The organism is Phenylobacterium sp. 58.2.17 (assembly GCF_026411515.1).
Classification (GTDB): Bacteria; Pseudomonadota; Alphaproteobacteria; order Caulobacterales; family Caulobacteraceae; genus Phenylobacterium.
In genome coordinates this window covers 1-43,605 of the sequence record NZ_JAPMTQ010000036.1, presented here as the reverse complement: position 1 = coordinate 43,605, position 43,605 = coordinate 1, and the positions used below count along the sequence as shown (strand labels likewise).

General features: G+C 69.4%; 47 protein-coding genes, 1 tRNA gene and 1 pseudogene. 30 read left to right on the top strand and 19 right to left on the bottom strand.

The window, feature by feature from the left end:
- Positions 1–170: 170 nt before the first annotated feature.
- From OUA97_RS18155 to gpmA, 4 genes are all read right to left on the bottom strand, one after another.
- The gene (locus OUA97_RS18155; RefSeq protein ID WP_267233443.1) at positions 171–938 is read right to left on the bottom strand and encodes a crotonase/enoyl-CoA hydratase family protein; all 768 of its coding nucleotides are present in this window, start codon (positions 936–938) and stop codon (positions 171–173) included.
- 62 nt (positions 939–1,000) lie between these two features.
- Positions 1,001–2,260 (bottom strand): pentapeptide repeat-containing protein, encoded by a 1,260-nt coding sequence (locus OUA97_RS18150; protein ID WP_267233442.1) that lies wholly within the window; start codon positions 2,258–2,260, stop codon positions 1,001–1,003.
- A gap of 80 nt (positions 2,261–2,340) precedes the next feature.
- Positions 2,341–2,784 carry a bifunctional diaminohydroxyphosphoribosylaminopyrimidine deaminase/5-amino-6-(5-phosphoribosylamino)uracil reductase RibD gene (locus tag OUA97_RS18145; protein WP_267233441.1) on the bottom strand — a complete coding sequence of 148 codons (444 nt, stop codon included), beginning with the start codon at positions 2,782–2,784 and terminating at the stop codon, positions 2,341–2,343.
- A complete protein-coding gene (gene gpmA, locus OUA97_RS18140) occupies positions 2,781–3,494 on the bottom strand; it encodes a 2,3-diphosphoglycerate-dependent phosphoglycerate mutase (RefSeq protein ID WP_267233439.1) in 714 nt (237 codons plus the stop codon). The genes OUA97_RS18145 and gpmA overlap by 4 nt, the downstream gene beginning before the upstream one ends.
- A gap of 102 nt (positions 3,495–3,596) precedes the next feature.
- Between gpmA and OUA97_RS18135 the strand changes: the two genes are divergently transcribed.
- The 4 genes from OUA97_RS18135 to OUA97_RS18120 all read left to right on the top strand — a co-directional run bounded on the left by OUA97_RS18135 (position 3,597) and on the right by OUA97_RS18120 (position 7,842).
- Positions 3,597–3,842 (top strand): hypothetical protein, encoded by a 246-nt coding sequence (locus OUA97_RS18135; protein ID WP_267233438.1) that lies wholly within the window; start codon positions 3,597–3,599, stop codon positions 3,840–3,842.
- Positions 3,843–3,856: 14 nt separating this feature from the next.
- A complete protein-coding gene (locus tag OUA97_RS18130; RefSeq protein ID WP_267233445.1) occupies positions 3,857–4,819 on the top strand; it encodes a KpsF/GutQ family sugar-phosphate isomerase in 963 nt (320 codons plus the stop codon).
- A 96-nt stretch (positions 4,820–4,915) separates the two neighbouring features.
- The gene (locus OUA97_RS18125) at positions 4,916–6,415 is read left to right on the top strand and encodes a phosphomannomutase/phosphoglucomutase (RefSeq protein WP_267233437.1); all 1,500 of its coding nucleotides are present in this window, start codon (positions 4,916–4,918) and stop codon (positions 6,413–6,415) included.
- A gap of 122 nt (positions 6,416–6,537) precedes the next feature.
- Positions 6,538–7,842: a UDP-glucose dehydrogenase family protein gene (locus OUA97_RS18120; RefSeq protein WP_267233436.1), complete on the top strand. Its 1,305-nt coding sequence runs from the start codon at positions 6,538–6,540 to the stop codon at positions 7,840–7,842.
- A 57-nt stretch (positions 7,843–7,899) separates the two neighbouring features.
- On the opposite strand, the gene OUA97_RS18115 is transcribed toward OUA97_RS18120, so the two are convergent.
- Positions 7,900–8,055 carry a hypothetical protein gene (locus OUA97_RS18115; protein ID WP_267233435.1) on the bottom strand — a complete coding sequence of 52 codons (156 nt, stop codon included), beginning with the start codon at positions 8,053–8,055 and terminating at the stop codon, positions 7,900–7,902.
- Between the two features lie 260 nt (positions 8,056–8,315).
- On the opposite strand from OUA97_RS18115, the gene OUA97_RS18110 reads away from it, so the two are divergent.
- From OUA97_RS18110 to OUA97_RS18100, 3 genes are read left to right on the top strand one after another with little or no spacing between them, the layout of a single operon-like run.
- Entirely contained in the window at positions 8,316–8,993 is a 678-nt protein-coding gene (locus OUA97_RS18110) for a DUF969 domain-containing protein (protein WP_267233434.1), read from the top strand.
- The gene (locus tag OUA97_RS18105; RefSeq protein WP_267233433.1) at positions 8,990–9,940 is read left to right on the top strand and encodes a DUF979 domain-containing protein; all 951 of its coding nucleotides are present in this window, start codon (positions 8,990–8,992) and stop codon (positions 9,938–9,940) included. Before OUA97_RS18110 ends, OUA97_RS18105 begins: the two co-directional genes overlap by 4 nt.
- Positions 9,941–9,959: 19 nt before the next feature.
- The gene (locus OUA97_RS18100) at positions 9,960–10,931 is read left to right on the top strand and encodes a DUF2891 domain-containing protein (protein ID WP_267233432.1); all 972 of its coding nucleotides are present in this window, start codon (positions 9,960–9,962) and stop codon (positions 10,929–10,931) included.
- Between the two features lie 129 nt (positions 10,932–11,060).
- On the opposite strand, the gene OUA97_RS18095 is transcribed toward OUA97_RS18100, so the two are convergent.
- The gene (locus OUA97_RS18095; protein ID WP_267233431.1) at positions 11,061–12,074 is read right to left on the bottom strand and encodes an adenosine deaminase; all 1,014 of its coding nucleotides are present in this window, start codon (positions 12,072–12,074) and stop codon (positions 11,061–11,063) included.
- Positions 12,074–13,426 (bottom strand): phosphoglucosamine mutase, encoded by a 1,353-nt coding sequence (glmM, locus tag OUA97_RS18090; protein ID WP_267233430.1) that lies wholly within the window; start codon positions 13,424–13,426, stop codon positions 12,074–12,076. Before glmM ends, OUA97_RS18095 begins: the two co-directional genes overlap by 1 nt.
- A gap of 111 nt (positions 13,427–13,537) precedes the next feature.
- Here glmM and glmS point away from each other — a divergent pair, with 111 nt between their 5' ends.
- The 4 genes from glmS to OUA97_RS18070 all read left to right on the top strand — a co-directional run bounded on the left by glmS (position 13,538) and on the right by OUA97_RS18070 (position 17,694).
- Positions 13,538–15,355 carry a glutamine--fructose-6-phosphate transaminase (isomerizing) gene (gene glmS, locus OUA97_RS18085; protein WP_267233429.1) on the top strand — a complete coding sequence of 606 codons (1,818 nt, stop codon included), beginning with the start codon at positions 13,538–13,540 and terminating at the stop codon, positions 15,353–15,355.
- Between the two features lie 8 nt (positions 15,356–15,363).
- Positions 15,364–15,648: a hypothetical protein gene (locus tag OUA97_RS18080; protein ID WP_267233428.1), complete on the top strand. Its 285-nt coding sequence runs from the start codon at positions 15,364–15,366 to the stop codon at positions 15,646–15,648.
- Between the two features lie 297 nt (positions 15,649–15,945).
- On the top strand, positions 15,946–16,815 hold the full coding sequence (locus tag OUA97_RS18075) for a UTP--glucose-1-phosphate uridylyltransferase (protein ID WP_267233427.1): 870 nt from the start codon (positions 15,946–15,948) through the stop codon (positions 16,813–16,815).
- Positions 16,816–16,827: 12 nt separating this feature from the next.
- Positions 16,828–17,694, top strand: a complete 867-nt coding sequence (locus OUA97_RS18070; RefSeq protein WP_267233426.1) for an SDR family oxidoreductase — start codon at positions 16,828–16,830, stop codon at positions 17,692–17,694.
- Between the two features lie 101 nt (positions 17,695–17,795).
- Here the strand turns inward: OUA97_RS18070 and chrA are convergent, their stop codons facing one another.
- Together chrA and OUA97_RS18060 are read right to left on the bottom strand one after the other, a co-directional pair.
- A complete protein-coding gene (chrA, locus tag OUA97_RS18065) occupies positions 17,796–19,154 on the bottom strand; it encodes a chromate efflux transporter (protein WP_267233425.1) in 1,359 nt (452 codons plus the stop codon).
- Positions 19,138–19,884: an alpha/beta fold hydrolase gene (locus OUA97_RS18060; protein ID WP_267233424.1), complete on the bottom strand. Its 747-nt coding sequence runs from the start codon at positions 19,882–19,884 to the stop codon at positions 19,138–19,140. The genes chrA and OUA97_RS18060 overlap by 17 nt, the downstream gene beginning before the upstream one ends.
- 84 nt (positions 19,885–19,968) lie before the next feature.
- Between OUA97_RS18060 and OUA97_RS18055 the strand changes: the two genes are divergently transcribed.
- The 3 genes from OUA97_RS18055 (at position 19,969) to infC (ending at position 22,757) form a co-directional block, all read left to right on the top strand.
- Positions 19,969–21,147 carry a glycosyltransferase family 4 protein gene (locus tag OUA97_RS18055; protein ID WP_267233423.1) on the top strand — a complete coding sequence of 393 codons (1,179 nt, stop codon included), beginning with the start codon at positions 19,969–19,971 and terminating at the stop codon, positions 21,145–21,147.
- A complete protein-coding gene (locus OUA97_RS18050; RefSeq protein WP_267233422.1) occupies positions 21,147–22,121 on the top strand; it encodes a glycosyltransferase family 9 protein in 975 nt (324 codons plus the stop codon). Before OUA97_RS18055 ends, OUA97_RS18050 begins: the two co-directional genes overlap by 1 nt.
- A 114-nt stretch (positions 22,122–22,235) precedes the next feature.
- Complete coding sequence (infC, locus tag OUA97_RS18045; RefSeq protein WP_267233421.1) at positions 22,236–22,757, top strand: translation initiation factor IF-3; 522 nt, start codon at positions 22,236–22,238, stop codon at positions 22,755–22,757.
- Positions 22,758–22,822: 65 nt separating this feature from the next.
- On the opposite strand, the gene OUA97_RS18040 is transcribed toward infC, so the two are convergent.
- Positions 22,823–23,428 (bottom strand): TetR/AcrR family transcriptional regulator, encoded by a 606-nt coding sequence (locus tag OUA97_RS18040; protein WP_267233420.1) that lies wholly within the window; start codon positions 23,426–23,428, stop codon positions 22,823–22,825.
- Positions 23,429–23,522: 94 nt separating this feature from the next.
- Between OUA97_RS18040 and OUA97_RS18035 the strand changes: the two genes are divergently transcribed.
- From OUA97_RS18035 to OUA97_RS18020, 4 genes are all read left to right on the top strand, one after another.
- Positions 23,523–24,479, top strand: coding sequence for an acetyl-CoA carboxylase carboxyltransferase subunit alpha (locus tag OUA97_RS18035; protein WP_267233419.1), 957 nt, complete (start codon positions 23,523–23,525; stop codon positions 24,477–24,479).
- Between the two features lie 183 nt (positions 24,480–24,662).
- Entirely contained in the window at positions 24,663–25,916 is a 1,254-nt protein-coding gene (locus OUA97_RS18030; RefSeq protein ID WP_267233418.1) for an MFS transporter, read from the top strand.
- On the top strand, positions 25,913–27,118 hold the full coding sequence (locus OUA97_RS18025; protein ID WP_267233417.1) for an MFS transporter: 1,206 nt from the start codon (positions 25,913–25,915) through the stop codon (positions 27,116–27,118). Before OUA97_RS18030 ends, OUA97_RS18025 begins: the two co-directional genes overlap by 4 nt.
- Before the next feature lie 35 nt (positions 27,119–27,153).
- Positions 27,154–28,056, top strand: a complete 903-nt coding sequence (locus OUA97_RS18020; RefSeq protein ID WP_267233416.1) for an EamA family transporter — start codon at positions 27,154–27,156, stop codon at positions 28,054–28,056.
- Positions 28,057–28,069: 13 nt separating this feature from the next.
- Here the strand turns inward: OUA97_RS18020 and OUA97_RS18015 are convergent, their stop codons facing one another.
- The gene (locus tag OUA97_RS18015; RefSeq protein ID WP_267233415.1) at positions 28,070–28,768 is read right to left on the bottom strand and encodes a DUF1345 domain-containing protein; all 699 of its coding nucleotides are present in this window, start codon (positions 28,766–28,768) and stop codon (positions 28,070–28,072) included.
- A gap of 190 nt (positions 28,769–28,958) precedes the next feature.
- Here OUA97_RS18015 and rpmI point away from each other — a divergent pair, with 190 nt between their 5' ends.
- The 5 genes from rpmI to pheT all read left to right on the top strand — a co-directional run bounded on the left by rpmI (position 28,959) and on the right by pheT (position 33,527).
- Positions 28,959–29,159 (top strand): 50S ribosomal protein L35, encoded by a 201-nt coding sequence (gene rpmI, locus OUA97_RS18010; RefSeq protein ID WP_267233414.1) that lies wholly within the window; start codon positions 28,959–28,961, stop codon positions 29,157–29,159.
- Positions 29,160–29,172: 13 nt separating this feature from the next.
- Positions 29,173–29,529, top strand: a complete 357-nt coding sequence (gene rplT, locus OUA97_RS18005; RefSeq protein ID WP_183771798.1) for a 50S ribosomal protein L20 — start codon at positions 29,173–29,175, stop codon at positions 29,527–29,529.
- A gap of 118 nt (positions 29,530–29,647) precedes the next feature.
- Positions 29,648–30,751 (top strand): phenylalanine--tRNA ligase subunit alpha, encoded by a 1,104-nt coding sequence (pheS, locus tag OUA97_RS18000; protein ID WP_267233413.1) that lies wholly within the window; start codon positions 29,648–29,650, stop codon positions 30,749–30,751.
- Positions 30,751–31,155, top strand: a complete 405-nt coding sequence (locus tag OUA97_RS17995) for an ASCH domain-containing protein (RefSeq protein WP_267233412.1) — start codon at positions 30,751–30,753, stop codon at positions 31,153–31,155. Before pheS ends, OUA97_RS17995 begins: the two co-directional genes overlap by 1 nt.
- On the top strand, positions 31,152–33,527 hold the full coding sequence (gene pheT / locus OUA97_RS17990; protein ID WP_267233411.1) for a phenylalanine--tRNA ligase subunit beta: 2,376 nt from the start codon (positions 31,152–31,154) through the stop codon (positions 33,525–33,527). Before OUA97_RS17995 ends, pheT begins: the two co-directional genes overlap by 4 nt.
- Before the next feature lie 65 nt (positions 33,528–33,592).
- On the opposite strand, the gene OUA97_RS17985 is transcribed toward pheT, so the two are convergent.
- On the bottom strand, positions 33,593–34,351 hold the full coding sequence (locus OUA97_RS17985) for an alpha/beta fold hydrolase (protein ID WP_267233410.1): 759 nt from the start codon (positions 34,349–34,351) through the stop codon (positions 33,593–33,595).
- A 20-nt stretch (positions 34,352–34,371) separates the two neighbouring features.
- Positions 34,372–35,007: a DUF1134 domain-containing protein gene (locus OUA97_RS17980; RefSeq protein ID WP_267233409.1), complete on the bottom strand. Its 636-nt coding sequence runs from the start codon at positions 35,005–35,007 to the stop codon at positions 34,372–34,374.
- 108 nt (positions 35,008–35,115) lie between these two features.
- Between OUA97_RS17980 and OUA97_RS17975 the strand changes: the two genes are divergently transcribed.
- Complete coding sequence (locus tag OUA97_RS17975) at positions 35,116–35,751, top strand: hypothetical protein (protein ID WP_267233408.1); 636 nt, start codon at positions 35,116–35,118, stop codon at positions 35,749–35,751.
- 50 nt (positions 35,752–35,801) lie between these two features.
- On the top strand, positions 35,802–37,607 hold the full coding sequence (lepA, locus tag OUA97_RS17970) for a translation elongation factor 4 (protein WP_267233407.1): 1,806 nt from the start codon (positions 35,802–35,804) through the stop codon (positions 37,605–37,607).
- Here lepA and OUA97_RS17965 read toward each other — a convergent pair.
- A complete protein-coding gene (locus OUA97_RS17965) occupies positions 37,576–37,971 on the bottom strand; it encodes a DUF2784 domain-containing protein (protein WP_267233406.1) in 396 nt (131 codons plus the stop codon). The two genes, lepA and OUA97_RS17965, sit on opposite strands and share 32 nt — an antisense overlap.
- A gap of 99 nt (positions 37,972–38,070) precedes the next feature.
- On the opposite strand from OUA97_RS17965, the gene OUA97_RS17960 reads away from it, so the two are divergent.
- Positions 38,071–38,208 (top strand): entericidin EcnA/B family protein, encoded by a 138-nt coding sequence (locus tag OUA97_RS17960; protein ID WP_267233405.1) that lies wholly within the window; start codon positions 38,071–38,073, stop codon positions 38,206–38,208.
- Positions 38,209–38,226: 18 nt separating this feature from the next.
- On the opposite strand, the gene OUA97_RS17955 is transcribed toward OUA97_RS17960, so the two are convergent.
- Positions 38,227–38,388, bottom strand: coding sequence for a hypothetical protein (locus tag OUA97_RS17955; RefSeq protein WP_267233404.1), 162 nt, complete (start codon positions 38,386–38,388; stop codon positions 38,227–38,229).
- Between the two features lie 156 nt (positions 38,389–38,544).
- On the opposite strand from OUA97_RS17955, the gene OUA97_RS17950 reads away from it, so the two are divergent.
- Both OUA97_RS17950 and OUA97_RS17945 read left to right on the top strand, forming a co-directional pair.
- Positions 38,545–38,925, top strand: coding sequence for a DUF983 domain-containing protein (locus OUA97_RS17950; RefSeq protein ID WP_267233403.1), 381 nt, complete (start codon positions 38,545–38,547; stop codon positions 38,923–38,925).
- Positions 38,926–38,982: 57 nt separating this feature from the next.
- Positions 38,983–39,696, top strand: coding sequence for a DUF599 domain-containing protein (locus OUA97_RS17945; protein WP_267233402.1), 714 nt, complete (start codon positions 38,983–38,985; stop codon positions 39,694–39,696).
- Here OUA97_RS17945 and OUA97_RS17940 read toward each other — a convergent pair.
- The 3 genes and pseudogenes from OUA97_RS17940 to msrA all read right to left on the bottom strand — a co-directional run bounded on the left by OUA97_RS17940 (position 39,693) and on the right by msrA (position 40,827).
- Positions 39,693–40,031: an MmcQ/YjbR family DNA-binding protein gene (locus tag OUA97_RS17940; protein ID WP_267233401.1), complete on the bottom strand. Its 339-nt coding sequence runs from the start codon at positions 40,029–40,031 to the stop codon at positions 39,693–39,695. The two genes, OUA97_RS17945 and OUA97_RS17940, sit on opposite strands and share 4 nt — an antisense overlap.
- A pseudogene (locus tag OUA97_RS17935) lies at positions 40,028–40,132 on the bottom strand (MmcQ/YjbR family DNA-binding protein); the annotation flags it as partial. The gene OUA97_RS17940 and the pseudogene OUA97_RS17935, both read right to left, overlap by 4 nt.
- A 41-nt stretch (positions 40,133–40,173) precedes the next feature.
- Positions 40,174–40,827, bottom strand: coding sequence for a peptide-methionine (S)-S-oxide reductase MsrA (gene msrA, locus OUA97_RS17930; protein WP_267233444.1), 654 nt, complete (start codon positions 40,825–40,827; stop codon positions 40,174–40,176).
- A 156-nt stretch (positions 40,828–40,983) separates the two neighbouring features.
- On the opposite strand from msrA, the gene OUA97_RS17925 reads away from it, so the two are divergent.
- Positions 40,984–41,073, top strand: a tRNA-Ser gene (locus tag OUA97_RS17925).
- Positions 41,074–41,235: 162 nt separating this feature from the next.
- On the opposite strand, the gene OUA97_RS17920 is transcribed toward OUA97_RS17925, so the two are convergent.
- Positions 41,236–42,336 (bottom strand): S1C family serine protease, encoded by a 1,101-nt coding sequence (locus tag OUA97_RS17920; protein WP_267233399.1) that lies wholly within the window; start codon positions 42,334–42,336, stop codon positions 41,236–41,238.
- A 163-nt stretch (positions 42,337–42,499) separates the two neighbouring features.
- Here OUA97_RS17920 and OUA97_RS17915 point away from each other — a divergent pair.
- On the top strand, positions 42,500–43,605 hold a 1,106-nt coding region (locus OUA97_RS17915), incomplete at its 3' end, for a hypothetical protein (RefSeq protein WP_267233398.1).

Genomic DNA, 43,605 nt, shown 5'->3' with positions numbered 1-43,605 from the left:
AGCGCCGGCTGCCGCCGCCCCGCCCGCCTGGGCCGTGCTTGTGCGCCCCCGGGGCGCCCCCCCCCCCCCCCCCCCCCCCCCCCCGGCCCCCCCCCCCCCCCCCCCCCCCCCCCACTCCCCTCCCAGACTTTGCAGGGCGGCTCCGCAAGGCGCCGCCCTTTCTTTTGGCCTCAGAACGCGCCGTGCCGTCCCTGGCCGGAAGTGAAGCGGGTCGCGCCGTCGCGCGCCTCGCCGCTGGCCAGGGTGGCGCGGCCCAGCTCGACCTCGAAGCGGGTGGCGCTGTCCCAGTCCATCGACCATTGGGCGATCGCCGAGGCCCGGTCGTTGCGCAGGCAGGTCTGCGGGAAGGCTCCGATCTGCGCGGCCAGCTCCAGCGCCGCCTCGAGCGCTCCGCCGCTGGGGGCCAAGCGGTTGGCGAGCCCGATCTCGAACGCCTCGCGCGCGCCGACCGGACGCCCGGTCAGGATCAGGTCCATGGCGCGCGAGTGGCCGATCAGCCGCGGCAGCCGCACGGTGCCCAGATCGATCAGCGGCACGCCGAACCGGCGGCAGAACACCCCGAACACAGCGTCCTCGGCGGCGACGCGCAGGTCGCACCAGGCCGCGACCTCAAGCCCCCCGGCGACGGCGTGGCCTTCGACGGCGGCGATGACCGGCTTGGAAAGGGCCAGGCGCGTACAGCCCATCGGCCCCAGGTCTCCGTCGCGGTGGACCGGATTGCCGCGCCCTTCGCTGACGCCCTTGAGATCGGCGCCGGCGCAGAAGGCCCCGCCGCGGCCCTGCAGCACCGCGACATCCAGCGCCTCGTCGGCGTCGAAGGCCTTGAAGGCGTCGTAGAGCGCCTGGGCGGTGGCGCCGTCGACGGCGTTACGGCGCTCGGGCCGCTCGATGGTGACGACCGCTGTGCGGCCGCGGACTTCAACACTGACGGTTTGCATGCGGCGCTCTCCCTGGCTGAAGCCGAGGATAGCCTCTTGCCCGGGCGTCAGCCCAAGCCGCGTCAGATCACGTCTTCGAGCCCGCGCGCGCCCCACTTCTGGGCGTTTGTCAGATTGGCGTTGCGCACCATGGCGCTGGTGAAGTTCGCCCGGCTGAGGTCGGCGTCGACGAAGATCGCGTGGCGGCAGTCGGCGCGCGCCAGGTCGGCGTTCTTCAACGTCGCCCCGGTCAGGTTGCTCGGCAAGGTGCGGTCCGCCCCCAGCAGCAGCGGGCCCATCTGGGCGTCGCGCAGGTCGGCGCCCGACAGCTTGGCCCCGATCAGGCGCGCGCCGCGCAGGTCGGCGCGCCGCAGGTTGCAGTTGCGCAGGTCCGCGCCGTCGAGCTGCGCGCCCTGCAACTGCACGCCCTCCATGTCGAGGCCATAGAACACCGCGCCCTTTGCCGACAGGGCGGTCAGGTTGAAGCCGCGGATGGTCTCCAGCGCCCGCAAGTCGGCGTTGTCGAAGACGCTGGGCGTGCCTTCGGCGCCGCCGGTCTCGCACCACTTGGCGTGGTCTCGGATCATCGTCTTGTAGGGCAGGTCCTGCACCGACTTGCCGACCGGATCGTCGGTCAGCACGCCGCGCATATCGGCTTGGCTGACGTTCCAGGCGAAGGTCTTGGCGCCGACCAGGATGACGTCACGCAGGTCCGCCCCGGCCAGGTCCGCTCCCGACAGGTCCGCGCCGGCCATATTGGCCCCGGACATGTTCGCCTGCTTCAGGTTGGCCCGGACCAGCTTGGCGTCCTTGAGGATCGCGTCGCTGAAGTCGGCCTTGATCGCCATCACGCCCGACAGCCGCGAGCGTTCGAGGTTGGCCCCAGCCAGGATCGCGCCCGACGCTTCGCCGACCCGGTTGATGTGTTCGAGCACGCGCAGGCCCTTGTCGCGGTCGCCGACGGCGATCGAGCCTTCGCGCAGGTCGGCCTCGAACATGTCGGCGCCGGTCAGGTTGGCGTTGCGCAGGCACGCGCCGCGCAAGTCGGCCCGGCGCAGCGAGGCGTCGGTCAGGTTGGCGTTCTGCAGGTCGGCGCCGAACAGGTTGGCGTGGTCCAGCCGGACGCCCTGCATCTGGCAGTCGGCGAGCACGGCGCCGGTCAGGTCGGCGTCACAGAGGTTCTTGCCGCGCAGGTCGAGCCCCGAGAGATCCTTCCAGGCGAACACGGCGCGGGCGCCGCCCGGCTTCGAGGTCCAAAGGCGGTCGTGCTTGGCGCAGACGGCGTCGAGCTCATGCTGATCGAGCCTGCGCAACTCCTGGGCTGGAGCGCTCTGGGCGGACATCGGAAACCCCACTGACTTTCAGGGTCCGATCCTAGGCCCGCGTAATTAACACGCTCTTTCCGCAGGTTAGGCTGCGGTGGTTAATTGCGGGGCGGCCGGTAGGTTTCATAGAGGCCCGCGGCCTCGTCGGCGAGCACGCCCAGGCGCACCGGGACGCCGGCCGCCGTCAGCCGCTCAGCCCCCTGTCCGGAGGCGTACGGCGAGGCGTCTTCGCAGGCGATCACCACCTCGGCGACGCCGGCCGCGACCAGCCGCTGCGAGCAGGACGCCGCGCCCGACGAGCGCGCGCCGCACGGCTCAAGCGTCACGTAGGCGACCGCGCCCCGCGCGTTTTCACCCGCCTTTTCAATAGCCTGCTCCTCGGCATGAGGGCGACCACCGGCGGCGGTGACCCCTTCGCCGACGACGACGCCGTTCTTGACCAGCACGCAGCCGACGCTGGGATTGTCCCCGGTCTGGCCGACATGCGTCCGCGCCAGGGCGATGGCGCGGCGCATGTGCGCAAGGTCGGCGCCCGAGGTCATGCGACCGGCGGCAGGGCCGTGGCCCGGGCCTCGTCGAGGTAGCGCGCCGAGGTCGGCTTAAGGTTAGCGTCGAGCTCGATCAGCAGCGGGTTTCCGGTCGGGATTTCAACGCCGATGATGGCCTCGTCCGACAGGCCGAACAGCAGCTTCACAATCGCGCGTAGAGAATTGCCATGCGCCGCAACCAGCAGGGTCTCACCCGCCTTCAAGTGCGGGGCGATCTCGGCGTCCCAGTACGGCTGCACGCGGTCGAGGGTGGTCTTCAGACTCTCGGTGTCGGGCAGCGTCGCGCCGGCATAGCGGCGGTCCTTGGAGAAATCGAACTCGCCGCCCGGCGCCAGCGGCGGCGGCGGCACGTCGTACGACCGGCGCCACACCTTGACCTGGTCATCGCCGTGCTTGGCGGCGGTCTCGGTCTTGTTGAGGCCGGTCAGCCCGCCGTAGTGGCGCTCGTTCAGACGCCAGTCCTTGGTCTCGGGCACGAACACCTGACCGGCGGCGGTGAGGGCCAGCCATAGGGTGCGGATGGCGCGGGTCAGCACCGAGGTGTGAGCCCGGTCGATCTGCAGCCCGGCCGCCTTGATCAGCTCGCCGCCCTTCCTGGCCTGGGCCTCGCCCTCGGCGGTCAGGTCGACGTCCACCCAACCGGTGAAGCGGTCTTCGAGGTTCCATTGGCTCTGGCCGTGGCGAAGAAGGATCAAGGTGGGCAAGGCGCGGCGCTCCGTCTGCAGGTTGCCAGCGGGCTAAGGCCCGGCGCCCCCAGCGTCAAGGTCCGCTGGCCGATGAGGACGGCGCTGTCTATATGAGCACCCATGTCCGATCGCCTGTTCTATCCGCTCGCCGCGATCCTGGCGCTCGCCCTTGTGGCGCTGGCCGCCGTCTGGCCCCAGGGCCTGGGCGCCCGCTCGCCCGGACCGTTCGGCCACACGCCCGTGCAGCAGACCGCCCAGGCCAAGGCCGCCATGCAGCGCGAGACGCAAGCCTCCGAGCAGCGGATCAAGGCCGCGCGCGAGGCGGTCGCCGACATCCAAGCCCAGAAGCTCAGCCCCACGAAATGACGGACGCCGCCCAGATGACCAAGTTCGACGCCGTCGCCGTGGGTCGGCGTGTGCTGACCGCCGAGGCCGACGCCCTGCGCCTGCAGGCCGACACCCTGGGGGAGGCCTTCGAGAAAGCCGTCGACCTGCTGTTCGCCGCCAAGGGCCGGGTGATCTGCACCGGCATCGGCAAATCGGGGCATGTGGCCAAGAAGATCGCCGCGACCTTCGCCTCGACCGGGGCTCCGGCCTTCTTCGTGCACGCCAACGAGGCCAGCCACGGCGACCTGGGCATGATCGCCGAGGGTGACGTCATCCTGGCGCTGTCGAAGTCCGGCCAGAACCAGGAACTGGCCGACGTCATCGCCTACTCCCGGCGCTTCCATATCCCGCTGATCGCGCTGACCGCCTTCGCCGACAGCCCGCTGGGCCAGGCGGCCGACGTGGCGCTGCTGCTGGCCGACGCCACCGAGGTGACCTCCGAGGTCAAGGCGCCGACCACCTCCACCACCCTGCAGATCGCCATCGGCGACGCGTTGGCGGTGTCGCTGCTGGAGCGGCGCGGATTCAGCGCCAAGGACTTCAAGATCTTCCACCCGGGCGGCAAGCTGGGCGCCATGCTGCGCACAGTCGGCGACCTGATGCACGGCAAGGACGAGCTGCCGCTGGTCGGCGAGGCAACGCCGATGTCCGAGGCGCTGCTGGTGATGACCGAAAAGGCGTTCGGGATCGTCGGGGTGACCGATGCCAGCGGCGCGCTGAAGGGCGTGATCACCGACGGCGACCTTCGCCGCCATCTCGACGGCCTGCTGACCCATACCGCCGGCGAGGTGATGACTGCGGGCCCCAAGAAGACCGCGCCGCCGCAGATGCTGGCCGCCGAGGCCCTGGCGCTGATGAGCGACCCGCTGCCGATGGTCACAGTGCTGTTCGTGGTCGAGGACGGGCGGCCGGTCGGCATCCTGCGGGTGCACGATCTGGTTCGCGCCGGGGTCTGACGGATCGTTACGAAACGTCCGTCGAAGGTTCGCGTTCGCATGGTCTTAAGGTCTGCGGGCCTTTAAGAGCCACGAGACAGAGATAACGGAGTTACGATGCTGCCCGTCCCGCGCGCCGATCTCACGCCCAATACGTTCGAATACGAAGTCACCCCGCTGGTGAAGGCGACGGGCTTCCGCGAATACGACGCGCGCTGGCTGTTCGGGCCCGAGATCAACCTTCTGGGGATCGAGGCGCTGGGACTGGGTCTCGGGACCTACATCCAGGAACTCGGCCAGACGAAGATCGTCGTCGGCCACGACTACCGATCCTATTCGCTGTCGATCAAACAGGCGCTGACCGTCGGGCTGGTGGCCGCCGGCTGCGAGGTGGTCGACATCGGCCTGGCGCTATCGCCGACCGCCTATTTCGCCCAGTTCGCGCTCGACGCGCCCTGCGTGGCGATGGTCACCGCCAGCCACAACGAGAACGGCTGGACCGGCGTGAAGATGGGCGCCCAGCGGCCCCTGACCTTCGGCCCGGTCGAGATGGGCCGCCTGAAGGAGATCGTGCTGGGCGGCGAGGGCAAGACCCGTCCCGGCGGCTCGCTGACCCACGTGCAGGGCTTCGCCCAGACCTTCATCGACGACGTCTCCCAGCGCGCGCAGATCAAGCGGCCGCTGAAGGTGGTCTGCGCCTGCGGCAACGGCACGGCCGGGGCCTTCGCGCCGCAGGCCCTGCGCAACATGGGCGTCGAAGTCATCGAAATGGACTGCGATCTCGACTGGACCTTCCCGCGCTACAACCCCAATCCGGAAGACCACGAGATGCTCAAGGAGATGGCCAAGGCCGTCAAAGAGCATGGCGCGGACCTGGCGCTGGGCTTCGATGGCGACGGCGACCGCTGTGGGGTGGTCGACGACACCGGCGAGGAGATCTTCGCCGACAAGATCGGCCTGATGCTGGCGCGCGACCTCTCGGCCCTGCACAAGGACGCGACCTTCGTGGTCGACGTGAAGTCCACCGGCCTGTTCGCCACCGATCCGGTGCTGAAGGCCAATGGCGCGACCACCGTCTACTGGAAGACCGGCCACAGCTACATCAAGCGCAAGACCGCCGAGATCGGCGCCCTGGCCGGGTTCGAGAAGAGCGGCCACTTCTTCTTCAATCCGCCGCTGGGCAACGGCTACGACTGCGGCCTGACCGCAGCGGCCGCGATCCTGTCGATGCTGGACCGCAACCCCGGCAAGACGCTCTCGCAGCTGAAAGCCGCCCTGCCGGTGGCGTTCACCTCGCTGACCATGTCGCCGCACTGCGCCGACGAGGAAAAGTACGGCGTCGTCGACGACGTGGTCGCGGAGTACGAAGCCCTGGCCGCCTCGGGCGGCACGATCCTCGGCCGCAAGATCGTCGAGGTGATCACCGTCAACGGCGTGCGCGTGGCGCTGGAGGACGGCTCCTGGGTGCTGGTGCGGGCCTCGTCCAACAAGCCCGAGATCGTCGTGGTGGTGGAAAGCACGCAGTCCGATGACGACATGCGCGCGCTCTTCCGCCAGGAAGTAAAGCCGCGACTGGCCAGACGTCCGCAGGTCGGCGCCTACAATCAGGAAGTCTAGCGCCGCTGGCGCGCAGCTTGCTTACTCAAAACACCATTGTTCCGTTCTGGATCGACGTGCGATTGCGGGGGCGCTCGCAGCGTGGTGAAAAACGGGGCGGGAACGGATCTCAAGGATAACCCATGCACGTCACGATGATCGGCACCGGCTATGTGGGCCTGGTGAGCGGGGCCTGTTTCGCCGACTTCGGTCACACGGTGACCTGTATCGACAAGGACGCCAGCAAGATCGAGCGCCTGCGCGCCGGCGGCATTCCGATCTATGAGCCGGGGCTCGACGTCCTGGTGGCCAAGAACGTGCAGGCCGGCCGCCTGTTCTTCGACACCGACGCGACCGAGGCGGTTAAGAAGGCCGACGCGGTGTTCATCGCCGTGGGCACGCCCACCCGCCGCGGCGACGGCCATGCCGACATGTCCTACGTCCACGCCGCCGCCGAGGAGATCGCCGGCCTGCTGGACGGCTTCACCGTCATCGTCACCAAGTCGACCGTGCCGGTCGGCACCGGCGACGAGATCGAACGCATCGTGAAGGCCAAGCGGCCCGACGCCCAGTTCGCGGTGGTCTCGAACCCTGAGTTCCTACGCGAAGGCGCGGCGATCGAGGACTTCAAGCGCCCCGACCGCGTGGTCGTCGGCATGGAGGACGAGCGCGCCCGCCCCGTGATGACCGAGCTCTACCGCCCGCTGTTCCTGAACGAGACGCCGATCCTGTTCACCGGCCGGCGCACCAGCGAGCTGATCAAGTACGCGGCCAACGCCTTCCTCGCCATGAAGATCACCTTCATCAACGAGATGGCCGATCTCTGCGAGGCGGTGGGCGCCGACGTCCAGCAGGTCGCTCGCGGCATCGGCCTCGACAAGCGGATCGGCAGCAAATTCCTGCACGCCGGCCCCGGCTACGGCGGCTCCTGCTTCCCGAAGGACACCCTGGCCCTGGTGCGCACCGCCGCCGCCGCCGGCGCGCCGACCCGGCTGATCGAGACCACCGTCGAGATCAACGACGCGCGCAAGAAGGCCATGGCGACGAAGGTCGCAGACACCATGGACGGCGACCTCACCGGCAAGACCGTCGGCGTGCTCGGCCTGACCTTCAAGCCCAACACCGACGACATGCGCGATGCGCCGAGCCTGGACATCATCCCGGCCCTGCAAGCCATGGGCGCCAAGGTCCAGGCCTATGATCCGGAAGGCGCGCACGAGGCCAAGCACATGCTGCCCGGCGTCGAGTTCAAGTCGGATTCCTACGAGGCGGCGGCCGGCGCCGACGCCCTGGTGATCATCACCGAATGGGATCAGTTCCGCGCGCTCGACCTCGACCGCGTGAAAGAGGTCATGAAGACCCCGGCGCTGATCGACCTGCGCAACATCTATCGCCCGGACGACGTGCGCGGCCGCGGCATCAAATACGCCTCGATCGGCCGCGCCTAGGGGGCCCGGTCCCGATACAATGAAGGCGGCGCTCGCAGGGGCGCCGCCTTTTTCGCGTCAGCCGGCCAACAGGTGGATCAGGGTGTTGCCGATCCAAAGAGCGCCGGCCCAGAAGGCGATGGCGAGCATTCCGACAAAGGCGAGGCAGGCGATCGAGGTGAGGCCCCGAGCAGCTCCCCGCGATGCGCCTCCAAAGGCGACGGGTCGTGGCATGTTTCGCTCCCAGACTTTTCTTTGATCCCTGCCGGTCGAGCGGCGGGGACGGGAGAAGGCTGACACGGATTAACCGATCTGCAAAGTCCCGTGCGACTTTGCGACGAATAGGCGCAAGAACAGAGGCCGCCGGCTCGTCGATCTTCACTGTGGATAACTCGACCGACCGAGGATCTTCCTGCGATTACGCAACGCGCCGGGCGAGCTAGAGTTCAGGTTCTCGGCGCTGTTGGTCGCGCCTGCCAGGGAGCCCGAACGCATTGCTTCCGCTGATCGGCATCGCCGTCGTCGTGGTCGGGTTCATGGCCCGGCTCAATCCGCTGCTGGTGGTCACGCTCGCAGCGCTGGTCACGGGGCTCGCCGGCGGCATGGGGCCGGTCGAGGTCATCGAGACCTTCGGCAGGGCCTTCAAGGAAAACCGTTACGTTTCCGTGGTATGGGTGGTTCTTCCGGTCATCGGCCTGCTGGAGCGGGCCGGCTTGCAGGAGCGCGCCAAGAGCCTGATCGGCCAGGTCCGCGCGGCCACGGTCGGACGCCTGCTGCTGCTCTATTTCATCCTGCGCCAGGCGACCGCGGCACTGGGCCTGACCTCGCTGGGCGGCCACGCGCAGATGGTGCGCCCGCTGATCGCGCCGATGGCCGAGGCCGCCGCCGAGACCCACCACGGCCCGCTCGCCGACGATATCCGCCAGACCATCCGCGCCCACGCCGCGGCCGCCGACAATGTCGCGCTGTTCTTCGGCGAGGACATCTTCATCGCCATCGCCTCCATCCTGCTGATCAAGGGCTTCCTCGAGCAGAACGGAATCATCGTCGAGCCCTTGGAGCTCTCGGTCTGGGCGATCCCGACGGCGATCGTGGCGCTGCTGGTGCACGGGACGCGGCTGATGCTGCTCGACCGGCGGCTGGCCCGGGCCCTGGCGCAGGGGCGGCCATGATCGGGCTGGAGGTCCTCTATGTCGTCGGCGGCGCGTTCTTCGCCGCCGTCGCCGTGCTCAGCGCCCGCGACGCCAGCAACCCCAAGCGCTGGAAGAACACGGCGTTCTGGGGCCTGTTCGCAATCAGCTTCCTGTTCGGCTCGCACCTGCCCGACCTCGCCAATGGACTGGTGGTCATCGCCATGGTCGCGGTCGCCGGGTTCGGCGGCCTGGGCCGCGGCGAGCCGGCGACCACCGGCCCGGCCGAGCGGGCCGAGAGCGCCGCGCGGCTGGGCAATCGCCTGTTCCTGCCGGCCCTCGCGATCCCCGCCACGGCCCTGGCCGGGACCTTCCTCTTCAAGCGACCGGAACTGGCCGGGCTGGTCGATCCCAAGCAGGCGACCCTGGTCTCGCTGATCCTCGGGGTGTTCGTCGCCCTGGCCGTCGCCATGCCGATGCTGCGCGCGCGGCCTGCAGCCCCTTTGCAGGAAGGCCGCCGGCTGCTCGACACGGTCGGTTGGGCCGCGGTGCTGCCGCAGATGCTGGCGGCGCTGGGCGCGGTGTTCGCCGCCGCCGGGGTCGGGGCGGTGATCGGCCAGCTGGCCGGCCAGTGGCTGCCCGACGGAAGCCGGCTGGCGGCGGTGGCGGCCTATACCTTCGGCATGGCGATCTTCACGATGGTCATGGGCAACGCCTTCGCGGCGTTCCCGGTGATGACCGCAGGCATCGGACTTCCCCTTATCGTTCAAAGGTTTGGCGGAGACCCGGCGATCATGGGCGCGATCGGGATGCTCTCGGGCTTCTGCGGGACGCTGATGACGCCGATGGCCGCCAACTTCAACATCGTCCCGGCGGCGCTGCTGGAGCTCAAGGACCGCAACGGCGTGATCCGCGCCCAGGTCCCGACCGCCCTCACCCTCCTGCTGGCCAACACGGCGCTGATGTATGCCCTCGTCTTCCGTTTCTGAGCTGAATCAAGAGCTTGCCATGAAGTTCGCGCAGTTGGCGCTGGGCCATGTGCGCAGGCCCTACCCGTTCAAGCTCGACCAGGTGTTGGCCGGAGACGAGGACGTGCTCCCGCCGCGGATGCTGCACCCGATCTTCCACGGCAGCTTCGACTGGCACTCGTGCGTACACGGCTACTGGCTGCTGGCGCGGCTCTACCGGCGCCTGCCGATAGAACCTGCCGCAAGCGAAATCGTCAGCCTGTTCAATGAGATGCTGACCCCTGAAAAGGTCGCCGGCGAGCTCGCCTACCTGCAGCGGCCGACCAGCGCCGGGTTCGAGCGGCCCTATGGCTGGGCCTGGCTGCTGATGCTGAGCGCCGAATTGGAGCGTATCGAGGGCCGGCCCTGGGCCGAAAATCTGCGGCCGCTGGCCCACGCCTTCGCCGACCGCTTCAAGGCCTTCCTGCCTAAGGCGACCTACCCGATCCGCACGGGAACCCATTACAGCACAGCGTTTGCGCTCGCCCTGGCGCACGAATACGCGGGCGAGGTCGGCGACCACGACCTGACCCGACTGATTGAGACCACGGCCCGCGGCTGGTACCTCGGCGACGCCGGGGCCAACGCCTGGGAGCCCAGCGGCGACGACTTCCTGTCGCCGACCCTGATGGAGGCCGAATGCCTGCGACGGGTGCTGCCATCGGCAGATTTTCGGGTGTGGTTCTCCAGGTTCCTGCCGGACGCTGCCGAGCGTCGTCCCGCGAGCCTGTTCACCCCCGCCACGGTCAGCGACCGCAGCGACGGCAAGATCGCCCATCTGGACGGTTTGAACCTCAGCCGGGCGTGGTGCTGGCGCGCGATCGCCCGGTCGCTGGCCCCGAGCGACCCAGTCCGGGACGTGGCGCTGGCCGCCGCCGACGAGCACCTGGCCGCCGGGCTGGCGCACGTGGCCGGGGACTATATGGGCGAGCACTGGCTGGCGACCTTCGCGCTGCTGGCGTTGGAGGCGTAGCTTCAGGTGTCATCCCCGAAGCCGCGCAGCGGCTGTCCGGGATCCATTTGCGCGGCGCCAGCGGCGTTGGCCAGACCGAGCCGCTGGGTCCCGGTCTTGCCTCGCAAACCAGGATGACACTCGCGAGTGCTAGTTCGCCGCCACGTAGGCGTCGATGTCGGCGAGGTGGCGGGCGATTTCGTCGGGGGCGAGGAAGGAGCCGGTGAAGCTGTTCTTCGCCAGCACGATCAGCTCATCGCGCGAGAGGTCGAGGGCCTCTGCGGTCTCGATCCAGTTCTGGCCGAGATAGCCGCCGAAATAGGCCGGGTCGTCGGAATTGACCGTCGCGCGCAGGCCGAGGCGCAGCATCCGCTTGAGCGGATGGGCGGTCAGGTCGCCGACCACGCAGAGCTTGAGGTTCGACAGCGGGCACACGGTCAGGGTCATGCCCTCGCGGACCAGCCGCTCGGTAAGGGCGTCGTCCTCCAGGGCGCGGTTGCCGTGGTCGATGCGGTCGACCTCCAGCAGGTCGAGGGCCTCGTAGACATAGTCGGGCGGCCCCTCCTCGCCGGCGTGGGCGACGACCTTGAGGCCGAGCTTGCGGGCGGCGGCGAAGACCCTGGCGAACTTGGCCGGCGGATGGCCGACCTCTGAGGAATCCAGCCCGACCCCGGCGATGCGGTCGAGCCACGGCTTCGCCTGTTCCAGGGTCGCAAAGGCCGCTTCTTCGGAGAGGTGGCGCAGGAAGCAGAGGATCAGCTTGGAGGTGACGCCGAGGGTCTGCTCGGCCTCGTCAATGCCCGACAGCAGCCCCTCGATCACCACCGCGAACGGCACGCCGCGGTCGGTGTGGGTCTGGGGATCGAAGAAGATCTCGGCGTGGCGCGCGCCGTCGGCGGCGATGCGGCGGAAATAGGCCATGGCCAGGTCGTGGAAGTCGGCCGTCGTCAGCAGCACCTGGGCGCCCTGGTAGTAGATGTCCAGGAAGTCCTGCAGGTTCGAGAAGGCGTAGGCGGCCCTCACCTCCTCGACGCTGGCGAAGGGCAGCTGCACGCCGTTGCGACGGGCGAACTCGAACATCTGCTCGGGCTCGAGGCTGCCCTCGATGTGCAGGTGCAGCTCGGCCTTGGGCAGGCCGCGGACGAAGGCGGCCAGATCGCCCATCAAGCCGCCGCCTTCTTCACCGCCCCGACGATGTCCTTGACCACCTCGTGGACCAGCTTTTCGTCGTCGCCCTCGGCCATGACGCGGATCAGCGGCTCGGTGCCCGAAGCGCGGACCACGATGCGGCCGGACCCGTTCAGGCGCTGCTCGGCGTCGGCGATGACGCCCTTGACGTGCTCGGTCTCCAGCGGCTTGCCACCGGCGAAGCGGACATTCTCCAGGATCTGCGGCACCGGCTCGAACTGGCGGGCCAGCTCGCTCATCGGCTTGTTCGAATCCTTGAGCACGGCGAGCACCTGCAGCGCAGCCAGCAGCCCGTCGCCGGTGGTCGAGAAGTCGGACATGATCATGTGCCCGGACTGCTCGCCGCCGAGATTGAAGCCGCCCTCGCGCATCCGGGCCATGACGTAGCGGTCGCCGACCTTGGTGCGTTCGAGCTTGAGATTGCGGGCGGCCAGGAAGCGTTCGAGGCCGAGGTTCGACATCACCGTGGCGACCACGCCGCCGCCGTTCAGGCGATCGCGCCCCGCCCAGTAGTCGGCGATCAGGGCCATGATCTGATCGCCGTCGACCACGTGGCCCTTTTCGTCGCAGATGATCAGCCGGTCGGCGTCGCCGTCGAGGGCCACGCCGATGTCGGCGCGGAACTCCTTGACCGCGCGGGCCACGGCTTCCGGATGGGTCGAGCCGCAATCCTCGTTGATGTTGGTGCCGTCGGGGCTGACCCCGATCTTGATGACCTCGGCGCCCAGTTCGTACAGCACCACCGGGGCGACCTTGTAGGCCGCGCCGTTGGCGCAATCGATGACGATGCGCAGGCCCGACAGCGACAGCCGCCGCGGGAAGGTCGCCTTGGCGATCTCGACATAGCGGGCCTGGCTGTCGTCGACGCGGGCGACGCGGCCGAGCTCGGTCGGCGGGGCGAGGCCCACGTGCAGGTCCTGGCCCATGAGGGCTTCGATCTCGAGCTCGCGGTCGTCGGAGAGCTTGTAGCCGTCCGGGCCGAACAGCTTGATGCCGTTGTCGGTGTAGGGATTGTGCGAGGCCGAGATCATCACCCCGAGGTCGGCGCGCAAGGATCGGGTCATCATCGCCACCCCTGGGGTCGGCATCGGCCCCAGCAGGCGCACGTCCATGCCGACGCTGGCGAAGCCGGCGACCAGGGCTGGTTCGACCATGTAGCCCGACAGCCGGGTGTCCTTGCCGATCACCACCAGGTGGCGGCGCTCGTCCTGGGATTTGAACAGCTTGGCGGCGGCCAGACCGACGCGCAGGGCGACTTCGGCGGTCATCGGATGGCTGTTGGCCTGACCGCGGATACCGTCGGTGCCGAAATAGGCGCGTTTGGACATTCGTGTTCCCGAAACGATGCGAAACTCAGATTTAGTCGACGCCGCGTTTGCGAATGCTAAAGGCGACGCAGGATTATCACGCTTTCGAGCGGCGAAAGGAACCAGGACGGCATGTGCGGCATCATCGGCATCGTCGGCAACATTCAGGTCCAGGACCGGTTGCTCGACAGCCTCAAGCGCCTGGAATACCGCGGCTATGACAGCGCCGGCATCGCCGGCGTGGTCGGCGGCAAGGTCGAGCGCCGCCGCGCCAAGGGCAAGATCCGGGCGCTGGAAGACGTGCTCGTCGGCGATCCGCTGAACGCCAGCGTCGGCATCGGCCATACTCGCTGGGCGACCCACGGCGCGCCGTCGGAGCGCAACGCCCACCCGCACACCGCCGGCAAGGTGACCCTGGTCCACAACGGCATCATCGAGAACTTCGCCGAACTGCGCCACGAGCTGGAAGCGGCCGGCCGCACGTTCGAGAGCGACACCGACACCGAGGTCATCGCCCAACTGCTGGATTCCGAGCTGGCCACCGGCTTGGAGCCGCTGGCGGCGCTGAAGGCCACGCTCGACCGGCTGACCGGCGCCTACGCCATCGGGGTGCTGATCGAGGGCGAGGACAACCTGGTGATGGGCGCGCGCCGCGGCAGCCCGCTGGTGGTCGGCTATGGCGACGGCGAGATGTTCATCGGCTCCGACGCCCTGGCGGTCGGCCCGTTCACCAACAAGATCGCCTATCTGGACGAGGGCGATTACGTCGCCATCGACCACAAGAGCGCGCGCATCTTCGACGAGACCGGCCGGCCGGTGGAGCGCAAGACGCAGGTGGTCTCGGCGTCCGCCGCCCTGGTCGAGAAGGGCAACTACCGCCACTTCATGGAAAAAGAGATCCATGACCAGCCGGACGCCGTGCAGCGCACGCTGTCGGCCTATATCGACCCGGTGTCGGGCACGGCGACCGCGCCCGACGGCGTCGATTTCGCCAAGATCGACCGTCTGCAGATCGTCGCCTGCGGCACCGCCTATTACGCCGGCCTGATCAGCCGCTATCTGTTCGAGCGCCTGGCGCGGCTGCCGGTCGACATCGACGTCGCCTCGGAGTTCCGCTACCGCGAGCCGCCGGTGACCCCGGGCACGCTGGCGGTGATGGTCTCGCAGTCGGGCGAGACCGCCGACACCTTGGCCTCGCTGCGCTGGTGCAAGAGCCAGGGCCTGAAGACCGCCGCGGTGGTCAACGTCCACGAATCCACCATGGCGCGGGAAGCCGACGTGCTGTTCCCGACCCATGCCGGGCCCGAGATCGGCGTCGCCTCGACCAAGGCCTTCACCGCCCAGGTCACCGCCTTGGCGGCGTTGGCGGTCGCAGCGGCCGCGGCGCGCGGCCACATCGACGCGGCGGAGGAAGCGCGGCTGTCGAAACTGCTGCTGGAAGCCCCTCGCCTGATCGCCGAATCCATCAAGGTCGAAGAGGCGATCCGCGCCCTGGCGCCGGAACTGGCCAAGGCCCGGGACGTGCTCTATTTCGGCCGCGGGGCGATGTCGGCCCTGGCCCTGGAAGGGGCCCTGAAGCTCAAGGAAATCAGCTATATCCACGCCGAGGGCTACGCCGCCGGCGAGTTGAAGCACGGACCGATCGCACTGATCGACGAGGCCACGCCGGTCATTGTCATCGCCCCGAGCGACGGCCTCTTCGAAAAGACCATGTCGAACATGAGCGAGGTGATGGCCCGGGGCGGCCCGATCCTGCTGATCACCGACGCCGAGGGCGCGGCGCGCGCGCCCAAGGGCGTCAAGGTCATCGTGGCCCCGACCTGCGATCCGTTGATCGCGCCGTTGGTCTTCTCCGCGCCCATCCAGCTGCTGGCCTATTACGTGGCCGTCCAGAAGGGCGCGGATGTCGACCAGCCGCGCAACCTGGCCAAGTCGGTGACCGTCGAGTAGCGGCCTACTTGGCCGGCGGAGTCGCCGGCGGGACTTCGGTCGCCGGCGGCGGGGTCGCCGCCATCGAACCGGTGGCCGGCGGCGTCGCGCTCATGGAATCGGCCGGCGGCGTGGTCGCCATCGAGCCGGTCGCCGGCGGCGTGGCGGTCATGGCGTCAGCCGGCGGAGTCGCGGCCATGGTGTCGGCTGGCGGAGTCACGGCCGTATCGGCGGCCGGGGTCGCCTCCTCCGCCTTCTTGCCGCAGGCGGCCAAGGTCAAGGCCATCGCCGAAGCCGCGATGAGCCCGGTGTAGGTGCGAAGTTTCATGGATTGCCCTTCATTTCGAACTGCCAGTGCGCCTCGTGAACCGTTCACGGCCTCGTGAGTTCCGGCCCGCCGATCACGAAACACCTTTGAAACAGCGCCCTTCAACTCAGCTTGAGCTGACGCGCCGACTCACAAACCTTAGCTTTCAGGCAACTCTATCGGTTGAAAAGCTCTTCCATCGTGCGATGCCCGAGCTTAGCCGAAACCTGATGTCCACATTCGGCTCGCATGTTGCGGCCTCGCCAATCGAGCATCCCGTACGGGGGAATGCGGGAGAGCTTGGATGACCAAACGTGTGCGCAAGGCCGTGCTGCCGGTGGCTGGACTGGGAACCCGGGTCCTGCCCGTGGCGCGCGCCACGCCGAAAAACCTGCTGAACGTCTTCGACCGCCCGATCCTGTCCTATGTGATCGAGGAGGCGCGGGCCGCCGGCATCGAGCACTTCGTGTTCATCACCAGCCGCGGCCAGGGCGCGATCGAGGACTATTTCGACGGCAACCCGGAGATCGAGGGCGCGCTGGAGGCCAAGGGCAAGACCGACGTCCTGGCCGAGGTGCGGCGGGACATCCTGCCGCCCGGCTCGATGAGCTTCATCCGCCAGATGGCGCCGCTGGGCCTGGGACACGCGGTCTGGTGCGCCCGCGACATCATCGGCGACGAGCCGTTCGCGGTGATCCTGCCCGATATGCTGATGGCCGCGCAGACCCCGGCCCTGGCCCAGGCGGTCGCCGCCTACGAGCAGGTCGGCGGCAACATCGTGGTGGTCGAGCCGGTGCCCGACAGCGAGACCCACAAGTACGGCATCGTCGCCCTGGACCAGCGCGAGGGCCGGCTGAACCGGATGACCGCCATGGTCGAGAAGCCCAAGCAGGGAACTGCGCCGTCGAACCTGATCATCTCCGGCCGCTACATCCTGCAGCCCGAAATCTTCCCGTTGCTGGAACGCCAGGGCAAGGGGGCGGGCGGCGAGATCCAGCTGACCGACTCCATGCTCGAGCTGATGAAGGGCCAGGACTTCCACGCCCTGGAATACGACGGGACCACCTTTGACTGCGGCGACAAGATCGGCCTGCTGCGGGCCAATGTCGCCTTCGCCCTGCAGCGCCCCGAGTTCGCCGACGCCGCGCGCCAGGCGATCGGAGACCTGCTCTAGGAGACGACGAGCGTGCGACTGCTGGTCTACGGCTACGGCTTCGTCGGACGCGCCCTGGCGCGGCGGATGGCGGCCGCCGGCTGGGACGTGGCGGCCACCTGGCGCGACCCGTCCGCCGCCAAGGCGATGCGCGCCGAGGGCGTCGAGCCCCTGCCCGCGGAGGACAAGCAGGCGATCGCCGAGCGGCTGGCCGACGTGCAGGCGGTGCTGGTGACGCCGCCGCCGGGGCCGGAAGGCTGCCCGGCGCTGCAGGTGCTGGTTCCGGCCCTGGCCAAGGCCGGGGCGTTTCCCGACTGGATCGGCTATATCTCGACCACCGGCGTCTATGGCGACCGGCGCGGCGGCTGGGCGTTCGAAGACAGCCGCCTGGCCGCGCAATCCCCGGAGGGCGCGCGGCGGGTGGCGGCCGAGCGCGACTGGCTGGAGGTCGGCCGCGGCATGGGTCTGACCGTCACCGTCCACCGGCTGCCCGGAATCTACGGCCCCGGCCGCTCGGCCTTCGACCGGCTGCGCGAGGGGCGGGCCAAGCGCTACGACGCGCCGGGGCATGTGGTCGGCCGGGTGCATGTCGACGACGTGGCGGCGGGGCTGGAAGCCTCGATCGCGCGGCCGCGGGCCGGCGGGATCTACAACCTGGTCGACGACGAGCCGGCGGCCAACAGCGCGGTGATCGCCCATGCGGCGCGCCTGCTGGGATTGCCCGAGCCGCCGCTGACGCCGCTGGACATCGACGCGCTGCCGGTCAAGGCGCAGCGGTTCTACCGCGAGAACCGCCGTGTCTCGAACGCCCGGGCCAAGGCCGAGCTGGGCTGGCGGCCGGCCTATCCGACCTATCGCGAGGGGCTGGCGGCGATTTTGGCGGGCGAGCGCCAGACCTAGATGCTCCGCCATGTCCGCGGGCGCCCCGGTCTTCGGCCTGACGGCCGAAACCGGGATGACATCGACGCAGATGCGATCACCCCGCCCAGGAAGGGAGGAATTTAGATCTGCGCCAGCGCCAGGCCGCCGAGGGCGCAGGCGATCAGGGTCGGGGTCAGGCCGGCCTTGAAGCGCAGCATGGCGAGCGTGGCCGCCGCGGCCAGCAGGGCCGGGCGCCAGTCGAAGCTGGCCAGGACCGGGACGTCGGGGCCCCAGCCGCCGAGCCGCACGACCTGGCCGAACAGCAGGTGCAGGCCGAACCAGAGGGCCAGGTTGGCGATCACCCCGACCACCGCGGCGGTGATCGCAGCGAGCGCGGCGGCCACGGCGCGGTGGCCGCGCAGCGCCTCGACATAGGGCGCGCCAAGGAAGATCCACAGGAAGCACGGGGCGAAGGTCACCCAGGTGGTCAGCAGCGCCCCGAGGGTTCCGGCCGCCAGCGGGTCGAGGCCGCCGGCCTGGCGGTAGGCGGCCAGGAAGCCGACGAACTGCAGCACGAGGATCAGCGGGCCGGGCGTGGTCTCGGCCAGGCCGAGGCCGTCGGCCATCTCGCCGGGCTTGAGCCAGCCGAAGGCCTCGACAGCGGCCTGGGCGACGTAGGAGAGCACCGCATAGGCGCCGCCGAAGGTGACCACGCCCATGGTCGAGAAGAACCCGGCCAGCCGGGTCCAGACGCTGGCCTCGCCGGTCAGCAGGAACAGCACGGCGACGGGGGCGAGCCAGACCGGCAGCCAGACCGCCAGCACCCGCAGGGCACGGCCGCGCGACGGCGCCAGGTGGCCGCCCCGCCCCGCCGCCAGCGCCGCGTCGACCAGGTCGGGGACGTCCGGCGCGTCCTGGCCGCCGGCCGGCGGCGCCATCCGCGAGGGCGCGAACCAGCCGAACAGGCCGGCGGCCAGGATGACCAGCGGGAACGGGACGCGCAGGGCGTAGAGCGCCAGGAAGGCGGCGAGCGCGCTCAGCACCGCGGCGCGGGTCTTCAGCGCCCGGCGGCCGACCCGCAGCACCGCCTCGACCACGATGGCGAGCACCGCCGACTTCACGCCCAGGAACAGGGCCGCGGCCAGCGGCGTGGAGCCGAGCAGCACATAGGCGATGCTGAGGGCCAGCATGACCAGGGCGCCGGGGATCACGAACAGCAGCCCGGCCAGCAGTCCGCCGGCGGTGCGGTGCATGAGCCAGCCGATATAGGTGGCCAGCTGCTGGGCCTCGGGCCCCGGCAACAGCATGCAGTAGTTGAGGGCGTGCAGGAAACGCCGCTCGCCGATCCAGCCGCGCTCCTCGACCAGCACCTTGTGCATCAGGGCGATCTGGCCGGCCGGGCCGCCGAAGCTGAGCAGCCCGATGCGGGCCCAGACGCGCGCCGCCTCCCAGAAGCTCGGGATCTGGGGCGAGGTCATGCGGCTAGGCGCAGAGCTCATCGAGAGCGGCGGTCAGGCGGGCGAGATCCTGGGGTCGGGACAGGCGATGGTCGCCGTCCTTGATCAGGGTGAAGACGACGTTCTCGCCACGGATCGCCTGGGCCAACTCCAGCGCGTGGCGCCAGGGCACGTCCGGGTCGGCGCCGCCCTGCAGGATGCGCACCGGCGCGTCGATGTTGACCGGCCCCGGCAGGATCGACCAGCGGGCCCCGTCCTCCAGCAGCTCGCGGGTGATCGGATAGGGCTCGCCGTACTCGGACGGGCGCAGCCAGACGCCGGTGGCGGCCATCTGGGCGCGGTCGGCGGGGGTCATCTCCGGGGCCATCAGCTTTTCGGTGAAGTCGGGGGCCGGGGCGATCAGCACCATGGCCGCCACCCGCTCGGGCGCGGCGCCGGCGACCAGGCAGGAGATCCAGCCGCCCATCGACGAGCCGACCAGCACGGCCGGCCCCTCGACCAGCGTCTCCAGCACCGCCAGGGCGTCGTCACGCCAGCGGGTGATCGTGCCCTGGGCGAAGTCGCCCTGCGACTCGCCATGGCCGAAATAGTCGAAGCGGACATAGGCCCGGCCGTGGCCTTGCGCCCAGTCGGCCAGCGCCTGGGCCTTGGTTCCGGCCATGTCCGAGCGGAAACCGCCCAGCCAGACCACCGTCGGGCCGTCGCCGGCCACCGCCCGCCAGGCCAGTTTCGCCCCATCGGGCCGTTCCAGAAATCCGCTCGTCTCACCCATGGACAGGTCATAACGCGCGTATGTGACATCGTTAAGCGCGCGCAGAGGGTTTACCAAACCGAGGCTTGCGCTATGCAGAACCCCGTGACGCTTCCCCCAGACTTCACTCTCCTGCAGGTCGTGCCGGAACTCGAGACCGGCGGGGCCGAACAGACCACCATCGATGTGGCCAACGCGGTCGTGCGCGCCGGCGGCAAGGCGCTGGTCGCGACCCGCGGCGGGCGCATGGCCGCGCGGCTGGAGGCCGACGGCGGGCGGCTGGCCCAGATGCCGGTGCAGACCAAGAACCCGCTGGTGATGCTGGGCAACGCCGCGCGGCTGGTCGACCTGATCCGCAAGGAAAAGGTGTCGATCGTCCACGCCCGCAGCCGCGCCCCGGCGTTCTCGGCGCTGTGGGCGGCGCAGGCGACCCGGACCCCGTTCGTGGCGACCTATCACGGCGTCTACGGGGCCAAGAACAGCGTCAAGCGCTGGTACAACGCGGTGATGACCCGCGGCGATCTGGTGATCGCCAATTCCGACTACACCCGCGACCACGTGCTGGCCGAGCACAAGCTCGATCCCGACAAGATCGTCTCGATCCCGCGCGGCATCGACCTGGAGCGCTTCAACCCCAGCTGGGTGACGCCCGAGCGGGTGCAGGCGCTGCGCGAAGCCTGGGGTGTGGAGGCCCGCGACCGGCGGGTGAAGCTGCTGCTCGCCGGGCGGCTGACCCGCATCAAGGGCCACCTGCTGATCATCGAGGCCGCGCGGCGGATGCGCGAGAACGGGGTCGAGGACTTCCTGATCCTGTTCGCCGGCGACGACCAGGGCCGCACCGGCTATCGCGAGGAGGTCGAGGCGGCGATCGTCGCGGCGGGCCTGTCGGAACATGTGCGACTGGTCGGCCATTGCGACGACATGCCGGCCGCCTACCAGATCTGCGACATCGCCATGCTGCCCACCACCAAGCCCGAATCGTTCGGCCGCACCGCGGTCGAGCCGCAGGTGATGGGCAAGCCGGTGCTGGCCTCCGACCATGGCGGCACCACCGAGACCGTGCTGAACGGCGAGACCGGCTGGCTGGTCAAGGTCGACGATCCCGACGCCTGGGCCGCGGCCATGGGCAAGGCGATCGAGATAGGCGGCCCGCGGCTGGCGGCCATGGGCCAGGCCGCGGCGAACCGCGCGCGGCGGCTCTATTCGGTCGACGCCATGTGCGAGGCGACGCTGGACGCCTACGCCCGCGTGCTGGCGGCCCGCAATTCGGGGTTCCAGGGCTGATGTCGCGCGAGATCAAGAAGATCCTGGTCATCAAGCTGTCGGCCCTGGGCGACTTCGTGCTCGCGCTGGCGGCGATGAAGAAGATCCGCCAGGTCCACAAGCGGGCGCACATCACCCTGCTGACCACCCCGCCGTTCGAGAGCCTTGCCAAGGCCTGCCCATACTTCAACGCGGTCGAGACCGACGGGCGGCCCGAGGGGCTGGGCGAATGGCTGGCGCTGCGCAAGCGGATCAAGGCGGCCAAGTACGACCGCGTCTACGACCTGCAGACCTCGGCCCAGTCGGCGCGGATTTTCCACATGCTGGCGCCGTTCCCGCCGGAATGGTCGGGCATCGCGGCCGGCTGCTCGCTGCCGCACAAGAACCCCAACCGCAACCGGATGCACACGCTGGAGCGCCACGCCGACCAGCTGAAGTACGCCGGCATCTGGCCCGACGCCCCGACCGAACCCGGCAGCGCGCCGGGGCCGGACCTGTCGTGGGTGCTGCCCAAGCCGAGCCAGACGCGGCCGGTGCCGGGCGGGGTGAAGCCCAAGCCCTACGCCCTGTTCGTGCCCGGCGGCTCGGCCCACCGGCTGGACAAGCGCTGGAGCGCCGAACGCTACGGTCAGCTGGGCAAGATCCTGGCCGAGCGCGGCTACGACATCGTCATCATCGGCGGCCCGCAGGAAAGCGCCCTGGCCCGGCAGATCCAGCGCGAGGTCGGCCATGTCCGCGATCTGACCGGACGCACCGACTTCGCCAAGGTCGCCATGCTGGGCGCCAAGGCCGCGCTGGTGGTCGGCAACGACACCGGCCCGCTGCACCTGGCCGCGGCGACCGGCGCTCCGACCGTGGTGCTGTTCTCCAGCGCCTCGGACCCGGAACTGGCCGCCCCGCGCGGCCATGTGACGGTGCTGCGCTCGGGCAGCCTGAGCGATCTTTCTGTGGCCGAGGTCCTACAGGCGGCGAACGCATTGCTGCCTCAAGCCTAGCACCGCTTGATTGGGGGCATGGCCTTCGTCATATATGGCTGCCCGACCGGAGCCTCGCGCTGCCGGCCGTACGTGTTTCAACAGCTCTAGGAGCGAAAGCCTATTCGCCGTCCGATGCAGGCGCCGCCCGTCAAAGACGGACCGCGCATCAATGATGAGATCCGCGTCCCCAAGGTTCTGCTTATCGACCAGCACGGCGAGAAGCAGGGCGTGATGCCGACGTCGGCCGCCATGGAGGCCGCTGAAGAAGCCGGCCTCGACCTGGTCGAGATCGTGCCGAACGCGGATCCGCCGGTCTGCAAGATCCTGGACTATGGCAAGTTCAAGTTCCAGGAGCAGAAGAAGAAGAACGAAGCGCGCAAGCGCCAGAAGGTCGTCGAGCTCAAGGAGATCAAACTCCGTCCGAACATCGACATTCACGACTACGAAGTGAAGACCAAGGCGATGCACCGGTTCTTCGACGAAGGCGACAAGGTGAAGGTCACCCTGCGCTTCCGGGGCCGCGAACTGGCGCACCCGGAGCTCGGCATGAAGCTGCTGCAGAAGGTCAAGGCCGACTTCGACGAAGTGGCCAAGGTCGAGTACGAGCCGCGCATGGAAGGCCGCCAGATGATCATGATCCTGGCGCCGCGCTAGGCTTAAGCTCATCGACTGAACGACGAACGGCCGCCCTCCGGGGCGGCCGTTTTCGTTTGAGGCCGCTAGCCGCCCCGCTTCGCGACCGAATAGCCCAGATAGGCGCGGCCCAGGCGCACCAGCTCGTCCTCGAACTCCTGGCTCTCGAGAAAGTCGGCGCCTTCGAGCACGGCCGCCCGCATCGCGCCCTGCACCGCCCGGCCGAGCACGAAGGCCTGCACCTTCGTCAGCGGACGGCCCTCGGCGTCGTGCATGCCGTGCTCCACGGCCGCGAACTGCGCCGCCAGCTCGCCGTGGTCGGCGTGGGCCAGCATCGCCGAGACGGCGATCCGCCGCGCCTTCGTGCGGCCGGCGAAGGCCTGGACGAAGGCTCGGATGATCGCCCGGTCGCGCGCCACGCCTGGACTGCCGCCGTCCAGCACCGCCATCACCGCGCTTCGGTGCGCCTCGGTCTCGCGCTGCGCCAGGGCCCGCAGGATCGAGGCCTTGTCGGGGAAGTAGCGATAGAGCGTGCCGATGCTGACCCCGGCCCGCTCGGCCACGGCGTTGGTGTTGAATCCGGCCTCGCCGGTCACCTCCAAAAGCTGAGCGGCGGCCTCGAGCACGACGTCGACCGAGTGCTTCGCCCGCGGCTGTCGCGGCGTTTTGCGAGTGTTTTCAACGCCGCTCATCCGAGCCCCCCGCGCTCATCGCCGACATGGAAAGTCGAGTAACAGAGGCTGGCCGGCGCCCCTACCCTTCGCCTCGGCAAATCATGAGGCGCACTTGAACAGTCTAGAGTTCGAACGGCCGATCACCGAGCTCGAAGCCAAGATCGCCGATCTGGCCAAGCTCGCCGAGACGCTGGGGTCGGGGGCCCTGGAGGCCGAGCTGGAGGCGATGAAGGCCCGGGCCGACGAGCTGCGCCGGAACACCTACCGCAGCCTCGACGCCTGGCAGAAAACCCAGGTGGCCCGCCACCCAGGGCGTCCGCACTGCGTCGACTACCTGTCCGGGCTGATCGAGGAGTTCGTCGAACTGCGCGGCGACCGCAGCTTCGGCGACGACCAGACGATCATCGGCGGGCTGGGCCGCTTCCGCGGGCGGCCGGTGGTGGCGATCGGCATCGAGAAGGGCCACGACACCGCGACCCGGCTGAAGCACAATTTCGGGGCCGCCCGCCCGGAGGGGTACCGCAAGGCGGTCCGGCTGATGGACCTGGCCGAGCGCTTCAACCTGCCGGTCGTCAGCTTTGCTGACACCGCCGGCGCCTATCCCGGCGCGGCCTCGGAAGAACGCGGCGTGGCGCAGGCCATCGCCCGCTCCATAGAGCGGGGACTGTCGCTGGGCGTCGCCAATGTCGCGGTGATCACCGGCGAGGGCGGGTCAGGCGGGGCGCTGGCCCTGGCGGCGGCCAACAAGGTGCTGATGCTCGAGCACTCGGTCTATGCGGTGATCAGCCCGGAAGGCGCCAACTCGATCCTCTGGCGCGGGGCCCGCACCCCCGGCGAGGCGGCGAGCGCGATGATGATCACCGCGCAGGATCTGTTGCGATTGAACATCGTCGACCGGGTGGTGGGCGAGCCGCCGGGCGGCGCCCACGCCGACAAGGAAGCGACGGTCAGGTCGGTGGGCGATGCGCTGGCGGAAGAACTCGACGCCCTGGAGGGTTTCGACCCGGAGGCCCTGCGCGCGCAGCGGAGGGCGCGGTTCTACGCCATCGGCCGGCGCGGCCTGGACTAGGCTGCACATGGCCAGGCGCGCGCCGCCGGCGCGCTGAGCGCGACCATTCGCCTCCCTCAAGTCTCCATGATCCGGCGAGCCTGAGCGCCATACTGCGGCCTAGGAGCCGCACCCGCGGACGACAACGACCAAGCGCCGAGGTCGGGCTTGCGGCGTCACGCAGGTCCGCTTAACAGCGTTCAAATGTCCGACACCGCTTCGCGGGAGACGGCTCCGTCCCGCTGGGCGGCGCCGTCCCTGATCGCCGTCATCTTCATCAACATGCTCGGCTTCGGGATCATCGTCCCGTTGCTGCCGTTCTACGCCAAATCGTTCGACGCGCCGGCCTGGCAGATCGCGCTGATCTTCTCGGCCTATTCGGTGGGCGCATTCTTCGGCGAGCCGTTCTGGGGCCGGCTGTCGGACAAGTACGGCCGCAAGCCGCTGCTGATCTCGACGATCATGGGCAACTGCCTGTGCTACCTGGCGCTGGCCTTCGCGCCGAACATCTGGGCGGCGTTCGTGATCCGGCTGATCGGCGGACTGGCCGCCGGCAACGGCGCGGTCATCCAGGGTTACATCGCCGACGTCACCCCGCCCGAGAAGCGGGCCCGGCAGCTGTCCTACCAGGGCGCAGCCTGGAACGTCGGACTGATCGTCGGCCCGTCGATCGGCGGCATCTTCGCCCATCCGAACATGGGGCCGATCGGCTTCCAGGTGCCGCTGTTCATCGCCTCGGGCTTGGCGGCGCTGTGCGTGGCGGCGATCATCGTCTTCATCCGCGAGAGCAAGACCCGCGAGAAAGCGATCACCCACCGGCCGAGCCGCTGGGGCGCGCTGAGCGAAGTGGTCGGCAACCCGATCATCGGGCGGCTGATGCTGCTGACCTTCATGGTCGGCTTCGCCTTCACCGGCATCGAGAGCACCTTCGGGCTCTGGGCCCAGGCCAAGTTCGACTGGGGCCCGCGCGAGATCGGCATCGTATTCGCCTTCACCGGCGTCGCCGCGGCCCTGACCCAGACCTTCATCACCGGCCGGCTGTCCGAGCGCTATGGCGAGGGCAAGATGCTGGCGATCGGCATGGGGCTGACCGTGATCGCGGCGGCCAGCCAGCCGTTCTCGATCAACATGCCGATGGTCATCGCGCTGATGTGCCTGACCGCCATCGGCCAGTCGGTCGCCTGGCCCAACGTCGGGGCGATGATCTCCCAGACCGCCGACCCGCACCGCCAGGGCCAGATCCTCGGGCTCAACAACGCCACCGGCGCGCTGGCGCGGGTGGTGGGGCCATTCTGCGCGGGCCTGATCTTCCCGGTGAACATCAACGGCCCGTTCATCCTGGGCGCGCTGGTGGTGACGCCGGCGATCTTCCTGGCGCTGGCCGCCAGCCGGCGGGTCGTGGCTCATCGAGCCCAGCTGGCCGCCGCGGCTCAGGACGAACCGGCCCCGACGCCATGAGTCCGCCCGCCGCCTCGCGCGCGGAGGAGAGCCGGGCGATGGTCGTCCTGCTGTCGGTGATCTTCCTCAACATCGCCGGCTTCGGGTTGGTGATCCCGCTGCTGCCGTTCTTCGGCAAGTCGCTGGACGCCCCGGCCTGGCAGATCGCCATCCTGTTCTCGGCCTTCTCGTTCGGGCAGTTCCTGGGCGAACCGTTCTGGGGCCGGATGTCCGACCGGCTCGGCCGCCGCCCCGTGCTGATGGTCACCATCGCCGGCGGGGCGCTGGCCTATGTGGCGCTGGCCTTCGCGCCGAACATCTGGCTGGCCTTCGCCGCGCGGTTCGTCGGCGGCTTCCTGTCGGGCAACATCTCGACCCTGCAGGGCGCGCTGGCCGACATCACCCGACCCGAGGAGCGGGCCGCGAAGATGGGGCTGATGGGCTCGGCCTTCTCGCTCGGCTTCATGGTCGGGCCGGCGCTGGGCGGGCTGCTGGCGCGGCCCGAGCTCGGGCCGCTGGGCTTCCACATCCCGCTGTTCGCGGCCGCGGGCTTCGGCCTGCTGTCGGCGCTGGCGGTCTTCGCCTTCGTGCGCGAGAGCCGGCCCGAGCCGCGCCAGGGCCCGCAGCCGAACCGCCGGGAGGTGCTGCGCGCCTCGCTGGCCCACCCGATCATCCTGCGGGTGATGCTGATCAGCTTCGTGGTCATTTCGGGCTTCGCCGGGATCGAGGCGACCTACGGCCTGTGGACCGAGCACCGGTTCAACTGGGGGCCGCGCGAGATCGGCTTCGCCTTCATGGGCATCGGGGTGCTGGGCGCCTTCTGCCAGGCGGTGGTGACCGGAATGCTGGTCCGCCGCCACGGCGAGGCCCTGGTCCTCACCGCAGGCCTGGCGGCGATGTGGATCGGCATGCTCTTCCAGTTCTTCTCGCCCAACTGGCCGGTGGCGATGGTCGGGTTCGCCTTCGTCTGCTTCGGCCAGTCGATCTGCTTTCCCTGCCTGACGGCGCTGATCTCGCAGGCCGCGCCGCCCGAGCGGCAGGGCGAGACCCTGGGGCTCAACATGTCGAACATGGCCCTGGCGCGGATCGGCGGCCCGATCTTCGCCGGCCAGCTGTTCTCGCTGGTCGATCCGGGCGCGGCCTTCGTGGTGACGGCGATCCTGATCGTGCCGGCCGCCGTGATGGCCTTGCAGATCATGAAGCGGTCGCCGCGGCCGGCGTAACGAGCCGGGGCCGCTTCTGCTAATAGGTCGCCGCCATGTCCCGATCGCCCACCCCCGCCGCCGCGCCGCGCGCCCTGATCCCCTACGCGGCGCTGATCGGGGCGATCGTCTCGCTGTGCGCGGGCACCTCGTTCGCCAAGCAGCTGTTCCCGCTGGTCGGCGCGCAGGGGGCGACCGCCTATCGCGTCGGGTTCTCGGCGCTGCTGCTCTGCCTGATCTGGCGGCCCTGGCGCCAGCCGCTGACCCGCGACGATCTCGGCCGGCTGGCCCTGTACGGCACGGTGCTGGGGCTCATGAACCTCTCCTTCTACATGGCGATCCGCACCATTCCGCTGGGGCTGGCCATCGCCATCGAGTTCATCGGGCCGCTGAGCCTGGCGCTGGTCCATGCGCGGCGGCCGATCCACTTCGTCTGGATCGGGCTGGCCGCCCTCGGACTGCTGCTGCTGTTGCCGCTGCGCGACGCGGCCCACGCCCTCGACCCGGTCGGGGTCGGCTTCGCCGCCGCCGCGGCGGTCTGCTGGGCGCTCTACATCGTGCTGGGCAAGCGGACCGGCCACCTGCCGGCCGGGCAGTCGGTGGCGCTGGGCATGACGACCGCGGCGCTGATCGTCGTGCCGTTCGGCCTGATCAAGGCGGGCGCGGCGCTGTTCGACCCGAAGCTGCTGGCCCTGGGACTGGTGGTGGCGATCGTCTCGAGCGCCATCCCCTACTCGCTGGAGATGGTCGCCCTGCGCGGGATTCCCAAACGCAGCTTCGGGGTCATGCTGAGCCTGGAACCGGCGGCCGGGGCGATCGCCGGCCTGCTGATCCTGGGCGAGCACCTCGCGGTCACGCAATGGCTGGCGATCGGGCTGATCATCGCCGCCTCGGTCGGCGTGATCCTGACCGATCCGGCGGCGCGTGACCTGGCCGACGAAGGCGCCGTCGCGCCCTAGGGACCGAGAAGGATCAGAACAGCCCGGCCAGCAGGTTGATCGTCAGGGCCAGCACCACGGTGTTAAAGGTGAAGGCGACGACGCCGTGGACGGTGCCGATGCGCCGCAGCTCCTTGGAGGTGAAGGAGACGTCCGCGGTCTGGCAGGCGACGCCGATGACCACCGAGAAGTGCAGGAAGTCCCAGTAGTCGGGCTCCTCGCCGCCGGGGAACTGCAGGCCGCCGGCGTCCCGCGGGGTGTCGGCGTCCGGGGCGTAGTACTCGTGCGCATAGTGCAGGGCGAAGATCAGCTGGACCATGAACCAGGACGCGGCGACCGTCGCGAAGACCAGCGTCACCCGCAGCGCCTTGACCAGGCCGACATCGACCTTGGCGGCCGAAAGCTCCTTGGCGATGACCCATATGCTGGCCGCGGCGGCGGCGATGACCAGGGCGAGGATCACCCCCTGCCCCTGGTCCTGGGTGGCGGCGACCGCCCGCATCCGCGCCGAGTCGGCGCCCCACATCATGCGGACGGCCAGGGCGATGAAGGTCAGGCAGGTGGCGTCCCAGGCGAGAATCGCCGTGGTCACCGTACTGAGGCCGCTGGGGATCAGCAGGCAAACGGTCCAGACGGCCAGGCCCGCGGCGGCCGCCGCCAGCAGCCGCGGCCGCGCCACGAAGGTTCCGAGCATGCGCCGCCGGGGCGCTTGCGGGGCTGGCGTCAGCGTCATCGGACCCTCGTTCCAGGCGGGCGTCGTGACTATATGACAGCCCCGGCCGAGTCGCCGCACCCGACTCAAAGCCTTGCCTTCCCTCACCCTTTCGCGTAAACGCCCCGCTCTTCGGAGTCGTCTGGCCAAAGGCATGCCAGGGCGGCTCATCAATACACCAGAGGACGGGGCCGCAAGGCTCCGCAGAGAAATGCCCAAACTGAAGACTAAATCGGGCGTGAAAAAGCGCTTCAAAATGACCGCGACCGGCAAGCTGAAAGCCGGCGTCGCTGGCAAGCGTCACCGCCTGATCAGCCACAACGCGAAGTACATCCGTCAGAACCGCGGCACCAAGGTGATGACCGAAGCTGACACCAAGATCGTCAAGCTTTGGCTCCCCTACGGCCTTTAAGGAGAACTGACACATGGCTCGCGTGAAACGGGGCGTCGTCGCCCACGCCAAGCACAAGAAGGTTCTCGAGCAAGCCAAGGGCTTCTACGGGCGCCGCAAGAACACCATCCGCGCCGCCAAGGCGGCCGTGGACAAGGCCGGCCAGTACGCCTACCGCGACCGCAAGGTCCGCAAGCGCAACTTCCGTTCGCTGTGGATCCAGCGCATCAACGCTGCGGCTCGCCTGGAAGGCTTCACCTACTCGCAGTTTATCTTCGGCCTGGACAAGGCCGGGATCGAAATCGACCGCAAGGTCCTCTCGGACATCGCGGGTAACGATCCCACCGGGTTCAAGGCCATCGCCGACAAGGTTCGCGCCGCGCTGGCTTGAGGCCGTTTGAGTCGTCAGACTCACTGAGCATTCGAGAAGCCCTCCGGCGAGGACCGCCGGAGGGCTTTTTGCTGTCTCCGCTTCCCGCGCTTCATCCGATCCCTTAGACGAGCCCGTCATGACCGCCCAACTCGAAGCTGACATCCTCGCCGCCGTCGACGGCGCGGGCGACGCCGCCGCCCTTGAGGCCGTGCGCGTCTCCGCCCTCGGCAAGTCCGGCTCCATTTCCGACCTGCTCAAGTCGCTGGGGGGCATGAGCCCCGACGAGCGGCGCGAGCGCGGCCCGCAGATCAACGGCCTGCGCGACCGGGTCCAGAGCGCCATCGCCGCGCGCAAGCAGGTGCTGGAGGCGGCCGAACTCGACGCCAAGCTGGCGGCCGAGAAGGTCGACCTGACCCTGCCGGCCCCGCCGCGCCGCAAGGGCAGCGTGCATCCGACCATGCAGGTCATGGACGAGATGATCGCGGTGTTCGCCGAGATGGGCTTCTCGGTCGCCGAGGGCCCGGACATCGAGACCGACTTCAACAACTTCACGGCGCTGAACTTCCCGCCCAAGCACCCGGCGCGGGAGATGCACGACACCTTCTTCCTGCCGGAAGACGCGAACGGCGAGCGCAAGGTGCTGCGCACCCACACCAGCCCTGTGCAGGTACGGGTCATGCACAAGGTCAACGAGAAGCTGCCGGGCTGGATCGCCAACGGCCAGGAGCCGCCGATCCGGGTGATCGTGCCGGGCCGCACGTTCCGCAAGGACTCAGACCAGACCCACACGCCGATGTTCCACCAGATCGAAGGCCTGGTGATCGACAAGGCCATCCACATGGGCCACCTGAAGTGGACGCTGGAGACGTTCCTGTCGCGCTACTTCGAGACGCCCGAGGTGGTCACCCGCTTCCGCCCGCACCACTTCCCGTTCACCGAGCCGAGCGCCGAGATGGACGTGCAGTGCGACCGCTCCGGCGGCGAGGTGAAGATCGGCCAAGGGACCGACTGGCTGGAGATCCTCGGCTGCGGGATGGTGCACCCGAACGTGCTGCGCAACTGCGGCCTGGACCCGGACGTCTGGCAGGGCTTCGCCTTCGGCTGCGGCGTCGATCGGCTGGGGGTGCTGAAATACGGCATGCCCGACCTGCGCGACATGTTCGCCAGCGACGTGCGCTGGCTGGAGCACTACGGCTTCAGCCCCTATGCGGCGCCGAACCAGGCCTCCGGCCTGAGCTGATGCCCGCAAGCGCCTACAGCACGCTGGAGCACTTTGCTTTCGGCGACAGCCCGGCGATGGCCGACGAGCTTCTGGCCCTGGTGCTCCAGGGCAAGAAGACCGCGACCTGCTGGCCGGCGTCGCAGGGACTGAAGGGCAGCGCGCCGGGCGCCCGCTATGTGGTGCTCGACGGGGCGGGCGCGCCGCGCGTCGTCATCGAGTCCACCGAACTGATCCAGCGGCGCTTCGACAAGGTGCCGGCCGACTTCGCCGCCGAAGAAGGCGAAGGCGACCTGAGCTACGCCCACTGGGCCGCCGTCCACGAAGACTGTTTCACCCGCGAAGGCGCCTTCGCACCCGACATGATGCTCTGGTGCGAACGCTTCCGCCTGGTCGAGATCATCGGCGAAGGAGCCGATCTATGAAGTTCACGCTCTCCTGGTTGAAAGACCACCTCGAAACCGACGCGACGACCGGGCAGGTCGTGGACGCCATGACCATGGCCGGGCTGGAGGTCGAACATGTCGACGATCCGGCCGCGAAGCTGGCCGCGTTCTCGGTCGCCAAGATCGTCGAGGCCGTGCAGCACCCGAACGCCGACCGCCTGCGCGTCTGCCAGGTGGACACCCGCGACGGGCGCAAGGAGATCGTCTGCGGCGCGCCGAACGCGCGGGCCGGGATCACCGTCGTCTACGCGCCGATCGGCGCCTATGTGCCCGGCCTGGGCGTAACCCTGGTCGAGAAGCCGGTGCGCGGCGTGGTCTCGCACGGCATGCTGTGCTCGGCCTCGGAACTGGAGACGGCGTCGGAGTCCGACGGCATCATGGAGCTGCCGGACAGCCTGGCGGTGGGCGTGCCCGTCGCCGAGGCCCTGGGCCTGGAGGCGGTGATCGACTTCGAGGTCACCCCCAACCGTCCCGACTGGCTGGGCGTCGTCGGCATCGCCCGCGACCTGGCCGCCGCGGGCCTGGGCAAACTGAAGGACGTCTCGGTCGCGCCGGTCGCCGGCAAGTTCGCCAACCCGATCGAGATCCGCCTGGACGGTTCGGACGGCTGCCGCCAGTTCACCGGCCGGTTGATCCGCGGCGTCAAGAACGGCCCTTCGCCGGCCTGGCTGCAGCAGAAGCTGACCTCGATCGGCCTGCGCCCCATCAACGCCCTGGTCGACGTCACCAACCTGATCTCCTACGACCGCGCCCGGCCGCTGCACGTCTATGATGCGGCGAAGCTGGCCGGCGGCTTCATCGAGGCCCGCGCCGGCAAGGACGGCGAGAGCGTCGAGGCGCTGGACGGCAAGACCTATGCGGTCACCCCGGAGATCACCGTCATCGCCGACGGCTCCGGCGCCATCGGCCTGGGCGGCGTCATGGGCGGCCTGTCGACCGGCTGCAGCGACGAGACCACCGACGTCTTCGTGGAAAGCGCCTGGTTCGACCCGATCCGCATCGCCCAGACCGGCCGCACGACGGGGATCACGTCGGACGCGCAGTACCGCTTCGCGCGGACCGTCGATCCGGCCAGCCAGGTCCCGGGCCTGGAGCTTGCCACCAAGCTGATCCTGGAGCTGTGCGGCGGCGAGGCTTCGGAAGTCACCGTGGTCGGCGAGGCGCCGGCCGCGCCGCAGGCCTTCGCCTTCGACCGGGCCTATGTGAAGCAGCTCTCGGGCCTGGACCTGACACGCGAGCGGATCGACCAGATCCTGGTCGACCTGGGCTTCACCCTGGACGGCGACATGGTGCAGCCGCCGAGCTGGCGGCGCGACGTCGAGGGCAAGGCCGACCTGGTCGAGGAGGTGGCGCGGATCGAGGGCTACGACGCCCTGCCCGCCTCGCCCCTGCCCGAGATGGCCCGACCGGCCGGCGGCGTGCTGACGGCCAGGCAAGCTCGCGTGCGGACCGGCCGCCGGGCGATGGCCGCCAAGGGCTATGCCGAGACCATCACCTGGAGCTTCACCAAGCGCGAGACCGCTGCCCTGTTCGGCGGGGGCCAGCCCGAGCTGGTGATCACCAACCCGATCGCCTCCGACCTCGACTGCATGCGTCCGTCGATCCTGCCGAACCTCATCGAGGCGGCCGGCCGCAATGCGCGGCGCGGCTTCCCCGACGTGGCGCTGTTCGAGATCGGCCCGCTCTACAAAGGCGACCAGCCGGCCGACCAGCTGACCGCGATCAGCGCCGTCGTCGCCCCGCACCCGCCGCGGCGCTGGGACGGCGGGGCGACCAACCCCCTGTTCGAGCTGAAGGCCGACGTGCTGTCGCTGCTGGAGGACCTGGGCGCGCCGACGGGCTCGCTGCAGGCGGTGCAGGGCGGCCTGTCCGACTGGTGGCACCCGGGCCGTTCGGCCGCGCTGCGGCTGGGCAAGAACACTTTGGTCGAGTTCGGCGAGATCCATCCGCGCATCCTGAAGGCGCTGGACGTCGAGGGCCCGGTGCTGGGCTTCGAGCTGATCCTCGACAACGTGCCCGAGCCGAAGAAGAAGGCGACCAAGACCAAGCCAGCGCTGGAGCTGTCGGCGCTGATGCCGCTGTCGCGCGACTTCGCCTTCGTGGTCGACGAGGCGGTGGCCGCCGGCGACCTGATCAAGGCCGTGGCCGGCGCCGACAAGGCGCTGATCACGGAGGCCCGCGTGTTCGACGTCTATCGCGGCCAGGGCGTCGCCGAAGGCTCCAAGTCGGTGGCGGTGGAGATCCTGTTGCAACCGCGCGAGAAGACCCTGACCGACGCCGAGATCGAGGCGCTGTCGGCCAAGGTGGTGGCCGCCGCTGAAAAGGCCGTGAGCGCCAAGCTGCGCGCCTGACGTGAAACTGCGCCTCGGGGTCTCTCCTTGCCGCCAGGGCGAGCCCCCGACCGCAGGCTGGCGCGTCAGGCGCGGGCCAGCTCGTCGAGGATGATGTCCCGGCAGAAGTCGGTCGCCTGGCTGAGCACGTCGTGGCCGCAGCCGGCGGCGATCTGCATGCGCAGGTTCGGATAGGCGGCCGCCAGGGCGTGGTCGGCCTCGTCCATAAGCGACGGGGCCATGGCCAGGTCCCGGGGCGGAGCCAGCGGCACGTCGCCGCAAACCACCAGGGCCGGCGCCTTCAGCCGGTCGAGCAAGCCGCCGTAGCTGCGGTTCTGGACAATGGCCCCGTCACGCCAGCCGAGCGCCTCGAACAGGAACTCGGGCGTTGGGAGATCGCCCTGGGCGGCGCGGCGTTCGAGCACCACCTCCAGCGGCCAGCGCCCAGCGGTCGAGAAGAATGGATCGAACGCCAGGGCGGCGTAGCCGCGGGCGTTGAGCGCCAGGGCCAGCAGGCCGCCGAGACCGAGCCCGGCCACCAGCACCCGTCGCCCGGGCAGCACGGTGCGCAGGCTCTGGCCCATTCCATTGACGAGATCGTCCCAGCTATGGGCCGAGAGCGGCGGCGCCGTCCCGTGACCGGGGAGCGTGGCCAGCATGACCTCCGCCTCCGGCTCCAGGCGGGCGAACCAGGGGGCCATCGAGCCCGGCGTCGAGAGCACGTCGTGGATCAGCACCACCACCGACTTGTGGCGGTCGCGCAGCTCCGGCCGCCCGGCGAAGACCATCAGGTCGCCGCCCGGCGTCTGGCATTGGATCCACTTGGTGTCGCTGACCGGCCGCATCGCGCCGCCCCCCTGTCGCCTCAGAAGGGCAGGGTGCGCCGAGTCCGGCTGAATCCAAGATAGCCGACATTGGCGCCGAGCCGGACGCCGACGCCGGTGCGGATCGGGGCCAGGATGATGTCGTCCGAGCGCAGGTAGTTCACGCCCAGACCGGCGACCAGATAGGCGGAGCCCTCGACGCCAGGGAACCGCTGGAAGATCACTTCCGGGTACTGGAGATTGTAGCAGAGGGTGAAGACGCGGCTGGCGTTGCCGCCGAAGTCCCAACCCACGGACGGGCCCTGCCAGAACACTTCGATCGGCTGGCGGTTCTTCATGTAGAGCAGGCCGCGGCCATAGCGGGCGCCGCCCACGAAGGCCCCGGAGGCTTCCTCGCCAGCGATGTAGGCCGTGGGCCGGCCATTGTCCTGGAAGGCGCGTTCGACCGCGCCGCCGGCGGCCTCGGCGGTGACGCCGAGGAAGTCGGAGACGTTGTTGACCAGTTCTTCGCGGCTGTAGGTCTCGGCCTGGCCGGTCGAATAGCTGGGATTGGCGGTGGCGCTCGGGCTCGGCGGCGGCAGCTCACCCGGCCCGGCAGGCCCACCGGGCTGGGCGGTGGCGCAGCCCGCGGTTCCAAGCGTGGCCAGTCCCGAAACAATCAGCGTGCGGCGGTCCATGAAATTCCCTTGAAGCTTGAACGAGCCTCATATCCCCAGACGGCATGAATGCGGCGGCCAGGCTTAACGGGCGATTAACCATGCGAAGGCGCAGTCTTCGGCCCGAAGATGACCGGAGCGAGCATGCCGATAGTTGTCGCCGAGTACGTGGCGCGTTGGTCCAGTTCACTGTTCGCCGATGTCGCCGAACCACCGTGGCGCGTGATCCAGCATGCCGAGACGCATCTGCTGGAGGCCATGGGGAAGCTGCCGGCCGGCTATGAGATCGCCAACGACGTGGCGATCCACACGACGGCGATCGTCGAGCCGGGCGCAGTCGTCAAGGGACCGGCCATCATCGGCCCGCGATGCTTCGTGGCCGCGAGCGCCTATTTGCGCGGCGGCGTGTTCATGGATGAGGACTGCATCATCGGCCCCGCCGCCGAGCTCAAGACCACCTTCATGTTCAAGGGTTCGAAGCTCGCGCACCTCAACTTTGTCGGGGACAGCATCCTAGGCGCCGCGGTCAACCTGGAGGCGGGCAGCATCCTGGCGAACTATCGCAACGAGCTTGAAGACAAGCGCATCCGCATCCGCTTCGGCCAAGACGTGATCGACACCCAGGTCGAGAAATTCGGCGCCTTGGCAGGCGACGGCACGCGCATCGGCGCCAACGCCGTCGTCGCACCGGGCGCCATCTTTGCGCAGGATACGCGCGTCGGTCGGCTCACGCTCGTCGACCAGCACCCGCTCGCCCACTCATAGATTGACGCCACGCTCGCGATATTCGCCGAATGTGCTAGAGGCAGGCCACCATGACGACGCCCCTGTCCCGCATCCGCAACTTCTCCATCGTGGCTCACATCGACCACGGGAAATCGACCCTGTCCGACCGGCTCATCCAGGAGACCGGCGCGCTGACCAAGCGCGAGATGACGGAACAGGTGCTGGACAACATGGAGATCGAGCGCGAGCGCGGGATCACCATCAAGGCCCAGACCGTGCGCCTGGAGTACAAGGCCCAGGACGGCGAGACCTATGTCCTGAACCTGATGGACACCCCCGGCCACGTCGACTTCGCCTATGAGGTCAGCCGCTCGCTGGCCGCGTGCGAAGGCTCGATCCTGGTGGTCGACTCCTCGCAGGGCGTCGAGGCCCAGACCCTGGCCAACGTCTACCAGGCGATCGACAACAACCACGAGATCGTGCCGGTCCTGAACAAGATCGACCTGCCGGCCTCCGAGCCCGACCGGGTGCGCCAGCAAATCGAGGACGTCATCGGCATCGACGCCTCGGACGCGGTGCTGTGCTCGGCCAAGACCGGCGAAGGCATCGCCGAGGTGCTGGAGGCCGTGGTCGCCCGCCTGCCCGCGCCGCAGGGCGACCGCGAAGCGCCGCTGAAGGCGCTGCTGGTCGACGCCTGGTACGACCCCTACCTGGGCGTCGTGGTGCTGGTGCGGGTCATCGACGGCGTGCTGAAGGCCGGCATGAAGGTGCGGATGATGAACGCCGGCGCCACCCACCAGGTGGACAAGATCGGCGTGTTCCGGCCCAAGCAGACCGAGGTCGCCGAGCTCGGCCCCGGCGAGATCGGCTACATCACCGCCCAGATCAAGCAGGTGGCCGACGCCGCCGTCGGCGACACCATCACCGAGGAAAAGCGCCAGACCGAGCACTCCCTGCCCGGCTTCCGCGTCGCCCAGTCGGTGGTGTTCTGCGGCCTGTTCCCGGTCGATGCGGCCGACTTCGAGGACCTGCGCGCCGCCATCGGCCGCCTGCGCCTGAACGACGCCAGCTTCACCTACGAGATGGAGACCAGCGCCGCGCTCGGCTTCGGCTTCCGCTGCGGGTTCCTGGGGCTGCTGCACCTGGAGATCATCCAGGAGCGGCTGAGCCGCGAGTTCGACCTGGACCTGATCGCGACCGCGCCCAGCGTCGTCTACAAGATCCACCTGACCGACGGGACGGAGATCGAGCTGCACAACCCGGCCGACATGCCCGATCCGGTGAAGATCGCCGACATCAGCGAGCCGTGGATCAAGGCGACCATCCTGACCCCGGACGAGTACCTCGGCTCGGTTATCAAGCTCTGCCAGGACCGCCGCGGCGAGCAGCGGGAGCTGAGCTATGTCGGCAGCCGCGCGCTGGTGGTCTACGACCTGCCGCTGAACGAGGTGGTTTTCGACTTCTACGACCGGCTGAAAAGCGTTTCGAAGGGCTACGCCTCGTTCGACTACGCGATCGAGGGTTATCGGGTCGGCGACCTGGTGAAGATGTCGATCCTGGTCAACGGCGAACCGGTGGACGCGCTGTCGATGCTGGTCCACCGCGACCGGGCCGAGACCCGCGGCCGCGGCATGGTCGAGAAGATGAAGGACCTGATCAGCCCGCACCAGTTCCAGATCCCGCTGCAGGCGGCGATCGGCGGCCGGATCGTGGCCCGCGAGACCATCCGCGCCCTGCGCAAGGACGTCACGGCGAAGTGCTACGGCGGCGACATGAGCCGCAAGCGCAAGCTGCTGGACAAGCAGAAGGCCGGCAAGAAGCGCATGCGCCAGTTCGGCAAGGTCGAGATCCCGCAGGAAGCCTTCATCGCCGCCCTGAAGATGGACGCCGACTAGGGTTGGGCGGAACCAGCTTCCACAGCGCCAGCACGTAGACGAAGACCGCGGCGTAGGCCGCGGTGAACGCCCACATCGGCAGCGGCCAGTAGATCACGCTGTTGACCGCCCGCATGATCAGCGGCCCCTCGCCCGCGCCGGCCAGATCGTCCTGCCAGATGGTGAGGAAGCAGGCGCGGCCGGCCAGCGCCTGCAGCGCCACGACGGCGAGCGAGGCCAGATGCAGCGCCCGCCACCAGCGCACCCGCACGAACGCCCAGCCGCGCCAGGCGCCGAGCGGGATCGCGACCAGGCCGACAGGTTGAAGGCGATGACCGCCAGGTGCACGGCCAGCACCAGCACGGCGAAGGATTCCATGCCTCATCCTAGCGCCGCGGCGCCCCGTTGATCAGAGGCCCGGCGCAGGCCTAAAAATCGCCTGGAAGCGCGGCCATGAGGCGGCCACGCCATTCGGGGGAATTCCATGCGCAAGATCATCGTCCTGGCCGCCGTCGCCGCCGCGCTGATGACGTCGGCCTGCAACACCATCGAGGGCCTCGGCCGCGACGCCCAGGCCGCCGGCGCAGCCGTGACCGGCGCCGCCAACGACATGAAGCGCTAGAGCAAACTCGGGTTTCGTTCAGGCGTCCTCCTCGCGGGACGCCTGCTCGGCGATACGGGCCTTGTCCTCCGGCGGGACCACCGCCGGATCGGCGCTGCGCGAGATGTCCTCGGCCGCGGTCGCGGGTCCGACGTGGCCGTGGGGATCCTTCTCGACAGGCATGTGGGGCTGGTCGGTCATGGTCGCTCCCTCGCGTTGGACCGAAGATCGGCCGTCCGCCAGCAGATTTAAAGCCGCGAAAGCGACGATGTTCCTGCTGCTGCGGCCGCGGGGCCCCTTTCATTGACGTCCGTCAAAGCGCATATCGAGCCACGACGTCACCCAGGTATCGTGTCCATGTTCGTGCAATCGATGCTCCGCGGCCTGAAGGGCCGCTGCCCCGCCTGCGGTGAAGGCAAGCTGTTCAGCCGCTATCTGAAGGTGCAGCCGACCTGTTCGCACTGCGGGCTGGACCTGGCCAAGTACCCGGCCGACGACGGCCCGGCCTACTTCACCATCCTGATCGTCGGCCACCTGGTCGTCGCCCCGCTGCTGATCTTCCCGGTGATCTGGGAGGCCTCGCCCGCCATCGTGCTGCCGGCGACGCTGATTCCGCTGGCGATCGTCACCCTGGTGCTGCTGCACGTGACCAAGGGCTGGTTCATCGGCCTGCTGTATGCGCTGGGCGTCAAGCAGGGCGACCGTGCGGTCCACACCGCGGACGTCGCCGACCGCTAGCCGACGCCGGGCGAGGCGCCCTACCATCGGCCTCGCCTGACACCGGAACCGACCTTCGTGAAACTGATCGACGCCCTTACGAGCGCGGACATCGTCGCCCTCGCCGTCTTCACCCTCGTCTGGCTGGCCTATGAGCCGCTGCTGAAGATGCTGGCCCGCGGCAAGGGGCTGATCAACAGCGACATGACCGTCGTCCGCGCCGCCTGGATGCGGACCATGGCCGGGCGCGAGAACAAGTTCATGGACGGCCAGCTGCTGGGCCACACCCTCAACTCGGCCTCGTTCTTCGCCTCGTCCAACCTGATCCTGATCGCCGGGGCGGCCGGGGTGCTGTTCGGCGGCGAAGGCGCGTTCCGCAGCGCCTCGAGCCTGATGGTGCTGAAGACCTCCTCGCGGATGCTGTTCGAGGCGCAGATCGCTCTGGTGCTGCTGGCCCTGGCCCGCGGGCTGCTCGACTTCATCTGGGCGATTCGCCAGATGAACTACTGCCTGGCGGTGATCGGGGCGACGCCGACCACCGAGGACAAAGGTTTCCAGCGCACCTATGGCGACGCCGCCGCGCGGCTGCTGAACCCGGCGCTGTCGTCGTTCAACCGCGGGGTGCGCGGCTATTACTTCGCGCTGGCGGCGGCGGCCTGGCTGTTCGGCCCGTTCGCCTTCCTGGCGGTGACGCTCTCGGCGGTCGCGCTGCTGTTCATGCGCCAGCGCCACTCGCCCTCGGCCCGGGCGGTCAGCGAGATCCGCGGGCTGCTGGAAAACCGCGAAGACTAAAGGCCGAGCTCAGCCCGCGCCTTGCGGGTCAGCTTGCCGGCGATGAGATCGTGCGAGGTCGCGATCCAGCCGGCGACCTCATCGGCCTCGGCATCGTCCAGGTCGACGATGACCCAGCTCCCCTTGGCCAGGTACGGCGCCTGGCGGCCGGGGCCGCCCTCGTCGGTCAGCACCATGAAGCCGATCTCAGTGACCTTGAACGACAGCCCGCCGGCCAGGCCGCAGATCGCGAACACCTTGCCGCCGACCTTGTAGACGTCGGCCCCGCCCCACTGGACGACCCTGGTCGCCGCCGGCAGGCCTAAGGCGATCGCCTCCACCTCCTGCCGGGTCATGCCAGTCCGATCTCGGCGCGGGCCTTGCGGGTCAGCTTGGCGGCGACCAGGGCGTGCGAGGTCGCCAGCCAGTCAGCCACCTCGGCGGCGTCGAGGGCGGCGCCGGGCAGCGCCCGGGCGGCGGCGTCGAACTCCTCGCGCGTCACGCGCTGACGCCGACGCCGATCGGACAGGTGACGCCGGTGCCGCCGATGCCGCAGTAGCCGGCCGGGTTCTTGGCCAGGTACTGCTGGTGGTAGTCCTCGGCGAAGTAGAACTCGGGCGCCTCGGCGATCTCGGTGGTCACCGCGCCGTAGCCCTGGTCCGACAGCGCCTGCTGGTAGGCCTGCAGCGAGGCGGCCGCGGCGGCGGCTTGCGCGTCGCTATGGACATAGATCCCCGAGCGGTACTGGGTGCCGATGTCGTTGCCCTGGCGCATGCCCTGGGTCGGGTCGTGATTCTCCCAGAACACCTTCAGCAGGTCCTCGTAGGTGACCACGCGCGGGTCGTAGACCACGCGGACCGCCTCGGTATGGCCGGTGCGGCCGCTGCAGACCTCCTCGTAGGTCGGGTTCGGGGTGATCCCGTTCACATAGCCGACGGCGGTCACCCAGACGCCCGGGAGCTGCCAGAACTTGCGCTCCACGCCCCAGAAGCAGCCCATGGCGAAGTCGGCGATCTCCAGCCCGTCCGGATAGGGCCCCTTCAGCGGGCGGCCGTTGATGAAGGAAATCTCGGCGGTCGGCAGCGGGCTCGCACGGCCCGGCAGGGCCGTATCGGCCGTGGGAAGCTCAAGGGTTTTCTTGGCGAAGATCATGGCGTGCCCGATCATTGAGAACTTGGACCGAAACATAGGATCGCCCGCGGCCGATTGCACGCGCGCCGAAATCCCACGGAAGGCGGCTTGCCCGTCAGGGCGTCATGAGTATATTGCGCGCCTTCCGCGAGGGGCCATGCGTCCTTCAGGGCCTGTGGTGAGGTGGCGGAGTGGTCGATCGCGCACGCTTGGAAAGCGTGTATAGGTGAAAGCCTATCGAGGGTTCGAATCCCTCTCTCACCGCCAAATTTCCCCAATGACGACTTTGCGTAGCGCCTGACCGGCGGATACGCGGGCGGTTGATGTCCGGGCCGGCGCACGAGCGCGATTCGTTCGAGATCCAGCAGCTGGACGGCCGCGCGGGCGCCGTCGTCAGTGGACCGAGCGGATGCACGGCGTCGAAGCGTTCTACTTGATGCGCTCGTAGCGGTAGGGGTCGGACTCGCCGGGCTTGAACTGGCCGACCAGGTCGTAGGTCCCGTCGCCGTCGACATCGAGCAGCGCCTCGTCGAAGTTCCCGTCGCGGCCGAGGTCGGTGATTTCGGCGTCGATCTTGCCGTCGCCGTCGTGATCGAACAGGTAGGTGTGCGGCTCGCTCTTCTTGGCCGGCTCGATCATCACGAAGTCACCCTCGGCGTCGCAATTGACGTCGATCAGGTAGCCGAGCCCCTTAGGATCGGAGACGGCCCACTCCTTGAGCGCCACAGCCTCGCACTCGCTGCCGGCGGAGACCGCGCGCGCGCCGGCCGACCGGTTGGCGCGGCGGTCTTCCTTCAGGGTCAGGAAGGTCCGCACGTCGTCGGCGGAGACGGCGAAGTTCAGCCCCTCGCCGTCGCTTTTGAAGCTGTTGATGCCGATGATCTCGAGATTGTCGTCCAGCAGCGGGCCGCCGGAATTGCCCGGATTGATCGGGGTCTGGGTCTGCACGACCGTCGCCTTGTGGTCGAGGCCCATCTCGGTGCGCCAGCCGTAGTCCTTGCGCACCTGGCTGACGATGCCGCGGGTATAGGTCCAGGCCTGGCCGGTCGGATGGCCGATGGCGTGGACGTCCGAGCCGACCTGCACCGCGCCTGAAGCGGCCAGCGGCAACGGCTTGGCCCCGGCCGGAACCTCGGAGACCTGCAGCAGGGCGAGGTCGGCGACCTCGTCGCGGCGGAGCACCTTGGCGCGGCGGACATCGGCCTTGCCGAAGGACGCGCCCTCGGCCGCCGGCTTGAACACCACCCCGACCTCCTTGGCGTCGCCGACGACGTGCAGGTTGGTGACGATCTTGCCGTCGGCGCTGATCAGGGCGCCGGAGCCGAAGCCGTCGCCGGCCAGCACCAGCACCACCGACGGCGCGGCGGCCTGGTAGACCTGGGCGTCCTTGGCCCCGCGGGTGACCTGCCGGGGCTGCGCGGCCGCCCAGTCCAGCGCCGCGGCATAGCGCGCCGCGGCTGCGCCGGGCAGCGAGGGGACCGTGGCCACAGGGCGCTTGCCGCCGACCGCGTCGGGACCAGGAGCGGGCATCGCGCCGCCCGCATGGCCTACCGCCGATTGCGCTAATCCGTATGATGGTGAAGCTAGAAGCACCACCGCCGCGCAGATTTGGAGCCGCCGCATGGCGCCTTTTCCCCCGAAGACTTCGCCCAGGCGGAGCCTAGCGGCGTGGAGCGCGCTCGCAAGCGCGTTGTTGCTGAGCTCGCAACCGGCAGTGGCCGCCGAGCCCTCGCCGTGGGGCCTGTACTTCCAAGGCAAGGCTCAGAGCGCGCGCCAGCAGCTGGCGCGCCAGCTGGCCGGCAGGGACCTGGATCCCGCCGCACGCCGGGCGGCGACCGCCACACTGCTGGATATCTGCATCCACGGCCGGGATCGCGACTGCGTCCTGGAGCAGGTTCCGAACTACATCGCCCTGCCCGATCCCGCCGCGGCGAACGAGCTTGCGCGGCGCGAAGACATTCGGCGCACCGGTTACTACCTGGACTACGGCAAGTTCACCTACGGGTCCGCGCCGGTGACTGCGAAGATCCTGGAGGGCGACCTCTGGCGCCAGGAGAACGCCGCCAACCCCAGCCTCTACCTGCGCCGGCTCTCGCTGGCCTCGAGCATCCAGCTGGAACGGGAGGACTACGCCGGCGCCCGCGTGAGCGTCGACAAGACCCTGTCGCTGATCGCGTCGCTGAAGAATCCGCAGGACGACGCCTTCCTGGTCGCCTGGGCGCTGTCGGACGCGATCGACAGCCTGCGGGCGCTGGGCCAGAGCGACCGCGCCTATGGGGTCTATCGGGCCGGCGGCGGGTTCATCGCCGCCTCGCTGCCGCCGCTCAGCGTCGATGCGATGATGTACCGGCTGATCGAGGCCGAACTGCTGCTGGAGCAGGGTCAGTTCGCCGCCGCCCTGCCGGTGCTGGACCTGGCCGTCGCCACCGCCGGCGCCATCGAGCTGGACGACGACAGCCGCGCCTACGTGACCGCCCAGGCCCTGACCCGCAAGGCCGTCGCCTGCACGGCCCTGCTCAAGCCGGACTGCGCGCGCGAGGCCATCGACGCCCATCCCTATGGCAAGCTCTACGAACGCGCGGGACGAACGCCGGCCGATTTCGAGGAAACCACCTATCTGGCGGCGCGGGCGCTGGTCGCGGCGATCGAACAGCGCCCTGACCCGGTCGTCGCCAAGGCCTTGGCGCAGGCCGCGCCCTTTGAGGCGGGCGCAGGCGCCAACGCCGAGCCGGCCGCGATCTACCGCATGGCCGGACGCGCCCTGGCGCTGGCGCCGGGGGCCGAGCGGCAGGCGGGGGT

Bases quoted from the DNA above. Each gene is read 5' to 3' on its own strand.
- OUA97_RS18155 (WP_267233443.1), bottom strand. From the start codon at position 938: ATGCAAACCGTCAGTGTTGAAGTCCGCGGCCGCACAGCGGTCGTCACC.
- OUA97_RS18150 (WP_267233442.1), bottom strand. From the start codon at position 2,260: ATGTCCGCCCAGAGCGCTCCAGCCCAGGAGTTGCGCAGGCTCGATCAG.
- OUA97_RS18145 (WP_267233441.1), bottom strand. From the start codon at position 2,784: ATGACCTCGGGCGCCGACCTTGCGCACATGCGCCGCGCCATCGCCCTG.
- OUA97_RS18135 (WP_267233438.1), top strand. From the start codon at position 3,597: ATGTCCGATCGCCTGTTCTATCCGCTCGCCGCGATCCTGGCGCTCGCC.
- OUA97_RS18130 (WP_267233445.1), top strand. From the start codon at position 3,857: ATGACCAAGTTCGACGCCGTCGCCGTGGGTCGGCGTGTGCTGACCGCC.
- OUA97_RS18125 (WP_267233437.1), top strand. From the start codon at position 4,916: ATGCTGCCCGTCCCGCGCGCCGATCTCACGCCCAATACGTTCGAATAC.
- OUA97_RS18120 (WP_267233436.1), top strand. From the start codon at position 6,538: ATGCACGTCACGATGATCGGCACCGGCTATGTGGGCCTGGTGAGCGGG.
- OUA97_RS18115 (WP_267233435.1), bottom strand. From the start codon at position 8,055: ATGCCACGACCCGTCGCCTTTGGAGGCGCATCGCGGGGAGCTGCTCGG.
- OUA97_RS18105 (WP_267233433.1), top strand. From the start codon at position 8,990: ATGATCGGGCTGGAGGTCCTCTATGTCGTCGGCGGCGCGTTCTTCGCC.
- OUA97_RS18100 (WP_267233432.1), top strand. From the start codon at position 9,960: ATGAAGTTCGCGCAGTTGGCGCTGGGCCATGTGCGCAGGCCCTACCCG.
- OUA97_RS18095 (WP_267233431.1), bottom strand. From the start codon at position 12,074: ATGGGCGATCTGGCCGCCTTCGTCCGCGGCCTGCCCAAGGCCGAGCTG.
- glmM (WP_267233430.1), bottom strand. From the start codon at position 13,426: ATGTCCAAACGCGCCTATTTCGGCACCGACGGTATCCGCGGTCAGGCC.
- glmS (WP_267233429.1), top strand. From the start codon at position 13,538: ATGTGCGGCATCATCGGCATCGTCGGCAACATTCAGGTCCAGGACCGG.
- OUA97_RS18075 (WP_267233427.1), top strand. From the start codon at position 15,946: ATGACCAAACGTGTGCGCAAGGCCGTGCTGCCGGTGGCTGGACTGGGA.
- chrA (WP_267233425.1), bottom strand. From the start codon at position 19,154: ATGAGCTCTGCGCCTAGCCGCATGACCTCGCCCCAGATCCCGAGCTTC.
- OUA97_RS18060 (WP_267233424.1), bottom strand. From the start codon at position 19,884: ATGGGTGAGACGAGCGGATTTCTGGAACGGCCCGATGGGGCGAAACTG.
- OUA97_RS18050 (WP_267233422.1), top strand. From the start codon at position 21,147: ATGTCGCGCGAGATCAAGAAGATCCTGGTCATCAAGCTGTCGGCCCTG.
- infC (WP_267233421.1), top strand. From the start codon at position 22,236: ATGCAGGCGCCGCCCGTCAAAGACGGACCGCGCATCAATGATGAGATC.
- OUA97_RS18040 (WP_267233420.1), bottom strand. From the start codon at position 23,428: ATGAGCGGCGTTGAAAACACTCGCAAAACGCCGCGACAGCCGCGGGCG.
- OUA97_RS18030 (WP_267233418.1), top strand. From the start codon at position 24,663: ATGTCCGACACCGCTTCGCGGGAGACGGCTCCGTCCCGCTGGGCGGCG.
- OUA97_RS18025 (WP_267233417.1), top strand. From the start codon at position 25,913: ATGAGTCCGCCCGCCGCCTCGCGCGCGGAGGAGAGCCGGGCGATGGTC.
- OUA97_RS18020 (WP_267233416.1), top strand. From the start codon at position 27,154: ATGTCCCGATCGCCCACCCCCGCCGCCGCGCCGCGCGCCCTGATCCCC.
- OUA97_RS18015 (WP_267233415.1), bottom strand. From the start codon at position 28,768: ATGACGCTGACGCCAGCCCCGCAAGCGCCCCGGCGGCGCATGCTCGGA.
- rpmI (WP_267233414.1), top strand. From the start codon at position 28,959: ATGCCCAAACTGAAGACTAAATCGGGCGTGAAAAAGCGCTTCAAAATG.
- rplT (WP_183771798.1), top strand. From the start codon at position 29,173: ATGGCTCGCGTGAAACGGGGCGTCGTCGCCCACGCCAAGCACAAGAAG.
- pheS (WP_267233413.1), top strand. From the start codon at position 29,648: ATGACCGCCCAACTCGAAGCTGACATCCTCGCCGCCGTCGACGGCGCG.
- OUA97_RS17995 (WP_267233412.1), top strand. From the start codon at position 30,751: ATGCCCGCAAGCGCCTACAGCACGCTGGAGCACTTTGCTTTCGGCGAC.
- pheT (WP_267233411.1), top strand. From the start codon at position 31,152: ATGAAGTTCACGCTCTCCTGGTTGAAAGACCACCTCGAAACCGACGCG.
- OUA97_RS17985 (WP_267233410.1), bottom strand. From the start codon at position 34,351: ATGCGGCCGGTCAGCGACACCAAGTGGATCCAATGCCAGACGCCGGGC.
- OUA97_RS17980 (WP_267233409.1), bottom strand. From the start codon at position 35,007: ATGGACCGCCGCACGCTGATTGTTTCGGGACTGGCCACGCTTGGAACC.
- OUA97_RS17975 (WP_267233408.1), top strand. From the start codon at position 35,116: ATGACCGGAGCGAGCATGCCGATAGTTGTCGCCGAGTACGTGGCGCGT.
- lepA (WP_267233407.1), top strand. From the start codon at position 35,802: ATGACGACGCCCCTGTCCCGCATCCGCAACTTCTCCATCGTGGCTCAC.
- OUA97_RS17965 (WP_267233406.1), bottom strand. From the start codon at position 37,971: ATGAGGCATGGAATCCTTCGCCGTGCTGGTGCTGGCCGTGCACCTGGC.
- OUA97_RS17960 (WP_267233405.1), top strand. From the start codon at position 38,071: ATGCGCAAGATCATCGTCCTGGCCGCCGTCGCCGCCGCGCTGATGACG.
- OUA97_RS17955 (WP_267233404.1), bottom strand. From the start codon at position 38,388: ATGACCGACCAGCCCCACATGCCTGTCGAGAAGGATCCCCACGGCCAC.
- OUA97_RS17950 (WP_267233403.1), top strand. From the start codon at position 38,545: ATGTTCGTGCAATCGATGCTCCGCGGCCTGAAGGGCCGCTGCCCCGCC.
- OUA97_RS17940 (WP_267233401.1), bottom strand. From the start codon at position 40,031: ATGACCCGGCAGGAGGTGGAGGCGATCGCCTTAGGCCTGCCGGCGGCG.
- msrA (WP_267233444.1), bottom strand. From the start codon at position 40,827: ATGATCTTCGCCAAGAAAACCCTTGAGCTTCCCACGGCCGATACGGCC.
- OUA97_RS17920 (WP_267233399.1), bottom strand. From the start codon at position 42,336: ATGCCCGCTCCTGGTCCCGACGCGGTCGGCGGCAAGCGCCCTGTGGCC.